The 56,119-nt window shown below is 63.1% G+C and carries 52 protein-coding genes, 1 tRNA gene and 7 pseudogenes; 43 read left to right on the forward strand and 17 right to left on the reverse strand.

Translation table 11 applies throughout. The annotated features are described in order from the left end of the window. A pseudogene (gene ileS, locus AC2W7M_RS00005) lies at positions 1 to 3,050 on the reverse strand (isoleucine--tRNA ligase); the annotation flags it as partial. A gap of 316 nt (positions 3,051 to 3,366) precedes the next feature. Between ileS and AC2W7M_RS00010 the strand changes: the two are divergent. Continuing rightward, positions 3,367 to 5,139 (forward strand): annotated as a pseudogene (locus AC2W7M_RS00010) (glucan ABC transporter ATP-binding protein/ permease); the annotation flags it as partial. A gap of 335 nt (positions 5,140 to 5,474) precedes the next feature. Here the strand turns inward: AC2W7M_RS00010 and AC2W7M_RS00015 are convergent. The 3 genes and pseudogenes from AC2W7M_RS00015 to ettA form a co-directional block, all read right to left on the reverse strand. Further along, entirely contained in the window at positions 5,475 to 5,996 is a 522-nt protein-coding gene (locus AC2W7M_RS00015; protein ID WP_486129305.1) for an HNH endonuclease, read from the reverse strand. A gap of 1 nt (position 5,997) precedes the next feature. Further along, entirely contained in the window at positions 5,998 to 6,462 is a 465-nt protein-coding gene (locus AC2W7M_RS00020) for a hypothetical protein (protein WP_486129306.1), read from the reverse strand. A gap of 50 nt (positions 6,463 to 6,512) precedes the next feature. Further along, positions 6,513 to 8,167, reverse strand: a pseudogene (gene ettA / locus AC2W7M_RS00025) (energy-dependent translational throttle protein EttA). A 113-nt stretch (positions 8,168 to 8,280) separates the two neighbouring features. On the opposite strand from ettA, the gene AC2W7M_RS00030 reads away from it, so the two are divergent. The 9 genes from AC2W7M_RS00030 (at position 8,281) to AC2W7M_RS00070 (ending at position 18,041) form a co-directional block, all read left to right on the forward strand. Continuing rightward, complete coding sequence (locus AC2W7M_RS00030; RefSeq protein ID WP_486129307.1) at positions 8,281 to 8,757, forward strand: cupin domain-containing protein; 477 nt, start codon at positions 8,281 to 8,283, stop codon at positions 8,755 to 8,757. A 490-nt stretch (positions 8,758 to 9,247) separates the two neighbouring features. Beyond that, positions 9,248 to 9,322: transfer RNA gene (locus AC2W7M_RS00035), tRNA-Gly, on the forward strand. A 372-nt stretch (positions 9,323 to 9,694) separates the two neighbouring features. Next, the gene (locus tag AC2W7M_RS00040; RefSeq protein WP_183856669.1) at positions 9,695 to 10,399 is read left to right on the forward strand and encodes a hypothetical protein; all 705 of its coding nucleotides are present in this window, start codon (positions 9,695 to 9,697) and stop codon (positions 10,397 to 10,399) included. A 5-nt stretch (positions 10,400 to 10,404) separates the two neighbouring features. Beyond that, positions 10,405 to 11,511, forward strand: coding sequence for a hypothetical protein (locus tag AC2W7M_RS00045; RefSeq protein ID WP_183856671.1), 1,107 nt, complete (start codon positions 10,405 to 10,407; stop codon positions 11,509 to 11,511). Positions 11,512 to 11,611: 100 nt separating this feature from the next. Further along, entirely contained in the window at positions 11,612 to 12,253 is a 642-nt protein-coding gene (locus AC2W7M_RS00050) for an ATP-dependent nuclease (RefSeq protein ID WP_486129308.1), read from the forward strand. Beyond that, positions 12,222 to 13,535: an ATP-dependent nuclease gene (locus AC2W7M_RS00055; protein ID WP_486129309.1), complete on the forward strand. Its 1,314-nt coding sequence runs from the start codon at positions 12,222 to 12,224 to the stop codon at positions 13,533 to 13,535. Before AC2W7M_RS00050 ends, AC2W7M_RS00055 begins: the two co-directional genes overlap by 32 nt. After that, the gene (locus tag AC2W7M_RS00060; RefSeq protein ID WP_486129310.1) at positions 13,535 to 14,869 is read left to right on the forward strand and encodes a UvrD-helicase domain-containing protein; all 1,335 of its coding nucleotides are present in this window, start codon (positions 13,535 to 13,537) and stop codon (positions 14,867 to 14,869) included. Before AC2W7M_RS00055 ends, AC2W7M_RS00060 begins: the two co-directional genes overlap by 1 nt. A 14-nt stretch (positions 14,870 to 14,883) precedes the next feature. After that, complete coding sequence (locus AC2W7M_RS00065) at positions 14,884 to 15,456, forward strand: hypothetical protein (protein ID WP_486129311.1); 573 nt, start codon at positions 14,884 to 14,886, stop codon at positions 15,454 to 15,456. Positions 15,457 to 15,860: 404 nt separating this feature from the next. Then, a complete protein-coding gene (locus tag AC2W7M_RS00070; RefSeq protein WP_486129312.1) occupies positions 15,861 to 18,041 on the forward strand; it encodes a ParB/RepB/Spo0J family partition protein in 2,181 nt (726 codons plus the stop codon). Positions 18,042 to 18,233: 192 nt separating this feature from the next. Here the strand turns inward: AC2W7M_RS00070 and AC2W7M_RS00075 are convergent, their stop codons facing one another. Then, the gene (locus AC2W7M_RS00075) at positions 18,234 to 18,671 is read right to left on the reverse strand and encodes a PDDEXK family nuclease (RefSeq protein ID WP_183856679.1); all 438 of its coding nucleotides are present in this window, start codon (positions 18,669 to 18,671) and stop codon (positions 18,234 to 18,236) included. Between the two features lie 170 nt (positions 18,672 to 18,841). Between AC2W7M_RS00075 and AC2W7M_RS00080 the strand changes: the two genes are divergently transcribed. From AC2W7M_RS00080 to AC2W7M_RS00090, 3 genes are all read left to right on the forward strand, one after another. Then, positions 18,842 to 19,033, forward strand: coding sequence for a helix-turn-helix domain-containing protein (locus AC2W7M_RS00080; protein WP_337927146.1), 192 nt, complete (start codon positions 18,842 to 18,844; stop codon positions 19,031 to 19,033). A 235-nt stretch (positions 19,034 to 19,268) separates the two neighbouring features. Further along, positions 19,269 to 20,075 (forward strand): sulfite exporter TauE/SafE family protein, encoded by an 807-nt coding sequence (locus tag AC2W7M_RS00085; RefSeq protein WP_246429777.1) that lies wholly within the window; start codon positions 19,269 to 19,271, stop codon positions 20,073 to 20,075. 906 nt (positions 20,076 to 20,981) lie between these two features. Further along, positions 20,982 to 21,293: a DUF736 domain-containing protein gene (locus AC2W7M_RS00090; protein ID WP_183856684.1), complete on the forward strand. Its 312-nt coding sequence runs from the start codon at positions 20,982 to 20,984 to the stop codon at positions 21,291 to 21,293. A 119-nt stretch (positions 21,294 to 21,412) separates the two neighbouring features. Here the strand turns inward: AC2W7M_RS00090 and AC2W7M_RS00095 are convergent, their stop codons facing one another. Together AC2W7M_RS00095 and AC2W7M_RS00100 are read right to left on the reverse strand one after the other, a co-directional pair. Beyond that, positions 21,413 to 21,697, reverse strand: coding sequence for a type II toxin-antitoxin system RelE family toxin (locus tag AC2W7M_RS00095; RefSeq protein ID WP_183856686.1), 285 nt, complete (start codon positions 21,695 to 21,697; stop codon positions 21,413 to 21,415). Further along, positions 21,687 to 21,932, reverse strand: coding sequence for a type II toxin-antitoxin system Phd/YefM family antitoxin (locus tag AC2W7M_RS00100; RefSeq protein WP_183856688.1), 246 nt, complete (start codon positions 21,930 to 21,932; stop codon positions 21,687 to 21,689). Before AC2W7M_RS00100 ends, AC2W7M_RS00095 begins: the two co-directional genes overlap by 11 nt. A 444-nt stretch (positions 21,933 to 22,376) precedes the next feature. On the opposite strand from AC2W7M_RS00100, the gene AC2W7M_RS00105 reads away from it, so the two are divergent. The 26 genes and pseudogenes from AC2W7M_RS00105 to AC2W7M_RS00230 all read left to right on the forward strand — a co-directional run bounded on the left by AC2W7M_RS00105 (position 22,377) and on the right by AC2W7M_RS00230 (position 45,243). Beyond that, positions 22,377 to 23,573, forward strand: coding sequence for a DUF932 domain-containing protein (locus AC2W7M_RS00105; protein WP_183856690.1), 1,197 nt, complete (start codon positions 22,377 to 22,379; stop codon positions 23,571 to 23,573). A 279-nt stretch (positions 23,574 to 23,852) separates the two neighbouring features. Continuing rightward, positions 23,853 to 24,068: a transcriptional regulator domain-containing protein gene (locus AC2W7M_RS00110; protein ID WP_343061149.1), complete on the forward strand. Its 216-nt coding sequence runs from the start codon at positions 23,853 to 23,855 to the stop codon at positions 24,066 to 24,068. Further along, positions 23,989 to 24,630 carry a DUF2285 domain-containing protein gene (locus AC2W7M_RS00115; RefSeq protein WP_210308505.1) on the forward strand — a complete coding sequence of 214 codons (642 nt, stop codon included), beginning with the start codon at positions 23,989 to 23,991 and terminating at the stop codon, positions 24,628 to 24,630. Before AC2W7M_RS00110 ends, AC2W7M_RS00115 begins: the two co-directional genes overlap by 80 nt. A 115-nt stretch (positions 24,631 to 24,745) precedes the next feature. After that, a complete protein-coding gene (locus tag AC2W7M_RS00120; protein WP_183856692.1) occupies positions 24,746 to 24,976 on the forward strand; it encodes a helix-turn-helix transcriptional regulator in 231 nt (76 codons plus the stop codon). A 9-nt stretch (positions 24,977 to 24,985) separates the two neighbouring features. Then, a pseudogene (locus AC2W7M_RS00125) lies at positions 24,986 to 25,848 on the forward strand (replication initiator protein A). Positions 25,849 to 26,185: 337 nt separating this feature from the next. After that, a complete protein-coding gene (parA, locus tag AC2W7M_RS00130; RefSeq protein ID WP_183856697.1) occupies positions 26,186 to 26,821 on the forward strand; it encodes a ParA family partition ATPase in 636 nt (211 codons plus the stop codon). Beyond that, positions 26,818 to 27,093 carry a ribbon-helix-helix protein gene (locus tag AC2W7M_RS00135; RefSeq protein ID WP_183856699.1) on the forward strand — a complete coding sequence of 92 codons (276 nt, stop codon included), beginning with the start codon at positions 26,818 to 26,820 and terminating at the stop codon, positions 27,091 to 27,093. The genes parA and AC2W7M_RS00135 overlap by 4 nt, the downstream gene beginning before the upstream one ends. Continuing rightward, entirely contained in the window at positions 27,090 to 27,560 is a 471-nt protein-coding gene (locus tag AC2W7M_RS00140; protein WP_183856701.1) for a DUF2840 domain-containing protein, read from the forward strand. The genes AC2W7M_RS00135 and AC2W7M_RS00140 overlap by 4 nt, the downstream gene beginning before the upstream one ends. After that, positions 27,557 to 28,108: a S26 family signal peptidase gene (locus AC2W7M_RS00145; protein ID WP_183856703.1), complete on the forward strand. Its 552-nt coding sequence runs from the start codon at positions 27,557 to 27,559 to the stop codon at positions 28,106 to 28,108. Before AC2W7M_RS00140 ends, AC2W7M_RS00145 begins: the two co-directional genes overlap by 4 nt. Before the next feature lie 33 nt (positions 28,109 to 28,141). Then, positions 28,142 to 28,471, forward strand: coding sequence for a DUF736 domain-containing protein (locus AC2W7M_RS00150; protein ID WP_110372405.1), 330 nt, complete (start codon positions 28,142 to 28,144; stop codon positions 28,469 to 28,471). Between the two features lie 241 nt (positions 28,472 to 28,712). Beyond that, complete coding sequence (locus tag AC2W7M_RS00155; protein WP_210308506.1) at positions 28,713 to 29,420, forward strand: lytic transglycosylase domain-containing protein; 708 nt, start codon at positions 28,713 to 28,715, stop codon at positions 29,418 to 29,420. Positions 29,421 to 29,641: 221 nt separating this feature from the next. Continuing rightward, the gene (locus AC2W7M_RS00160; RefSeq protein ID WP_281810200.1) at positions 29,642 to 31,606 is read left to right on the forward strand and encodes a relaxase/mobilization nuclease and DUF3363 domain-containing protein; all 1,965 of its coding nucleotides are present in this window, start codon (positions 29,642 to 29,644) and stop codon (positions 31,604 to 31,606) included. Positions 31,607 to 31,782: 176 nt separating this feature from the next. Next, positions 31,783 to 32,457, forward strand: coding sequence for a hypothetical protein (locus AC2W7M_RS00165; RefSeq protein WP_183856707.1), 675 nt, complete (start codon positions 31,783 to 31,785; stop codon positions 32,455 to 32,457). Between the two features lie 515 nt (positions 32,458 to 32,972). Further along, positions 32,973 to 34,979, forward strand: a complete 2,007-nt coding sequence (locus AC2W7M_RS00170; RefSeq protein ID WP_183856709.1) for a conjugal transfer protein TraG — start codon at positions 32,973 to 32,975, stop codon at positions 34,977 to 34,979. Next, on the forward strand, positions 34,976 to 35,479 hold the full coding sequence (locus AC2W7M_RS00175) for an Ada family protein (protein WP_183856711.1): 504 nt from the start codon (positions 34,976 to 34,978) through the stop codon (positions 35,477 to 35,479). The genes AC2W7M_RS00170 and AC2W7M_RS00175 overlap by 4 nt, the downstream gene beginning before the upstream one ends. 43 nt (positions 35,480 to 35,522) lie before the next feature. Further along, positions 35,523 to 36,436: pseudogene (gene trbB, locus AC2W7M_RS00180) on the forward strand (P-type conjugative transfer ATPase TrbB). A 182-nt stretch (positions 36,437 to 36,618) separates the two neighbouring features. Continuing rightward, positions 36,619 to 36,891, forward strand: a complete 273-nt coding sequence (locus AC2W7M_RS00185; RefSeq protein ID WP_183856974.1) for a TrbC/VirB2 family type IV secretion system protein — start codon at positions 36,619 to 36,621, stop codon at positions 36,889 to 36,891. Beyond that, positions 36,891 to 37,154, forward strand: coding sequence for a VirB3 family type IV secretion system protein (locus AC2W7M_RS00190; RefSeq protein WP_110372410.1), 264 nt, complete (start codon positions 36,891 to 36,893; stop codon positions 37,152 to 37,154). Before AC2W7M_RS00185 ends, AC2W7M_RS00190 begins: the two co-directional genes overlap by 1 nt. Positions 37,155 to 37,158: 4 nt before the next feature. Next, the gene (trbE, locus tag AC2W7M_RS00195; RefSeq protein WP_183856715.1) at positions 37,159 to 39,591 is read left to right on the forward strand and encodes a conjugal transfer protein TrbE; all 2,433 of its coding nucleotides are present in this window, start codon (positions 37,159 to 37,161) and stop codon (positions 39,589 to 39,591) included. After that, positions 39,588 to 40,316 carry a P-type conjugative transfer protein TrbJ gene (trbJ, locus tag AC2W7M_RS00200; protein ID WP_183856717.1) on the forward strand — a complete coding sequence of 243 codons (729 nt, stop codon included), beginning with the start codon at positions 39,588 to 39,590 and terminating at the stop codon, positions 40,314 to 40,316. The genes trbE and trbJ overlap by 4 nt, the downstream gene beginning before the upstream one ends. A gap of 10 nt (positions 40,317 to 40,326) precedes the next feature. Then, a complete protein-coding gene (locus tag AC2W7M_RS00205) occupies positions 40,327 to 40,650 on the forward strand; it encodes an entry exclusion lipoprotein TrbK (RefSeq protein ID WP_183856719.1) in 324 nt (107 codons plus the stop codon). A gap of 6 nt (positions 40,651 to 40,656) precedes the next feature. Beyond that, positions 40,657 to 42,006, forward strand: a complete 1,350-nt coding sequence (trbL, locus tag AC2W7M_RS00210) for a P-type conjugative transfer protein TrbL (protein ID WP_486129313.1) — start codon at positions 40,657 to 40,659, stop codon at positions 42,004 to 42,006. A gap of 3 nt (positions 42,007 to 42,009) precedes the next feature. Next, entirely contained in the window at positions 42,010 to 42,705 is a 696-nt protein-coding gene (gene trbF / locus AC2W7M_RS00215) for a conjugal transfer protein TrbF (protein ID WP_183856723.1), read from the forward strand. Positions 42,706 to 42,719: 14 nt separating this feature from the next. After that, complete coding sequence (trbG, locus tag AC2W7M_RS00220) at positions 42,720 to 43,712, forward strand: P-type conjugative transfer protein TrbG (RefSeq protein ID WP_210308507.1); 993 nt, start codon at positions 42,720 to 42,722, stop codon at positions 43,710 to 43,712. After that, positions 43,709 to 44,983: a TraB/TrbI/VirB10 family type IV secretion system protein gene (locus tag AC2W7M_RS00225; protein ID WP_183856725.1), complete on the forward strand. Its 1,275-nt coding sequence runs from the start codon at positions 43,709 to 43,711 to the stop codon at positions 44,981 to 44,983. Before trbG ends, AC2W7M_RS00225 begins: the two co-directional genes overlap by 4 nt. Further along, positions 44,980 to 45,243 (forward strand): DUF2274 domain-containing protein, encoded by a 264-nt coding sequence (locus AC2W7M_RS00230; protein ID WP_183856727.1) that lies wholly within the window; start codon positions 44,980 to 44,982, stop codon positions 45,241 to 45,243. Before AC2W7M_RS00225 ends, AC2W7M_RS00230 begins: the two co-directional genes overlap by 4 nt. Here the strand turns inward: AC2W7M_RS00230 and AC2W7M_RS00235 are convergent. Further along, the gene (locus tag AC2W7M_RS00235; protein WP_183856729.1) at positions 45,205 to 46,092 is read right to left on the reverse strand and encodes a LysR substrate-binding domain-containing protein; all 888 of its coding nucleotides are present in this window, start codon (positions 46,090 to 46,092) and stop codon (positions 45,205 to 45,207) included. The genes AC2W7M_RS00230 and AC2W7M_RS00235 overlap by 39 nt on opposite strands. 102 nt (positions 46,093 to 46,194) lie before the next feature. Between AC2W7M_RS00235 and AC2W7M_RS00240 the strand changes: the two are divergent. Then, positions 46,195 to 46,572: pseudogene (locus AC2W7M_RS00240) on the forward strand (transposase); the annotation flags it as partial. A gap of 12 nt (positions 46,573 to 46,584) precedes the next feature. Then, a pseudogene (locus AC2W7M_RS00245) lies at positions 46,585 to 46,755 on the forward strand (transposase); the annotation flags it as partial. A gap of 75 nt (positions 46,756 to 46,830) precedes the next feature. Here AC2W7M_RS00245 and AC2W7M_RS00250 read toward each other — a convergent pair. The 4 genes from AC2W7M_RS00250 to AC2W7M_RS00265 all read right to left on the reverse strand — a co-directional run bounded on the left by AC2W7M_RS00250 (position 46,831) and on the right by AC2W7M_RS00265 (position 49,052). Next, a complete protein-coding gene (locus tag AC2W7M_RS00250; protein WP_246429779.1) occupies positions 46,831 to 47,358 on the reverse strand; it encodes a Spy/CpxP family protein refolding chaperone in 528 nt (175 codons plus the stop codon). A 90-nt stretch (positions 47,359 to 47,448) separates the two neighbouring features. Beyond that, a complete protein-coding gene (locus AC2W7M_RS00255) occupies positions 47,449 to 48,111 on the reverse strand; it encodes a methyltransferase family protein (RefSeq protein WP_183856731.1) in 663 nt (220 codons plus the stop codon). A 28-nt stretch (positions 48,112 to 48,139) separates the two neighbouring features. Further along, a complete protein-coding gene (locus tag AC2W7M_RS00260; RefSeq protein WP_281810074.1) occupies positions 48,140 to 48,412 on the reverse strand; it encodes a DUF2933 domain-containing protein in 273 nt (90 codons plus the stop codon). 238 nt (positions 48,413 to 48,650) lie between these two features. Next, positions 48,651 to 49,052, reverse strand: a complete 402-nt coding sequence (locus AC2W7M_RS00265; RefSeq protein ID WP_484573313.1) for a NifB/NifX family molybdenum-iron cluster-binding protein — start codon at positions 49,050 to 49,052, stop codon at positions 48,651 to 48,653. 950 nt (positions 49,053 to 50,002) lie between these two features. On the opposite strand from AC2W7M_RS00265, the gene AC2W7M_RS00270 reads away from it, so the two are divergent. Then, positions 50,003 to 50,764 carry a Crp/Fnr family transcriptional regulator gene (locus AC2W7M_RS00270; RefSeq protein ID WP_246429780.1) on the forward strand — a complete coding sequence of 254 codons (762 nt, stop codon included), beginning with the start codon at positions 50,003 to 50,005 and terminating at the stop codon, positions 50,762 to 50,764. A gap of 398 nt (positions 50,765 to 51,162) precedes the next feature. Here the strand turns inward: AC2W7M_RS00270 and AC2W7M_RS00275 are convergent, their stop codons facing one another. From AC2W7M_RS00275 to AC2W7M_RS00295, 5 genes are all read right to left on the reverse strand, one after another. After that, positions 51,163 to 52,995 (reverse strand): DUF3141 domain-containing protein, encoded by a 1,833-nt coding sequence (locus tag AC2W7M_RS00275; RefSeq protein ID WP_394117595.1) that lies wholly within the window; start codon positions 52,993 to 52,995, stop codon positions 51,163 to 51,165. A 115-nt stretch (positions 52,996 to 53,110) separates the two neighbouring features. Beyond that, entirely contained in the window at positions 53,111 to 53,548 is a 438-nt protein-coding gene (locus tag AC2W7M_RS00280) for a hypothetical protein (protein WP_183856737.1), read from the reverse strand. A gap of 84 nt (positions 53,549 to 53,632) precedes the next feature. Continuing rightward, positions 53,633 to 54,820 (reverse strand): thiolase family protein, encoded by a 1,188-nt coding sequence (locus tag AC2W7M_RS00285; RefSeq protein ID WP_183856739.1) that lies wholly within the window; start codon positions 54,818 to 54,820, stop codon positions 53,633 to 53,635. Next, positions 54,751 to 55,059 (reverse strand): SDR family oxidoreductase, encoded by a 309-nt coding sequence (locus AC2W7M_RS00290; RefSeq protein WP_183856741.1) that lies wholly within the window; start codon positions 55,057 to 55,059, stop codon positions 54,751 to 54,753. The genes AC2W7M_RS00285 and AC2W7M_RS00290 overlap by 70 nt, the downstream gene beginning before the upstream one ends. A gap of 15 nt (positions 55,060 to 55,074) precedes the next feature. Then, positions 55,075 to 55,437, reverse strand: coding sequence for an RNA polymerase sigma factor (locus AC2W7M_RS00295; protein ID WP_393985946.1), 363 nt, complete (start codon positions 55,435 to 55,437; stop codon positions 55,075 to 55,077). 39 nt (positions 55,438 to 55,476) lie between these two features. Between AC2W7M_RS00295 and AC2W7M_RS00300 the strand changes: the two genes are divergently transcribed. After that, positions 55,477 to 55,782, forward strand: coding sequence for a hypothetical protein (locus AC2W7M_RS00300; protein WP_393985945.1), 306 nt, complete (start codon positions 55,477 to 55,479; stop codon positions 55,780 to 55,782). The last annotated feature ends 337 nt before the right edge of the window (positions 55,783 to 56,119 follow it).

A 56,119-nucleotide genomic window follows, 5' to 3' on the forward strand; every position in this document is an offset into this window, starting at 1 on the left:
CCGCCGCGAAACTCCCGGAGCGCCGCCGCATCGCGCGGCGTCACGTCGGGGGAATTCGGGGTCGGTGCCGACCTGCGGCGAAATCTTCCAGGAGCGGGCGCACTTGCGCCCCTCGGCGCGGGCGCTCACCACCGCGACCCCCGGCACCTCGGGCAGGCGGAAGGCGTCCGCAGGACCCTCGTCCTTCAGCAAAGTGGCGTCGGAGGTGATGCAGATCTCCGCGAGGTCGAGCCCCTCCAGCGCCGCGGCGAGCGCCGGGTCGGCCACGTAGACCTGCGGCGCCGCCTCCAGCGAGGAGCCGATGCGCTTTCCCGCGCGCTCCACCTCCAGCGCCCCCAGCACCACCCGGCGCACGAGGCGCACGCGGCGCCACTGGTCGGCCAGCGCCTCGTCGCGCCAGTCCGCCGGGGTGGCGGGGAAGGTCGTGAGATGGATCGAGCCCTGCTCATCGCCGGTGCGGGCGAGATAGGCCTCCTCGCAGGTGAAGCACAGGATCGGCGCGAGCCAGGCGACCACGCGGTTGAACACCTCGTCCAGCACCGTGAGGCAGGCGCGCCGCGTCACCGAGGAGAGCGGATCGCAATAGAGCGCGTCCTTGCGGATGTCGAAATAGAAGGCGCTGAGCTCGATGTTCATGAACTGGGTGAGCAGCGCATGCACCTTCTTGTAGTCGAAGGCCGCATAGGCGGCGCGCACCTCGCCGTCCAGTTCCGCCAGCCGGTGCAGGATGAAGCGCTCCAGCGACGGCATGTCGGCGAACGCCACCCGCTCGGACGGACGGTAATGGTGCAGCGAGCCGAGCAGCCAGCGGATGGTGTTGCGCAGCTTGCGGTAGGTGTCGGCGGTGGTCTTGAGGATTTCCGGGCCGATCCTGAGGTCGTCCGAATAGTCGGAGGCGCACACCCACAGGCGCAGGATGTCGGCGCCGGACTGCTTGATGACCTCCTGCGGCGCCACCACGTTGCCCAGCGACTTGGACATCTTGCGCCCGTCCTCGTCGAGCACGAAGCCGTGGGTCAGCACCACGTCGTAAGGCGGGCGGCCGCGCGTGCCGCAGCTCTCCAGAAGCGAGGAATGGAACCAGCCGCGGTGCTGGTCCGAGCCTTCCAGATACATCACCCGGTCGCGGCCCTCAGGCGGGCGCTCGGCCTTGAGGTCGGGGCGCACCTCCAGGGTGAAGGCGTGGGTGGAGCCACTGTCGAACCACACGTCGAGCACGTCGTCGACCTTCTGCCAGCCTTCGCCGGCGCGGTCGCCCAGGAAGCGTTCGCGCGCCCCCTCGCGGAACCAGGCGTCCGCCCCCTCCGCCTCGAAGGCGGCGGCGATGCGGGCATTGACCTCCGGGTCCTTCAGGATGTCGACGGTGCCGTCGCCGTTGTCGGTGATGAACACGGCGATGGGCACGCCCCAGGCGCGCTGGCGCGAGACCACCCAGTCGGGCCGGCTCTCGATCATGCCGGTGATGCGGTTCTCGCCCGCCGCCGGCACCCACTCCACCGCCTTGATCCCGGCAAGGGCCAGCTGGCGCAGGGTGTGCGGGGCGTTGCTGCCGGGCGCCGCCGCGCCGGCGGGCGCCGGCAGCGCGAAATCCTGGTCCATGGCGATGAACCATTGGGGCGTGTTGCGGAAGATCACCGGCTTCTTGGAGCGCCAGGAGTGGGGATACTGATGCTTCACCCGCCCGCGGGCGAGCAGGTTGCCGGCCTTCACGAGCGCGTCGATGACGGCGCCGTTGGCATCGCCCTTCTCGCCCTTCTCGGTGATGACGCGCCTGCCCTCGAAGCCGGGGGCCTGGGCGGTATAGAAGCTGTCCTCGTCCACCGTGTAGGGGATCGCCGGGCTGATGCCGCGCTCCATCAGCCACTGGCGATGGCTCACCCAGGCCTCGAAGTCCTCCCGGCCGTGGCCCGGCGCGGTGTGGACGAAGCCGGTGCCGGCATCATCGGTGACGTGGTCGGACTCGATCAAGGGGACCTTGAAGTCGTAGCCGCCGAGATCGAGGGCGGCGAGGGGGTGGAAGCACTGGAGCTCGGCGAGCTCGGCCGTCGCCACGTCGCGCAGCTTTCTGAAGCCGGTGACGCGCGCCTGCTTGAACACCTCTTCCGCGAGGTTGTCGGCGAGGATCAGCTTGTCGCCAGCCTTGGCCCAATTGTCCGCCGGGGCCTCGGTCACCTCGAACAGGCCATAGGCGATCTTCTGCGAGAAGGAGATGGCGCGGTTGCCGGGCATGGTCCAGGGCGTGGTGGTCCAGATGACGACGCTCGCGCCACGCATCGACTCCCATCGGTCATTGTCGGCGACAACGCCATCCGCTGAGCCGTGTAGACCAAAAGCACCGGAGTTATTCGCCACCGGAAACTTCACCCAAACCGTATCGCTGGTGAAATCCTGATACTCCACCTCGGCCTCGGCCAAGGCGGTCTTCTCCACCACCGACCACATCACCGGCTTCGAGCCGCGATACAAAAGCCCGTTCTCGGCGAACTTCATGATTTCGCGGGCGATCTGGGCTTCCGCCATGTAGGCCATGGTGGAATAGGGGTGGTCCCAGTCGCCTTCCACGCCCAGGCGCTTGAACTCGGCGCGCTGCACGTCCAGCCAATGCTCGGCATAGGCACGGCATCCTGGCGGAAGGCGACCATGGCGGCGGCGTCCGTGAAGTCGGGCTTGGCCTTGCCCTTCTTGCGGTAGTTCTCCTCCTCGATCTTCCACTCGATGGGCAGGCCGTGGCAGTCCCAGCCGGGCACATAATTGCTGTCGAAGCCCAGCATCTGCTGGGAGCGCGTCACCACGTCCTTCAGGATCTTGTTGAGCGCGTGGCCGATATGGATGTTGCCGTTGGCGTAAGGCGGGCCGTCGTGCAGCACGAAGCGGTCGCGGCCGCGGCCTTCCTCGCGCAGGCGGGTGTAGAGGTCGAGCCGCTTCCAGCGCTCCAGCAGCTCCGGCTCCTTCTGCGGCAGGCCGCCGCGCATGGGGAAGTCGGTCTGCGGCAGCAGCAGGGTCTTGGAATAGTCGGTCGCGGTCGTCTCGGGCGCAGTCTTGTCGGTCATGGGGTCGGGCCGCTCGGCGAAAGGGGAGGCATGAGGATGGTGCGCGTCTGCCCGGCGGCCCGCGCGCGCTCAGGCGCGCCGGCGGGGGGCCGGGCCGATAATTCGCCGCGTGGCGGCGATGCGCCGCCTGTTCATCCAAAAGCCATGGCGGGCTTCTAGCAGGCGCCCGCAGCGCGGGAAAGAGCGGCCCGCCGGCGCGGCGCCTGTCGCGCGCGAAACACGCGCGGCGGAAAAACGGCGCCGCCGCAACGTTCACGCTTGTGCGCCGGCCACCGCAGCGCTCATGTCTTGCATCCGTTCCGCTGGCGCGACCCCCATGAACCTTCTGCGCATCTACGCCCGTACCATCTCCCTCCTGGGGCCGCAGGCCAGGGTGGGGGCGGTGCTCCTGGTCTCGAACCTGCTGCTCGCCATGGCGCAGTTCGCCGAGCCGATCCTGTTCGGGCGGATCGTCGAGGCGCTGTCCGGCGCGCAGGCGGCGGGGCGCGTGCCGACCTTCCACGACCTCCTGCCGCTGCTCGCCGCCTGGGTCGGCTTCGGCCTGTTCAATATCGGCGCCGGCGTGCTGATCTCGCTCCATGCCGACCGGCTCTCGCACCGCCGCCGCCTCGGCGTGCTGGCGCAGTATTTCGAGCACGTGCTGCAATTGCCCATGAGCTATCACGGCGAGACCCATTCCGGCCGCCTGCTCAAGGTGATGCTGGAGGGCGTCGACGCGCTCTGGGGCCTGTGGCTCTCCTTCTTCCGCGACGACTGCGCCGCCATCGCCTCGCTGCTGGTGCTGGTGCCGGTGGGCATCTACATCAACTGGCGGCTCGGCCTGGTGCTGATCGTGCTGATGGTGGTGTTCGGCATCGTCACGGCGTTCGTGATCCGCCGCACCGAGGCCATGCAGCGCGACGTGGAGGCCTACAATTCCGACCTCGCCGAGCGCACCTCCGACGCGCTGGGCAACGTGGCGGTGATCCAGAGCTACACCCGCATCGAGGCCGAGGTGTCCGGCATGAAGGACACCGTGAACCGGGTGCTGGCGATCCAAATCCCGGTGCTCTCCTGGTGGGCCATGGTCTCCATGGCCACCAAGGCGGCGACCACGCTCACCATCCTCGCCATCCTTCTGATCGGCACCTGGCTCTACACACAGGGCCTCGCCGGCATCGGCGACATCGTCACCTATGTGGCGTTCGCCAACATGCTGATCGCCCGGCTCGACCACACGGTGAGCTTCTTCAACCGGCTGATGATGTCCGGCCCGCGCTTGTCGCAATTCTTCGAGGTGCTCGACACGGTCGGCGCGGTGCGCGAGACGCCGGGCGCGCGCGATCTCGGCGCCGACGCGCCGGTGGCCGGCGACGTGGTGTTCGACGACGTGTCCTTCTCCTATGACGGCAAGAGGCCGGCGCTGGAGGACGTGTCGCTGCATGCCGCCCCCGGCCAGACCTTCGCCTTGGTCGGCACCACGGGGGCCGGCAAGTCCACCGCGCTGGCGCTGCTGCACCGGGTGTTCGACCCGCAGTCCGGCGCTGTGCGCATCGACGGCACCGACATCCGCGACGTGACTCTGGCCTCGCTCCGGCGCGCCATCGGCGTGGTGTTCCAGGAGCCGCTGCTGTTCAACCGGACCATCGAGGACAATCTCAGGGTCGGCAAGCCGGACGCCACCGAGGCCGAGCTGCGCGAGGCGCTGGCGCGGGCACAGGCGCTGGAGCTGGTGGAGCGCAACCCCATGGGGCTGAAGGCGGTGGTGGGCGAGCGCGGGCGCGCGCTCTCCGGCGGCGAGCGCCAGCGCCTGTCCATCGCCCGCGCGCTGCTGAAGAACCCGCCGATCCTGATCCTCGATGAGGCGACCAGCGCGCTCGACGCCGCCACCGAGCAGAAGGTGCAGGCGGCGCTGGACGCGGTGATGAAGGACCGCACCACCTTCGTCATCGCCCACCGGCTCGCCACCGTGCGCAATGCCGACCGCATCCTGGTGTTCGAGCGCGGCCGCGTGGTGGAGGCCGGCACCTTCGACGAGCTGGTGGCCCTGGACGGCCGCTTCGCGGCGCTGGCCCGCGCGCAGTTCATGGCCGAGGCCAAGGCCGAAGCAAAAGGCCGCAGCGGACGCGGCCAAGGCCGCGCGCGGCGACAACGCACCGGCTCCCTGAGCGCCCCCGCGTCCCCGACAAGCGACGGCGCAGCCGGAGCGCCGATCCGGGGTCCAGCGCAAGACTCCCGCGCAGCGGGGCAATGCCTGAGGGCGACAGGTTTCAGAAGCGCCTTCGGCGGGCCATTGCGCTGGGCCCCGGCTCTCCTTCCACTGCGCTACCGCTCCGTTGCGGTCGGCCGGGACGCGTGGGCGGTTTGGGCGCGGGGGCTTGCGGATGGGGGAGAAGGTGGCGAGGCAGATCTACGCCACCCTCTGTTGCGCCATATCATACTATGCTATGGAATGTAATTATCTGACTTATCTCTATTACAATCAAAGCAAGTCAATCTAATATTATGCTCCTCCGAACTGCCGCCCTTTGAAATAGGTATAATGTGATCAAATTCAACTTTATCATCTCTCAATTTCTTCAAACAATGTTGGCACCTATAGTCATCTCTCCGAACGATTCTCATCATCGAATTAAAACTCAACCTACGACGACCAAATCTACGGACTTTTTCAGTTTCGGTTGTAATCTCAGCAGCAAAAAATACCGGGCATATATGACCGAATATGTTACATTTTCCGTCTAAAAAATCTGCCGGGACCTCTTCTGGATAAGCTTCCAGAGATTCGCTATCTAGCATTTTTTGGAAGTATGCTCGCTGCGCCGCCCCCAACGGAGTACGATCATCTTTTTGCCCCGTCTCCAGAGCTAGAATTAAACTTTTCCGCTTCCTTTCGGCAATCTCAACAAGCTTACCCCAAACTTCTGGCTCAAAATCTTCCTCTTTAAAGTCCTTAGGCCCACCCAAATCAAAAGGAACCCGATATAAATGAATGGGAGGAAGCGATGACAGCCCGCCTTTTCAAAAACCTCTTCTGGATTGTCACAATCCACATTATCCCATATATTTTACTTATTAATTCGTGATAGGCTTGGAACATGAGGACGTATTCATCGTCAATCCATCGTTCATAGTCTTCGCGAAGCTCATCCGTGACCAACACGATAGAGCCAACCAATCCCGATTCAATACAATCTCTATAATATTTAAGAGCCGCCTCTTTATCACTTCTAACGATTGGCAGGAGGGGGGACTGCTCAACAAGAGGGCCATAGGGACAATATTTTAGTTCCCAACAAGGCTTGCAAACTCTACGAAGACGTTCATTCCAATCTTTATAGACATCAGCATCCGAATTTTCCGGATTATATCCGAGAGATTCTTTTATGCTTCTATGGATTGGAGGTTTTGCCCGTCTTTTTCCACCACCCATTGCCCCCTCCACCTATAAAGAGAGGGGCTCCCGCCCCTCCCCTCGCTACCTCACCGCGAAAACTTCTTATACTGGATCCGCTTCGGGATCACCGAATCCGTCCCCAGCCGCCGCTTCTTGTCCTCTTCATAGTCCGCAAAATTCCCCTCGAACCATTCCACGTGGCTGTCGCCCTCGAAGGCGAGCATGTGGGTGGCGATGCGGTCCAGGAAGAAGCGGTCATGGGAGATGATGACGGCGCAGCCGGCATAGTCCTCCAGCGCCTCTTCCAGCGCCCGCAGCGTGTCCACGTCGAGGTCGTTGGTGGGCTCGTCGAGGAGCAGCACGTTGCCGCCCCGCTGCAGCACCTTCGCCAGATGCACGCGGTTGCGCTCACCGCCGGAGAGCATGCCGACCTTCTTCTGCTGGTCGCCGCCCTTGAAGTTGAAGGCCGCGCAATAGGCGCGCGAGGGGATCTCCTTCTTGCCGACGTAGATCACCTCGTTGCCGTCGGAGATTTCCTCCCACACGGTCTTCTTGTCGTCGAGCGCGTCGCGGCTCTGGTCCACATAGCCGAGCTTCACGCTCTCGCCGATGGAGATGGTGCCGCCGTCCGGCGTCTCCTGGCCCGTGATCATGCGGAACAAAGTGGTCTTGCCCGCGCCGTTCGGGCCGATGACGCCGACGATGCCGCCCGGCGGCAGCTTGAAGGAGAGATCGTCGATCAGCAGCTTGTCGCCGAACGCCTTGTTGAGATGGTCGAAGGCGATGACGTTCTGCCCGAGGCGCTCGGCCACGGGGATGACGATCTGGGTGGCGGAGGGCTGGCGCTCGGAGGCGCGCTGCAGCAGCTCCTCATAGCGCTGGATGCGCGCCTTGTTCTTGGCCTGCCGCGCCTTGGGCGAGGCGCCGATCCATTCCTGCTCGCGGGCGAGCGCGCGCTGGCGGGCCTCGTCCTCGCGGCCCTCCTGCTGGAGGCGCTTCTGCTTCTGGCCGAGCCAGGAGGAATAATTGCCCTCATAGGGAATGCCGCGGCCGCGATCGAGCTCCAGAATCCACCCGGTGACATTGTCGAGGAAGTAGCGGTCGTGGGTGACGATCAGGATCGCGCCCGGATAGGTGCGCAGGTGGCCTTCCAGCCAGTTCACCGTCTCGGCGTCCAGATGGTTGGTGGGCTCGTCCAGCAGCAGCAGTTCCGGCTGCTCCAGCAGCAGGCGGCAGAGCGCGACGCGGCGGCGCTCGCCGCCGGAGAGGCGCGTCACCTCCCAGTCGTCCGGCGGGCAGCCGAGCGCGTTCATGGCCTGCTCGACCTTGCTGTCCAGATCCCACAGGCCCTGCGCCTCGATCTCGTCCTGGAGCCGCGTCATCTCGTCGGCGGTCTCGTCGGAATAGTTCATGGCGAGCTCGTTGTAGCGCTCCATGATGGCCTTCTGCTTGGCCACGCCGTCCTCCACGTTCTGCCGGACGGTCTTGGTGGGATCGAGCTGCGGCTCCTGGGGCAGGTAGCCCACCCGCACACCTTCCGCCGGGCGCGCCTCGCCGGAAAATCGGTGTCGATGCCGGCCATGATGCGCAGCAAGGTCGACTTGCCGGCGCCGTTGTTGCCGAGCACGCCGATCTTGGCGTCCGGGTAGAAAGAGAGGTGCACGTTGTCGAGCACCTTCTTGCCGCCCGGATAGGTCTTGGTCATGCCGTGCATGTGGAAGGCGTACTGATAGGGGGCCATGGGCCGCCGTCTCCTGGAAAGGGGTGCGGAAAATCTGGCGCCGTTCTAACCTCGCCAGCGGAACCCGGCAAGGCGCGGACCGCAGCGGCGCGCGGCCTGATCAGGAGCTTGAGATGGGCGCGAATCACTCGCACGACAAGGTCGACTGGCGCGAGCACGGGGTAAAGGTGATCCCCGGCGACAGCCTCGATCCCAACACCGCCCAGACGCCCGGCATGAATCGTGCGACGGCCATCAACCGCGCCCGGGCCGGAGCGGAGAAAATCTGGGCCGGCACGGTCCACATCCACCCCGACGCGAAGACCGGCGCCCACCACCACGGCGACCTCGAGAGCATCATCTATGTGGTGAAGGGCAAGGCGCGCATGCGCTGGGGCGAAAAGCTGGAATTTGTGGCCGAGGCCGGTCCCGGCGATTTCATCTTCGTGCCGCCTTACGTGCCCCACCAGGAGATCAACGCCTCCCCCGACGAGGTGCTGGAATGCGTCCTGGTCCGCTCCGGCCAGGAGCCGGTGGTGGTCAATCTCGATATCGAGCCGGTGGAGAAGCCGCAGGCGGTGAAATGGATCGACCCCATCCACAAGGCGTAAGATAAATATTCAAGTTTCGCGCGGATTCGCCAGAGAGCTGAAAACCTCCATTTCGGAAACGCTTACGTCAGTCGTAGATGGCGTAAAGCAAGCTCAAGCCCAACATCCCAGCGTTGCAGCTGAAGCCTACGGGATCGGCGGTGAACAGCTCAAACACGGTGGCACTTCGGGACTGTTCACCATTGTCGAATTCGACGTCGCAGTGTCAGCCGAAACATTGGCCGGCGGCAAAGCGGAGATCAAGGTTTGGGGGACCGGCCTAGGAGGGGGCGGCGAGCGCAAGCTTGGACATGAAAATCGCGTCAAATTTGCCGTCCACGTCAAATTGCCCATGGGAGAAAAAGTGAAGCCGCAAGCCTCCTCGAGGGACGAGGCAATTGGAGGACCGCCTGAAGGTGTGGATGGCGGCACAGAAAGGCTGTTGCAATCCCCGCCGGCTTTTGGCATAGACACGCACCTGCCGCGGGGGTGACCCCGTCCGGCGATGGATGCGGGTGTAGCTCAGGGGTAGAGCACAACCTTGCCAAGGTTGGGGTCGTGGGTTCGAATCCCATCGCCCGCTCCAATATTCTCAAAATAATCAATAACTTATAGCGACACCGCCGAGAGGCGGTTTTGCCGTTTTCGGTATGGTGACCACTTGGTGACCACCGATGCCGAGAGCGTCCGCCATCTCTCCCCTTGTGGAAAACCGCATGCCTTCTCTCGAACGAGGCGGCTCGCCACCGTACGCAGTTGAATTACGTCCAGCACGGCGAACGAGCCTTTCGGACCTTGCCCGCCTTCCATCGCTCGTGCGGAAGAGAGCGCCGCCTGCGCTGAGATCCAATGCAGCAGCCTAGATCGATCGAGCTCGGCGCGGGACGCTACGCGTTCGAGGTGGGTGTCATATTTCCTGATTCGAGCGCCGTCTCGGCGCCGGATTGGATTATTCTGGATGCTCACCAGAGATTCGGTTCCAGCCATGCACCCTGCCTTACAGCGTCTCGTGAACGCCAACACAGCTCTTGAAAACGCACAGCGCGCACTTGAACTTGCACAGGATCAGCGGCGGCAGGCGGCTCTGGCGCTCATTGAGATCGAGGATGAGGATCAGCGCTGGCAGGCAGCGATCTTTGCGTATCGCGAGTTCGGCCACGGCCTTAGTCTTGCTCTGGCGGAGGCTGCGACGGGTCTTCCCGGCAAGAAGGCGCAGTCGAGGTTCCTGGTTCGCGCAGGCCGGAAATCATACCAGCCCAAAGGCCACGGGTCCGACGCTGGCATGCATATACCGGAGCCGATGTCAGAATGGCCGGCTCCGGACCAACTGGAGCGCGATGTGATCAGCTCGCACATCGCCCATGGCGAACCGTACTGGGTCGACCGAGGCCTCGGTTGGGGCAGGCTGAGGGTGGATCTGCAACCAGACCAGGCGCGAACCTATTTGGAAGACGCGACCGGCGCGATGGCCGCTCGGGTCGGCTTGACGCGGGAAGAGTTCGTCGAGTGGCTTTCAACGGAGGGCTTTGTTCGCTGCAGCGGCGTGACCATGAAGGGCGCGCCTTGCAAGGCGGGGGTCAAAGGCCTCAGCGGCCAGATGGCGATCGGACCGTGGAAAGCCGCGAAGGATCGTGGCGGGTACTGCGCCACGCACGGCGGCTAAGACCAGTGTCGCACACAGCCTATTCGCAGCATTTTGCCCAGGAGCTGGACTTCAAGCAATTGCTGAAGCGCCGGGGCGTCACCGCATCCTTGGAGCAGGTAGACTACGGCCTGAGCCAAGCCGAGCGAGACTGGATGCGTAGCGACTTGCTGTGCCCGTCGTGTCGATGCGGCGGGGCGAGCTTGGTCCGGTCCGATGCAAACGGTACTGGGCGTAACACGCGACAGGCGCACTTCCGGTTTATCGACGCCTCGGGCCACACGGCCCACAAGCTGGGCTGTGATTTCTTCGCAATGGATGACGTGCCCGGTGTTCAGAGAGGCGTCGACGTTCAGTTCTCCGCGAACGACAAGGACACCAAGGTTATCCGGGAGTTGGTCTGCAAGGCCATTGCAATCGGTGAGCTGAGCAAGCCGGCGATTTTCGAGATGCGGTCGTGGTTTCTAGCCCAGCGCGACGCTGACGCATTCGAGGTCAAGGGTACCCCGGCCGTGGCCGACTGGCTGTGGTCCATCAACCGACTGCAGATATACGAAGCCCTGGAGTTCCAGCCCTTCCATCTCATCTTCCCGGGCTTCGACACGCGTCGGGCGGCGCTTCGCGACCTCGCCTTTTACTACCGTGACTTCGTAAAGCGGATCCCTCGCATCGGTTTCGACGCGGCGGTGCGCGATCGGACGAAACGCATTCTGATGGCCAATCAAGGGCAGCGGCTTATCGCCATGGAGCCCCTGCGGTCGAGGTACGAGATGACCGCCAGGCTGGCCGGGCTTATGGCGGCCTATGGAAACCTGTCGCTGACCAGGCGACGGTCACTTGGAAGCATCTACGGCGATACGCCGGAGGCTCTATTGGCCTTTACCGCGACGCTGCTCTTTGTTTCCCACTGGGACGAAAACGCGGCGCTCGGCCGCTTCGCCAAGATCATTGCCGCGGCGACGCCAGATGACCTGACCTTGGGCAACGTCATCGGGCTCAATCCCTTCCACGACTTCGCCGCTCTTGAGGTGGCCCGTTTTATCGCTGGCCTAGCGCCACCGTCGGAGCGTGCTTACGACTTTGAGGCGGAGTTGGCCGGCGCCATCGCCAAAATCAACGCGGCGCGCGGGTAGTCAACACGCGACCCCAGGCAGGGCGTGACCGCATCAATGGCGTGCCCGCACGACACACGCTAAAGCTGAGCTATTGGCCGTTTCAGGAGTCGCCAGCCAGATGTACGTGGCCAGCCTCAAGATCGAGAATTTCCGGCAGTTCGCGGAAAACGAGCACGCGGTCGAGTTTGTCTTCTCGCCCGGCTTCAATCTGCTGGTTGGCGAGAATGACGCCGGCAAAACAACGGTCGTGGACGCCCTGCGTCATCTACTTTGGACCACGAGCCAGGACTACCATCGTTTGACGGTCGACGACTTCCACGTGTCGGGCGCCGAGCGCGCCGAAACTCTCTCAATCTCGGCGATCCTACGTGGCCTGACGACGCCCGAGCAGGCAACGTTCCTTGAGTACCTGACCACCAGCCCCGGCGAGACGCCGCACCTGTCGGTCTCCCTGACCGCGAGCAGGTTAGACGGCGGAACGGCCGCGAAGGGGAGAATCGCCGTCAGCTTCCGCGCCGGCGCCCTGGGCTCTGGTCCGCCGATCGAAGGCACCATACGCGAGTTTCTACGTACGACATATCTTCGGCCACTACGAGACGCAGAGGCAGAGCTCACGGCAGGCCGAGGATCACGCCTTTCTCAAATCCTGGCGTCACATCCCGAGTTCGCGGGCCAGCACGTCAGCGACTACCAAGACGGGGGCCCCGCCAGCGACGCTCGTCGGTATCATGGCTCAGGCCGAGGCGTTGATTCAGGCTAACCCGGTCGTCACCAGTGTCCGCGACACGATCAATCGCGAGTTCCTCGCTAGCCTCTCCCTGGCTGCGGACCCCTTGGCGGCGGCCATTTCCGTCGCGAGGCGTACGGATCTGCAACAGGTTCTCGAAAAGCTCGAGCTCGCGTTGGGATCGAGGGCCGGGGTGCAATTGCCGACGCGGCGGGGCTTGGGCCTGAACAACGTGTTGTTCATGGCGACGGAGCTCCTATTGCTTGGAGCCGCCGAGGGCATGCCTCTGCTCTTGATCGAAGAGCCGGAGGCTCATCTCCACCCACAAATGCAGTTGCGGTTGATGGAGCTGCTGGAGCTGCGGTCCAAGCCCGGCCCCGGTCGGGTTCAGGTCATTGCGACAACCCACAGCCCTGCCCTGGCGGCCAAGGCCGATATTGAGGCGATCACTTTGCTCGCCGATCACAAGGCCTTCCCCCTCGACCACAAAAGCACGGCGCTTGAGAAGGCAGACTATGCGTTCCTGCGACGTTTTCTCGACGTCACCAAGGCCAACCTGTTCTTCGCCAGGTCTGTCATCATCGTCGAAGGTGATGCTGAGAACATCCTGCTTCCGGCGCTCGCCGAAGGTTTGGGGCGGCCGCTCGCAAAGTACGGCGTATCGATCGTCAACGTCGGACATCGAGGGCTTTTCCGGTACGCGCGCATCTTCCAGCGCACCGACGGAACGACCTCCCCGATCCGGGTCGCCTGCTTGACCGACCGGGATTTCCCGACTGCGGCTAGCGCGGCTTATGTGCCGCCTCCCGCCCCCCCAGGGCCGGGGGAGGCCGCCCGAAGAAAGTTCGAGAACGATTTCACTGTGGAGGAACTGGAAGCCGCGGTCGCTGGCCTTAAGGCGCGTGACGGCGGTTCCGTGCGGACGTTTGTGTCGCCGCGCTGGACACTGGAGCATGACATTGCGGCGGCCGGACTTGGCCAGCTCAGTCACCGTGCGATCCGCATGGCGAGGCGGGCCAAGGACAAGAACGATGTCCTGACTGATCAGGAAATCGCCCACCAGATTCAGACGGCGGATGCGGAGTTTGCGGGCTGGCAGGCGCAGGAGCTAGCCAGTGACGAGATCGCCGCGCGCATCTATCGGTCGCTCTTTGATAAACGGGCGTCGAAAGTTGAGGCGGCACACTACTTGGCCGCCGAGATTCCCAAGCAGGATTGGGAGCCGGAGAATCTAGCACGGAGGCTGCCGAGATACTTGGTGGAGGCGATAGAGTACGTCACCGAGCCCATCGAGCGGATTGAGGACGTCATCTGATGCCCTTACCGTTTCCCATCGAGCGCAGCGACGTGGCTGAGGTCGAAAGCCTTCTCGGTTGCGATTTTGGGTCCGACGCCCAACTCAGAGCCCTGTGCCACGAGGATAGCGTGGACATCCAGGCGGCTCCAGGTAGCGGCAAGACGACCTTGCTCGTGGCCAAGCTCGCGATCCTCGCGCGAAAGTGGACCTCGCGGTCACAAGGTGTGTGTGTTCTATCTCACACCAACGTCGCGCGGCAGGAAGTCGAAGCCCGGCTCGCCAAGGACGCCCATGGTCGTCGTCTGCTAGGTCACCCTCATTTCATCGGCACATTCCAAGCGTTCGCGCATCAGTACCTTGCCCTCCCTTTTCTACGCGGTTCCGGTCGTGAGCCCCGCTTTATCGACGACGGGCACTTCGCAGCAGCGATCCGGGCTCGGCCGAAGGCTTGGCACATCAACAATTACCTCCAGAACCATCCGGCCACAGCCGACACACTGCTGACGACCCTCCGTTTCGAAGGACCTGACCTGACTGTCGGCTGTGAGGCCACTCTTCCGCAGGCCGGCACGCCGACCGGGCGGGCGTTCCGGGCGCTCAAGTCCGCTATGGCCGACGATGGATATTTCCGGTTCCAAGATATGTTCGCCTATGCCAGCCGGGCCATCCGCGATGTGCCCGGACTGATCGACGTCGTGCGAAATCGGTTCCCCTGTGTCTTCATCGACGAGATGCAGGACACGGATACCCTGCAGCATGCATTTGTCACATCGATCTTTGGAGATGAGACGGTCGTCCAGCGCTTCGGTGACCAGAACCAAGCCATCTTCCACGATGTTGTCGATGCCGATGCCGTCACTGGGTTCCCTCGAGCGGGCTATATCGACTTGGTGCAGAGCCGGCGCTTTGGGACGCACATTGCACGAGCGGCTTCGACCATCACCGTGCGCGCACCACAGGAAATCCAGGGAACCGTCCGCGAGCCCGAGAAGCGTCACACCATCTTCGCCTTCGAGCAGGGCGCGATCGGCCAGGTCCTCCCTGCATTTGGCGACCTTCTGTTCGAAGAATACCCCGATGGGTTTCCCCGAGGCTTGTCGCCAAGGCTGTTGCCGGTCGCAAGACTGGGGCGGGCCAGAACATGCCGCGCCACCTTGGCGACTACTGGCCGCCCTTCGCCGCCGGGCACGCCGGCTCGCAGGCCAGCTTCTCGAACCTCGCGGACTATGCGCGCCGCGCGCAGATGTTGCTCACCGAGGCCTGTGATTGTGCGCCGGCGGCCGATGCGATCTGGGACGGCCTGTTGGCACTCGCTCATCGCGGCAACATTGCCCACGGGACACCAAGACTGACGAAGCGGGGCCTTTTGGCCGCGCTTGACGCCGCCGATCCGGCTGCCGGATTGGCATTACGCTTGGTGGCTCACCGCCTGTGTTTCAGCGTGGATTCGGGCGATGCAGACGCTTGGCCGCAGACCGCCCAGGAGATTGAAAACGCGCTCAGGCTCTTGATGCTTGCCCCGCCTCCTCAAGCGTTCGCCGACTTCCTCGCTTGGGTGCCCGACGGCGCTGCCGCCGCGGTCGTCGGCCGCTCACGGCAGAACATCGTGCGCCACGTCAGTGACGATCGCTCAGTTGAGATAGCCCTTTCGACTATTCACGGTGTGAAGGGCGAGACGCACAGCGCTACGCTCGTTCTATCGACGCCGAGCCGAAGGATGTTCGATTTGAAGGAAGCCATCGGCCCGCTCACAGGCACGGGCGATGCACGGCGGCGCGAGAGACAGACTGTCGCCAGGCAACTGACCCTCGTTTTCGTGGGGATGACTAGGCCTTCCCAACTGCTCTGTCTTGCGATGCCTCTCGACCACCTAGAGGCCAATGAGATCGCGGCGCTCGAAGGTAACGGCTGGCGAGTTCATACGCTCCGGGCTGGCTGACATCATCGGTTTAAATTCGCTCAGCAACGATCAGAGCCGGTCGTAGGCGTCGATCCGACGGAGAACGGCTGAGCTCCTCACCGCCTGCACCGTCCCAAGACCATACCGCGAGCTGCGCTCGCTTTGTCCTGATCGGCTGCGGCTGAAGCCTTGCCGATCCCGAAAGGGGAGAGATGGTCTTAGCCCTCTCTCCCCCGCGACCGCCGCCTGCGCGAGGGCGGGGCCGCGCGCTCGCAAGGCGGCGCATGGCTACCATTGTCCCAACCGTTCCGATCCACCCCGCTCGCGGCGCAGCCCAGCCCTGCTCGCCGGCAGCCGCCCCCCTCTCTGCCGCGCGCTCACGCGCCCCCGGAAGGCATGTCGGAGGACATGCCTTCGGCATTTACGGAGAAAGGATCGGAACAATGGCCAGAACATCGAAGAAGGCACGGGCCGTCACCGAGACGATGGCGGATCAGGTTGCGGATGCGGAAGTCCGTAGCATTGGGGAAACGGCGAAAGAAATCGTCGGCGCGCTGCCCGCACCGGAGGCGGAGGCCGCGAGCGGCGCGGCGGATTTCATTCCGCTCAACAAGTTGAAGAAGTCGCCGCGCAATGCCCGCAAGACCCCGCACAGCGAAGCGACCATCGAGGCGCTGGCCGCCAGCATCGCCGTCAAGGGTATGCTGCAAAACCTTGTGGTGGAGCCCGAGCTTGATGCAGCGGGAGAGCCCACCGACAGCTATTTCGTGACGGTGGGCGAAGGCCGCAGGCTTGCCCAGCTTCTCCGCGTGAAGCGCAAGGAGATCAGGAAGACCGAGCCGGTGCGCTGCGTCATCGACACGGCGAATGACCCGCACGAGATCAGCCTTGACGAGAACGTCACCCGCGAGGCGATGCATCCGGCCGACCAGTTCGAGGCGTTCCGCGAGCTTGCGGAAAATCGCGGGTGGGGAGCGGAGGAGATCGCCGCCCGCTTCGGCGTGACGGCGCATGTGGTGCGCCAGCGCCTGCGGCTCGGCGCTGTCAGCCCCAAGCTGTTGCAGGTGTACCGCGACGGCGGCTTGAAACTCGACCAGTTGATGGCCTTCGCCCTCACCGAGGATCACGGGCGGCAGGAGCAGGTTTTTGCGAACCTCTCCTACAACCGCGAGCCGTGGATCATCCGCCGCGACCTCACCAAGGCACACATTCCGGCAACGGATCGCCGGGCGATCTTCGTCGGCCCGGAGGAATACACCGAGGCGGGCGGCACCATCCTGCGCGACCTATTCACCGAGGATCGCGGCGGCTTCTACGAGGATGCCGCGCTGCTGGACCGGCTCGTCACCGGGAAGCTGGAGCGGATCGGCGCCGAGGTTCAGGCGGAAGGCTGGAAGTGGGTCTCGGTCCACATCGACTATCCCCATGCCCACGGCCAGCGCCGCGCCTATCCGCAGCCGGTGGAGCTTTCCGAGGAAGATGCCGCCGCCTATGCCGCCGCGCAGGAGGAATACAACCGGCTGTCGGAGGAATGGGACGGCGCAGAGGAGCTTCCCCCGGAGGCGGACGAGCGGTTCGGGGTGCTTGAAGCGGACATGGAGCGCATAGACGCGCTCCGGCACATCTATGACCCGGACGACGTCGCGCGCGGAGGCGTGTTGGTCGTGCTGTCGCATGACGGCACTGCCCGCATCGAGCGCGGCTTCATCCGGGCCGGGGACGAGAAGCCCGAGCCGGAAGAAACCGCAGAGAACATGCGCGTCACCGAGGATGGCGAGATCATCGAGGACGGCACGGATGACAAGGATGGAAACCCCGTTTCCGCGCTCGACGCCGAGGACGAGGATACCGAGGATGCGGGCAAGCCGCTCTCTGACCTTCTCGTGCGGGACCTCACCGCTCACCGCACGCTCGGCCTGCGCCTCGCCCTTGGTGAGCAGCCGGACATGGCGCTGGTTGTCGTCACCCATGCCCTCGCCGCGCAGACCTTCTATCGCGGCGCGGAAGCGACGTGCCTCGAAATCCGGCCGACGAGCAGCACCCTCACCGGGCACGCGGACGGCATCGAGGACACGGCGCCGGCGAAGGCACTAGCGGATCGTCATGCCGGATGGGCAGCGGATATGCCGTGCGATGTGGCTGACCTGTGGGGCTTCATCGCCGCGCTGGATCAGGCGAGCGTGCTGGCGCTGTTTGCCCATTGCGCTTCACTCACCGTCAATGCGGTGAGGCTGCCCTGGGACCGCAAGCCCCGCGTCCATGAGACAGCGGATCGGCTAGCGACCGCGCTTGCCCTCGACATGACGGCGCACTGGACGCCCACGGCACGGACCTACCTCAGTCGAGTGACTAAGGCACACATCGCCGCCGCCGTGCGGGAAGCCGTCAGCGATGAGGCCGCCGACCGGATCCCCGGCATGAAAAAGCAGCCCATGGCGGAAGCCGCCGAGCAGCTTGTCGCCGCCACCGGATGGCTCCCCGCACTCCTGCGCACCGAACGGCCCGCATGGCTGGATGCCCCGGAGGCTGAAGCCGGCGCGGTCCTAAATGCGCCGACCGCAGCCAGTCGCGACGATACCGGCACGGTCGAGGACGGCGCAGCCTTCAACCACGCCGCCGAGTGAGCCCAACGGCCGGAGCCGCTTCGGCGGTTCCGGCCAGTCTCTCGACAGCATCGAGAATTTTCCGGCCGCGCCGGTACGGCGCGGCCGGAGACCTCGACTGCGCGAGAGCAGGAACCATAACCATGAGAAGCTATATCGAGCAGCGATCGCAATGATGATCGCTCCGTTTCCTGAAATCCGCTTTTGCGGATTTCAGGCGGCCTTGACGATGCCGACCACAACGCCCGCCACAGCGCCGGCCTCGTCGGCAAACGGCAAATAGAGCCGGACGATGCGGGCAGACCCACCCGGAAGCTGCGCCTGGTCTTCCATCATCAGCGTGCGCCCGGATGCGAGAACGATGGCCGCCTCATTGTCCGCATCCGCGCTCGACGGCGTGAGCCGGCCGACCGGCTCGCCGGCCAAAGCAACTCCATAGAGCCGGTCGACATCCTTGCCGCTGCGCTCGATCCTCAGCGGCTCATCCGATTCGGACGGGCGCCGGATCACGACGATCACATCATCCAGATCGGCCAGACGCTCGGTGATATTTCCAGCCAGCGGCATGGCTGCGCCTTCACCGCGCGCAAGCCAGACGCGATAAAGCTGACCTAGCGCTGGATGTCGGTCCGCCAACAATCGAGAATCCATGCCGGAATCCGTCGTGCCAAGGCTAACCAGATTTTCTGGTTATCTGTATTTCGGTTTAATTGATCTGCCGGTTTCGTCAATGACCGGCAGGGCATATGCAAAAAACGCTTCGCTCGCCAAGGCATATGCGTCTGGTTCAGCTCATCGTCGACAAGCGCCGGGAGGCCGGCATGAGCCAGTCCGATCTGGCCGAAGCGCTCGGCCGATACCAGTCCGTCGTTGCCGCCATCGAATCCGGCGGCCGTCGCATCGATGTCGTCGAGTTCCTTGAGTTGGCCGAAACGATCGGCTTCGATCCCCATGACGTCATCCGCGAGGTATCTGCAATTGCGACGAAGCGTAAAGCGAAGCGAAAGACGTGATGATCGAACATCAGTGCAATTATCCCAACGCTGACAAATTCTCACCCCCTATATTTTGAGATGCTAGGCATCGCCCTTCGGGTCGGGCTCTACGCCTCCTGCGGTGGCTCCCGAAGCCCCTTCCGGGTTTTCGCCTCCGGTAACAATCCCTTCTATAATCGGACCTCGGACATCAAGGCACGACCGCCTTGTTCAAATCAGTCAATGAAGAGAGGCACCTGGCCCGAACCTTCGCTTGGTTGAACTGGCTATTGCGGGCATAACCAAGCAGGAATGTGAAGACGGGGCGTTGCCAACATTGGAGAATGAAGCAATCTGGTTGGGGATGGCGTTCCTCGTTATCGCCCTGATCTATGCGGCGGTAGGCCAGGCCGGAGCATCGGGTTACATCGCGGCGATGGCGTTGGCCGGCTTTTCGCCACTGGTCATGAAAACGACAGCACTTGCCCTAAACCTCCTCGTCGCAGCAATAGGCACCTTCTATTTCATCCGGGCGCGGCGGTTGTCTTGGCGGAACGTCTATCCTTTTGCCGTACTCGGTTTTCCCTTCTCTCTGCTTGGCGGTGCCATCCATCTGCCCGAAGGGGTCTATTATCCGGTTGTGGGGATAATCCTCATACTGTCGTCGCTCCAGATGGCGCGATCTGCTATCAGGAAGGGCGGGACAAGGGCAGCCTCACCGTCAGCGCCACCGTTCTGGGGTGCGCTATCGACCGGCGCGGTCATTGGCTTCGTCTCCGGAACTACGGGAACCGGAGGCGGCGTGTTCCTCGCACCAGCGATCCTCGCCATGAACTGGGGAACAGCACATCAAACCGCAGCGACCACGGCTGTCTACAATCTCATGAACTCGGCCGCAGCCTTATTGGGTGCCTATTTCTATTGGGATCAGGTTCCTACTTCCTTGCCGTTGTGGCTTGTTGCTGTCGCCGCAGGTGGGTCGATAGGAGCTTTCGTCGGAAGTCGATATCTCTCGGACCGCTGGCTGCGTGGAATCCTTGCGTTGCTCTTGCTGGTTTCCGGAATCAAACTGGTATTCTAGGGGCTTTCGGGTGTGCCCTTGGGGCAGACGCGCTGTGCGCGATCGTACTCTATCTCCGGCCGCATGCCGCCTACGGCCGAACCCGCCATAGCGGTTTCGGCCCATACGGGTCACGATCACTCTGCCGGTCAGTCCGCATCATGCCTCTATTCGGAGTCGCAGCAACCGCGCTCCATGATGGAGTTCGACGAGGTGGTCCGATTATCCCATCTGACGCGCGGGACAACGGCGGCGGGCATTCCCACGATAAAGCCCTCCGCTTTCGCAGGGTTTCCCTGTGGCGGCCGGCGTCACTCGGCGGCGCGGCGGGACGGGATGAGGACGATCCTGCCTCCCGATGCCGGTCTCGATCATGCCCGCATTGCATCGAACGGATCGGGAAAGCCCGCATCGTCCCTGTGCTTGAGGAGGCGGGGCAGCCACGGCCCCACGCAGGAGCAATGTCGTTTCTTGCACGCCGCTCCGAACTCGGTGGCAGGCAGGGCGCGGAGAGGGTTCGGCCCCCTCTCATTGTCGCCGGCCGATCGTCAGGGAGAACCGATCACTTCCCCCCGCCGGTGAGGCTGAGGGCCTGTCCGGCCCTCTCAGAGAAGCCCTTGGCGGTGGCAGTGAAAGCGTCGTTCCGATTGCAGCTATCGGGCTGTTCCTCCTGTCCGCCTGTCTCAAACCACGTCCATCTCGTCCTCGATAGGCAGAGGTCTGACCGAAGACCGGCGACGCGGGCGTCACCTCGATCTTGAACCCGCAACACGCCGCCTGCGGCTTTTCCCGCCGCCGGCCAGGGCCGGCTTTGCACCGCGAAGCGAAAAAGTCCTCGCCGGATGTTGCGGGCCGATCGTCCCCGGTCTGCCGACCCCCATCGAGGCCGCGATGGGCGCGGCCCGGTCAGCAGAAGGAACCACCGCAATGGCCACCATCGGCACTTTCACCGCCACCGCCAAGGGCTTCAAGGGCGCGGTCAAGACCCTGAGCCTCAACGTCAAGGCGGTCGAATTCGTCCCCGCCGAAGGCGACAACGAGAAGGGGCCGGACTTCCGCATCTTCTCCGGTGCCACCGAGTTCGGAGCGGCGTGGAAGAAGACCTCGCGCGAGGGCCGCGACTACCACTCCGTCAAGCTGGACGATCCGTCATTCCCGGCTCCGATCTATGCGAGCCTGGTCGAGACGGAGACTGAGGGTGAGTTCGCACTTATCTGGTCCCGCCGCGCCGCCGAGTGACACCGGCCGCCACAGGGGGAGCCCCGCGAAAGCGGGGCTTCGCCGTGTTCATGTCCGCCGCCGCCCGAAGGAGATACGGCGAGCCGTGCTCCCTTTGCCCTGATCGGCTGTAAAGCGTCCTAACGGCGCTTCTTCGCCGCCTCATACACCTCAGAACGCTCGCGCTTCCCCACGGCGACGACGACGACCATGACCCTTTCATCCTCGACGCGATAGACCAACCGATAACCGGCCGAGCGCAGCTTGATCTTGTAATGATCCGGCATGCCGCGCAGCGCGTCGGCCTGCACATGCGGTTGGCTCACGCGCTCCGCCAGCTTCTTCTTGAACTGCTCGCGCAGCGTCGCGCCGAGCTTGTCCCATTCCTTGCGCGCGGAGGGCAGGAATTCCAGCCTATAGGTCATCGAGGCTGACCGGCACGCCCTTCTCGTTCGCGCGCGCCTTGGCGATCTCGACGAGCACCTGATCGTCGAGCGCGTCCATCATCGCCTCATAGGTATCGGCCGGCACCATATAGGCCATGACCCGGTTGTGGTTGAGGATCGCGACCGCGCTGCCCCGCGCGCCGTCGACGATGGCAGTCGGGTTCTTCTTCAGGTCGGAAACGCTGACGGCAATTTCGGCTTCCACGCGCTGCATGGCCTCGTCCTCGAATAACGGCATCAAAATCAGGTCAGATTTCGATATTGAATTTCGATCTATATAGCCCATCTCCGCAACGATTGCGAGAGGCGGACGACCATCGGCCGGGGCTGACGAAGGTTCCCACAGCCAGAATCGAGTATGGCGAGCTGCGCTCCCTTTGTCCCGATCGGCCGCGGCCGGAGCCTTGCCGATCCTCGGGGGAGCCAAGGGGGACTTTCCCCTTGCTCCCCGCAAATGCCGCCTGTTGCGGAGCAGGGCCGCCGCCTCGCAAGGTGGTCATGACGGTCATCCTTCCCATCATCGGACCCACCTCGCTCGGCCTGGCAGTCCGGCTCCGCGCGCCGGCATGTGCCCCCTCCATTCCCGCGCGCTCTCGCGCCCCCGGAAGGCATGTCGGGGGACATGCCTTCGGCATCTACGGGAAAAGGAGCAACGACCATGAACATCATCGGCACCAGCCAGAATGGCCAGACTGTTGAAAGCGGCTTCCGCGTGGACATCTCACGTGGCGAGCGGATCGGCCGCGTGTCGTCGGAGTGGTTCTCGCGCCCCGACGACGAACGCTTCCTGTCGCTCACCGAGCTTTACGATGCCGTGAAGGCCCGCGCGGATCGCGCCAAGGCCCGCACCGTGGAGAGCCGCGCCGTACGCGTGGAGGCAAGCCGGGAGGATGCGGAGCGGCTTTCGCTGATCGTTCCCGGACAGGATGCGCCCATCGCCCCGACGCATTGGAGCTTCGGGCAGTTGTGCAGCCTTGTCGGCGCGCCCGCCACCTATATGCGCCAGCTTCCCGCGCCGCTCGCCGGCATCAACCTGCAGCACGGCTTGCTGTCGCACCGCGCCGAGCTTGTGAAGACGCTTGAGGCGGATGACGGCCGCATTGAGCTTCGCGCCGTGACCGGCCCCGACTATGGCCGCATCTGGGATCACGAGCTTGTCGCCGCCGTCATGAAGATCGCCGGCAACGGCACTGGCGACACCATGTGGAAGGTGCCCGGCGTGCTGGACTGGGCGACCATGACGCACAATCCCTTCGTGGACATCACGAAGGATACGACCACCCTCTATGCCAGCGACCGCGACGTGTTCCTGTTCCTCGTGGACGACACCCACCCCATCGAGGCAGGGCGCCTGCCGAACGGCGAGCCGGATTTGTATTTCCGGGGCTTCTACTGCTGGAACAGCGAAGTCGGATCGAAGACCCTCGGCATTGCGAGCTTCTATCTCCGCGCTGTGTGCATGAACCGCAACCTTTGGGGCGTGGAAGGTTTCGAGGAGATCAGCATCCGGCACAGCAAGTTCGCGGCCCAGCGCTTCGCCCATGAGGCGGCGCCCGCGCTGACGAGCTTTGCCAATTCCTCGCCCGCGCCATTCATCGCCGGGATCAAGGCGGCCCGGGAAAAGATCGTCGCCCGCACCGACGAGGAGCGCGAGAGCTTCATGCGCAAGCGCGGCTTCAGCAAGGCCGAGACCGGCAAGATCATCGAGACGGTCTTGCAGGAGGAAGGCCGCCCGCCAGAAAGCATCTTCGATTTCGTGCAGGGCATGACGGCGCACGCCCGCGCCAAGGCGCATCAGGATAGCCGGCTAGAACTGGAAGCGAAAGCAAAGACCCTGCTGGAGAAGGCCGCATAGCCGCAGATGCCGCGCGGCCTTCTATATCCGGAAATTTTCCGCCGATCCGTAAATCCGGGTCGGCGGCGCGGCCGCGGCTCGCCGGGCTCCGCCCGGCTCGCAAAGTCATAGCTGGTACGGCCTCAACTATCCGAACAAATACCGCCTGCAATCGCCCTCTCCCGACGATGCACGACACCTTAACTTTAGCCGCCTCATTTTGGGGGACACGGTGCGTGCTCTTGAAAATAGAAGCTTTCCGAAACACATGGAGAAAACATGCCCCACACGCAAGACTGGATGGCCAACGCCGCCTATCTCTACATCCTCTTTCTCGACCGTCCGGCCGTCGCCTGGGAGCACCTGCGGCGCAATCCCGGCTATCGGAATGACTGGCGCCGCTTTGGCACGAAGCGGCGTCCATCATTGAGCGCATATGCGCAGAATTGGGGGTTACGATTTCTTCGAGAACCCCAAACACGACGCGCGCGACGCGCTGCCGTTCTGGCGGCCTGATCCAGACATCGCCCTGCCGATCGTGCCGGACGAAGACCCGGAGGCTGGTACGCCGGTCTTCGACCTCTGGACCTTTCCCGGCCGCAAGGCGATCGGCCATGACGGCGGCCGCCTCGCGCTGAAGCTCACCCGGCGCGGCCGCTCCTGGCATATCCATATCGCTGGCGCGCTTGACGCCACCATGCCCTTCACCTTCGCGATCGCACCGGACGACCGGGCCGATGCCCGCTTGCGCGAGGCCAAGGAACTGCTGGCCGTGATCGCCACTCGCCCAGCCGGACTTGCCGGCCGGCGCGGCTCGCCCGAGCCGATCATCACCATGCAGTCCTTGCAGGCCCTCGACGGTCATCTCGCCGGAGCCAGCGAGCGCGAGATCGCCATCGCGATCTTCGGCGCACGCCTCGTAGAGGAGAAATGGCATGGTGACAGCGAGCTGCGCGCCAGGGTCCGCTATCTCGTCCACCGTGGCCGCGCCCTCATGAACGGCGGCTATCGCCGTTTCCTGTGGGGCGCGACCGCGCGTCGGGCCGGCGAGTATCCCATGCCCGCCGCCGCCCCGTGAGGGAGAAAGCCGACCGGCCAGGATTCTCCATACGCAGCAGGACAGGCTTTCCCCAAGCTGCCTCCCAACCGCTGGACCGGGCTTCGCTCGGCCAGCCTGAGACGGAGGCAGCTTCATGGATCGTCCCGAATCCAAACCGGCCAGCCGCTACCTCACCAATGAGGAAGCGGCCGCCTATCTCAAGCTCTCGCCGCACACGCTGAACAAGAAGCGCGTCATTGGCGGCGGACCAAAGTTCCGCAAGCTCGGCTCCCGCGTCGTCTACGCGATCGACGACCTCGAAACCTGGATCGAGGCGCGCGCTTGCAACACCACCTCAGATCCCCGCTACGCCCAAGCCCGCTGACGGCAACGCATGGCGGCGCGCAGACACATATCCGAGCGCGACCAGCTCGAACTGTTCCGATCGCGCCCCGGCGACATGGCGACCCGCGACTCGCAGGATCTCATGGCCTATCCCTTCTTCTCCCTCGCCAAGTCGAAGCGCGTCCAGCCGATTAAATTCGAGGCCGGCGACGTCCGCATCCATGTCGAGGCCCCGGCCGAATTCGGCCTGGCCACCATATGGGACGCCGACATCCTGATCTGGGCCGCTTCGCAGATCGTCGACGCTCGTGACCTCGGCCTGCGCACCTCGCGGCTGATGGCGACGACACCCTATGAAATCCTGACCTTTATCGGCCGCGGCACCTCCGTCCGCGACTATCAGCGCCTCAAGGCCGCGCTCGACCGCCTGCAAGCCACCACCGTCGCCACGTCGATCCGCCAGCCCTCCGAGAGCGCCGGCATCGCTTTTCCTGGATCAACGAATGGAAGGAAAGGCTCGACGCCAAAGGCCGACCGCTCGGCATCGAGCTGATCGTGCCGGACTGGTTCTACGAAGGCGTTCTCAACAACGCCCTGGTCCTGACGATCGACCGCAACTATTTCGATCTGTTCGGTGGCATCGAACGCTGGCTGTACCGGCTGGTGCGCAAGCATGGCGGCCGCCAGCCCGGCGGCTGGAGCTTCGATTTTCATCATCTCCATGCCAAGTCGGGCAGCCTCTCGCGCTTCTCGAACTTCGCCTGCGATTTGCGCGACATCGTGCGCCGCCAGCCCTTGCCTGGCTATCGGTTGCGCATCGACCGGCTCGACAACGGCCGCGAACTGCTCGTCTTCGCGCCGGCCACACCGCTTCTGTCCGCTCGTTCAAGGGAGGCTGTGGAAAGGCTGTGAATAGTCTCGTGCTATCGAAGGCATTCGGACTCGTGCTATCGGGGGCACGGCTATCGTGCTATCAAAGGCGCGAATGCGCGTTAAGCAATTGCGGCGCTTTGCAAAAATTATCCCCTAACTTCTCTAATATGGAATCTAACTCTCTTTATTTATCTGGCGACATTGTTGATAACTATGACCAATATAAACTGAGAAAAGACGATTATGTCTTAAGTTATACGAATAAGTACGCTTATGAACAATCCCATACGATCGTCGCGCTGCCTATCGCGCCAGCATGCCCCCAAGGGCGACCGATACCCGGACATGACGACCGTGCCAGCCTGGAGGGCGCGTCATGATCGTGGCGCTCCTCAACCAGAAGGGCGGCGTCGGCAAGACGACGCTCGCCACCCATCTCGCCGGTGAGCTGGCGGCCGCTGGCGCGCGTGTCGCCGTCGTCGACGCCGATCCGCAAGGCTCGGCGCTTGACTGGTCGCAGCGGCGCGCGGAAAGCGGCCTGCCGCGCCTGTTCGGCGTTCTCGGGCTCCCCCGCGAGACGCTGCATGCGGAAGTTCCTGACATCGCCCGCGGCGCTGATCACGTTGTCATCGACGGCCCGCCACGCGTAACCGCGCTGGCGCGTTCCTCGATCCTCGCCGCCGACCTGGTGCTGATCCCGGTCCAGCCGTCGCCCTATGACGTCTGGGCGAGTGCCGAGATCGTAGCGCTCATCGGCGAGGCGCGGCTGTTCAAGCCGCAGCTCCGCGCCGCCTTCGTCGTCAACCGCCGCATCGTCGGCACCATCATCGGCCGCGACGTGCGCGCCGCGTTGCCGGAGGGCTTGCCCGCGCTCACCGCCGACATTGGCCAGCGCGTCGTCTTCGCCGAGAGCGTCGCCACTGGCCGTCTGGCCAGCGAGCTGGAGCCCGGCGGCGCGGCCGCACAGGAGATCACCGCACTCGCTGCCGAGATCATGGGAGGCAGCTCATGAGCGGCAAGCGCGTCACCTTCGGCGCGAAACCCGCCGCACCCACAGTCGATGCCTGGGTGCAGCAGGGCAACGGCGTCGAGGTGGCCGTTCAGGCAACACCGCCGACTTCGGCAGCGAAGGCCGAGATCTACACCGCGCGCCTTACCATCGACGTGACGCCGGAACTGCGCGGCCGCGTCAAGGTCGCCGCCTTCAGGCAAGGCGTCACGGTCGCCGAGATGATCCGCGCGCTGCTCGAGACGCGCTTTCCTGAGGGCGGAGCAGACGCATGACCACGCGCCGCTACACTTGCGTCCTGGCCGTCTTTGAGCGCGACCGCATCAATGTCCGGCTGCGCTTCGGCAAGCCGGTGTGCGAGCGTCAGATCGATCGTCGCAGACGCCTCGCGATGTTCACTCCGGGCAGCACATTCGCGCTATTGCGCTGGGAGGCGAACGCTTATGGCACGACCCTCTCCCATCTCGCCATCATGCGCGCGGTTGCGCCGGGTGAAACGTGCTGCATGTGGCCTTATGTGCGTCCCGGCGCGAAAATACTGCTCTTCGTCGCCGGATGGGGTCAGGTCGAGCGCGCCTTGAAGGCGGTCGACACCGTCGAAGCCCTCGGCGTGGCTCCCTCTGACGCCGCGCCGGAATATTGGCAGCAGGTCCACAACAGGCTCTGGGTGCATGAGACACCACGCACCTATTCGCAAGAACAGCATGACGCCTGGCTCCGTCGCCGGGAGCTGCTGTCATGACGGCACGTGGCCTCTTCTTGATGATGACAGCCAGCGGTGTGCTGCTGATCGCAGCACCCGTCTGGTCGGGGCACGCGCCGCGCTTCATCTGGAATGCGTCGGCAAGTGTGCCGGTCGGCCTCTATCGCGTCGAGCCGGCAGACCGGATCGCGGTCACGGACCTTGCCATTGTCATGCCGCCGGAACCGCTCGCCGGTTTCCTCGATGCCCGCGGCTATCTTCCGCGCGGCGTGCCGCTCTTGAAGCGCGTGCTCGCGCTCGCAGGCCAAACCGTCTGCCGTGAGGGCTTCGACATTATCGCTTACGGCTGGCGCTACGGGGCGGCTCGTGAGCGTGACAGTCGTGGCCGACCACTGCCTGTCTGGCAGGGCTGCCGCGTCGTCCCGAGCGACGCCGCTTTCCTCATGAACTGGGATGCGCCGGACTCATTCGACAGTCGGTATTTTGGCCCGCTTCCCCTCTCTTCCATCGTCGGTCGCGCGGTTCCGATCTGGACCAACGACGGCGACATTGATCCGGCTTCAGAGCCGGTTCCCGACGAGCCATAGGCGGCTCGTGTCCGACCCCAGAAGGAGTGTGCCATGCCGCAGATCGGGACTTTCAAGAAGACGAAGGACGGCTTCACCGGCCGTATCCGGACGCTGACGCTCGACGCCGAGCTGGTCATCAGGTCGGCTGAAAATGCGGACGCCGAAAATGCGCCGCACTATCGCATCTTCACCACCGACGATATCGAAACCGGTGCTGGTTGGAAGCGCACCGGCGAGAGAGCCGGAGACTACCTGTCGCTCGCCATAGACGATCCGTCCTTCACCCAGCCGCTCCGCGCTCACCTGTTCCAGTCGGAAATCGACAACGCGACTTGGAACCTGCTCTGGACACGCCCATCGAAGCGTGATGAGCGGACCTGATGTCATGTGTGGGTCGCGCGAACTGGGATTGACCCTTATCCCTCTGATCGATGGGAAACGGGATCATCCCTCCGACCCGATCGCTGGCCAGACAGCCACCGCGCGCAGTGAAGGTCAGGGGCGGTCGCTTTGCGGCCGGCAACGCCTCGCCCTTGACCGGAGCGAGGACGGTGGCAGGCTGTCGGCGCTCGGACAAGGAGCATGGTGCAAAACGTCGTCGCGCTCGCCTCTACGGCGCGTCATGCAAGCGATCATCACCTGTACGCTGATGATGATTTCCGGCGCCGTGGCCCGAGCGGAACCTGCGTCCTCACCGCCGCCTGGGAAAGCGCCCACGAACCATCAACTATCGGCCGATCCGTGGGCTGCACAGATCGCCGAAGTGGCACAACGTTTCGACATTCCGGAGCAGTGGATACGCTCCGTCATGGGTGTCGAAAGTGACGGCGAAACCCGCGTGGTGTCAGCGAAAGGTGCGATCGGCCTGATGCAGATCATGCCCGCCACCTGGGAGGCGATGCGCAGCCGATACGGGCTCGGCGACGATCCCTTCGATCCGTATGACAATATCACCGCTGGTGCTGCCTATCTGCGCGAGATGTACGATCGCTACGGGGCGCCGGGATTCCTCGCCGCTTACAATGCGGGGCCAGCGCGCTATGAGGAACACAAACTCCTCGGTGTGCCGCTTCCTGATGAGACGCGTGCTTATCTCGACAAGCTCGCATCGATCATCGGCAGCCCGACTCCGAGCCTCTTCGCGGGTTCGGAGACGCACACAAACCGCGGTCCGGAAGCACCACTGTTCGCGGTCGACGCGCGCAAGAAATCTACCGTCGGTGCACTCCCCTCTCGACCATCTGCTGGCGCGCTCTTTGTGACCGTCAAGCCACGCGTCGAATACGTCGAACCAAACGACAGCGACAGCTCCGACGTGCAGCAGAAGTGATCCCATAGCCACGATGAAGCACGGATTCGGAGCGCTGAAGGCGCAGGGCAAGATAAAAGGGGACGGCACGCGCCTGTCCCGAAGTTCTTGTCTGCACGTCGGTTGGGGCGGCACGCGGCGGATGAGCCCGCGTGCCTATAGAATCATCAAGCCATTGTTTATGCGTGAGCTTTCGCGTGCTTCATCGCATGGGCTTGTACAGGATTGGCAGGATCGCCGTCATGCCAGATCGTGACGACAACCGCTTCCGGCCAAGGGCCTCGCCACCAAAATCGCGTGGTCGAGCAAGGACGCCTAAGTTCACCGCACGCGTTCTTAAGGCCGTTTCCCATTCCGGTTCGACAAGCGGCCGGTCGTTCAGTTCCGGGCGGGTGCGTTCCGGCGCCCGTCTCGGCCGCGGCCACGTCGCCGCGAAGTTCGCTGGTCAGACCCTGCGCGGCAGTTCTCGCCGCGTGGTCATCAAGACCCGCTTGGTCAAGTTGGAGAAGGCCGGTACGCGCTCGACCATCACCCATCTGCGCTATATCGAGCGCGACGGCGTGACCAAGGATGGCAGCAAGGCCCACGCCTATGGACCCGGCACGGACAAGGCCGATACCACCGCTTTCGAACAGTGCGGCCGCGAGGACCGACATCAGTTCCGTTTCATTGTCTCGCCGGAAGATGCGGCCGATCTTGGCGATCTGAAAGCCTTCACTCGCGATCTCATGGGCCGCATGGAAGCCGATCTAGGAACCAAGCTCGATTGGGTGGCGGTCGATCACTGGAACACCGACAATCCTCACACTCATATCGTGCTGCGCGGTCGCCAGGACGACGGATCGGATCTGGTCATCGCCCGCGATTACATCGCCGACGGCATGCGCAACCGTGCCCGCGAACTGGCAACCGAATGGCTCGGTCCCCGCACTGAGATGGAAATCCACAACTCCATGTTGCGCGAGGTCGAGCAGGAGCGCTGGACCGCCATCGACCGAATGATCCAGCATGAGGCGGAGGCGGGTGTCATCGACCTGCTTAGCGAACCCGCCGACGCCCACGCTCGCTTCCGACGCACGGTGATGATCGGTCGGCTCCAGCGGCTCGTCGAGATGGGCCTTGCCGACCGCACTGGCGGTTGCATCTGGGCGCTGCACGACGACGCCGAAACCGCGTTGCGTGGCATGGGCGAGCGCGGCGACATCATCCGTACCATGCAGCGCGTCATGTCCGGCGAGAAGCGTGAGCTGGTCGTGCTTGACGCGATGTCATCACAAACGCCCGTCATCGGTCGCATCGTCGACAAGGGACTGGCTGACGAACTCTATGATCGAGCCTATCTCGTTGTCGACGGGATCGATGGCCGGGCACACTATGTTCCGCTTTCGGTGAGCGCCGATCTCGAAGCCCTTCCGATCGGCGGTATCGTCGAGACGCGCGCGGTAGTGGAACGCGGGGCGGATAGGACCATCGCCAGCCTCGCTGTTGACGGCGTCTACCGCGCCGAACACCATCTTGCGGTGGAGCGCGCCGAAGCCAAGCCAGGATACGATCCGGAGAGCTTCGTCGCCGCACACGTCCGTCGACTCGAAGCCCTTCGCCGGGTCGGGATCGTCGACCGTACGGAAGACGGCGTCTGGCGCGTGCCGGCCGACCTCGCCGAGCGCGGTAAAGCTCATGATGCCCGCGGCCTTGGTGGTGTCGATGTCGAGCTTCGATCACATCTGCCGCTTGATCGACAGACGCGCGCGATTGGTGCGACTTGGCTCGATCGGCAGCGCTTTGGCGACACCTCCGCACTCGCGCAGACCGGATTCGGCGCCAGCGTTCGAGAGGCCATGCGCGAGCGGGAGAACTTCCTCGTCGATCAGGGCCTGGCCGAGCGGCGTGGGCAGCGTGTGTTGCTCGTCCGGAATCTGCTCGCCACGCTGCGCGATCGGGAAGTCGAAACCGCTTCCAGAAAGATCGTCGAGGAAACCGGCCTGCATCATCGTGCCGTGCGCGACGGAGAACACGTCAGTGGCATCTATCGCCGCTCCGTCATGCTCGCCAGTGGTCGCTTTGCCATGCTGGACGACGGCGTGGGATTCAGCCTCGTGCCGTGGCGTCCGGTGCTGCAAAAGCGCCTTGGCCAGACGGTCGCTGGGGTTGTTCGTGGCAATAGCGTCTCGTGGGAATTCGGGCGGCACAAGGGTCTGGGAATTTGACGTCAACCTTGACGCCGAGCCACGCGACGACCATCTTCGACGTGGGCTTGCCACCTTCGACCTATCGCCGGGTCAAACGGCCTAAATATTGATCTTCATGCCACCTCTCATCGATCCTTGCGGATTGGGCTGGCTGCGTAATCGGCGAACTGCTCGAGCCCGCAACCGAGGACTTGATGATGAGATTGGAAATCACCGCAAACGATGTCGAGGACATGAAGGCAGAGCTGCGTGCAACTCTGCCGGAGGTGAAATCGTCGCATAGGATCGAGGCTCTTGCTCGGGGCCTCGGGTGGAACACCAATGCCGCCATGAGGGCGAGCCTCGCGAATGGCTCAGCCGAGGTTTCCACCAACGAAGGAGCCTTCCTGGGCTATCTCCAAGAGCACGGTTTCGATTCCGAACCTGGACGGATCGCACGCACTTTGGCCAAGGTCGGCATTCGACGTGCGATGGCGCTGGAACCGCTCCTCACTCAATTCGGCTACAATGTTTATCGCGGCCGTTCAAAGACCCCTGAGGAGCGCCGGGCCGAGTTCATGGCAGACCGAGCGTCAATGCTGGGCGATCACGCCGCCGATGAGTTCATCCAAGCATCCCGTTTTCTATCGCAATTCAGCAAACGTAAGACGATCAACCGCAAATCTTCTAGTTATGGTCTGAAACATCAGGCTGAGCGTTTCGGGGATTCGCGGCATTCGCGTGGTTATGTCGCGAATGGAATGCTGATCGCAGCCGCCTTAACCCTTGGTTTCAAGGTCCAGCAGATCGATCCCGATTCTCCAAATGCGTGGTTCAACATCAGCTCCAAGATGACGAACGACGGGGCAAAGCTGGCGTTGGCTGCCTAACCAAGCGGGGAATTGAGAACAGCTCAACTTTATCGTCATTGGCGCTTTCAATTCTTACCGAAAATGCCAATGACATCGATCGGAAGCGCGGGACCGTGATCGATCGCATGAGCCAATGCGAAGTCGGGAATGTCGACATGGCTTCTAAGCTAAGCGGAGTATATACCCGCTTGCATCACCCATTTTGGCGCGTTGCACAAATCGTTATCGGGGTAGACGCCTTCCGCGTATACTAAAAGTAGAATGCAGGTACTGTATTGCGCGGCTGTATGCTGCTTGTCTCTGACGCGTCTTGGTGCCCAAGATATTTCTGGCGCTTTACGTGACTCATTGCCGCAATACCAAATTGCCATCAGTAGTAATAAATAGTAAGGAGTAATGTCGGATCGTACTTAGATCATAGTTGCCGCTGTTACGCGCAAGAATGGTCTTTGACTTAACCCCTTCAAGCAACAAGCCTTATGCCTTGTCGGTCGTTCGCACGGCCGAAAACTGCGGCTGTTGCAGGAGCGGGAATGACACCGACGAAGGTGTTGATCGGTCAGATGCTGGTGGTGTTCGGCATCGCGCTTGCCGGCACCTGGGCCGCCACGCAGTGGGTGGCCTTTGAGCTTGGCTTCCAGCGACGCCTTGGAGAACCCTGGTTCTTAATCGATAACTTACCAATTTACTACCCTTGGCGGTTGTTCGAGTGGTGGTATGTTTATGATGCTTATGCTCCGGACATTTTCCAAACGGGGGGTACGGTCGCTGGAGGCAGCGGCGTCATTGCCGCTCTGTCCGCCATCATCGGTTCCGTCTGGCGAGCCCGGCAATCGAAGCTCGTCACCACCTATGGTTCCGCCCGCTGGGCCGATAAGACGGACATCGCGGCGGCGGGCCTGACGAAGCCGGCCGGCGTCTTTCTCGGGCTCATGGCCAGCACCTATCTGCGCCATGCCGGCCCCGAACACATCATGGCGTTTGCACCGACGAGAAGCGGCAAGGGCGTTGGGCTCGTTGTGCCAACGCTGCTGTCATGGCCGTACTCTGCCGTGATCCATGACATCAAGGGGGAAAACTGGACGCTGACCGCCGGCTGGCGCGCGCAGTTCTCCCATTGCCTCCTGTTCAACCCGACCGACCCGAGGAGCGCCGCCTATAATCCTCTCTTGGAAGTCCGCAGAGGCGTCCATGAGGTCCGCGACGTCCAGAACATTGCGGACATATTGGTGGATCCCGAAGGCGCGTTGGAGCGGCGCAATCACTGGGAAAAGACCAGCCATTCGCTTCTAGTCGGCGCGATCTTGCATGTCCTCTACGCCGAAGAGGACAAAACGCTCCGCGGTGTGGCCAACTTTCTCTCCGATCCGGCCCACCCCTTCGAGAAAGCCTTGTGGTCCATGATGACCACGGCGCATCTCGGGGCGCTTGGCCCGCATCCCGTCGTGGCCAGCGCCGCGCGCGAGGTATTGAACAAGAGCGAGAACGAGCGCTCCGGTGTGCTCTCGACCGCCATGTCGTTCCTCGGCCTCTATCGCGATCCGACGGTCGCGACCGTCACATCGCGCTGCGATTGGCGCATCGCCGACTTGATCGCCGCCGATCATCCGGTCTCGCTTTATCTGGTCGTGCCGCCTTCGGACATTTCGCGCACCAAACCGCTCATTCGCTTGATCCTCAACCAGATCGGCCGCCGGCTGACAGAAAGCCTCGACGGCTCGGACGGCATCGCCCGCAAGCACAAGCTGCTTCTCATGCTCGACGAGTTTCCGGCGCTCGGCCGGCTGGACTTCTTCGAGAGCGCCTTGGCCTTCATGGCCGGCTATGGCCTGCGCTCCTTCCTCATCGCGCAGAGCCTCAATCAAATAGAAAAGGCCTACGGCCCGAACAATTCCATCCTCGACAACTGCCACGTTCGAATCGCCTTCGCGACCAACGACGAACGCACAGCCAAGCGCATTTCGGACGCGCTCGGCACGGCGACGGAACTTCGCGCCCAGCGCAACTATGCCGGCCATCGCCTGTCACCCTGGCTGGGGCACCTAATGGTATCTCGGCAAGAGACGGCCCGCCCGCTCCTGACACCCGGCGAGGTCATGCAGCTTCCCGACACTCAAGAAGTCATCATGGTCTCCGGCCATCCACCGGCCAAGGCCACCAAGATCCGATATTTCACCGACAGCAATTTCACTTCGCGCGTGCTGCCAGCACCGGTTCTCTCAGACGATGGATATGCTGATCGGCCGGCTGCGCGAACGGACGATTGGACCGGCCTTCCGCGGTCGAAATCTTCTATCCTCGCTTCTACGGGCGCACAGGCATCCGCCGTGCCCGTAGAAGGCGGACATCAGCTCGTCCCGGAGTTCGACAAAGCCGAAGTCATACGTCTGCCTGATGGTCGCGATGACGATCTGTCCGTCCTCGACGATGAGACAGATAACCCCGTCACACGCGACGGTAAGCTTCCCAAACCGGACCGGCAGTTCCGGCGCGTGGCGCGTCTGGCCTCGCTCGATCCCGATGACGGGATCGCGCTATGAGCAAAACCCGTCTCAACATCTTCATCGAGCCCGACCATGCCAAGCGGCTGCGTCAGCTTGCAGCCCTCAAAGGTGAAACGAAATCAGCGATCGTCGCGGCTGCGCTCTCTTCCTATCTTTCTCCCGATGGTGCCGACCGGCGAGAGGCGGCGCTGGCCTCACGCCTCGACCGACTGTCGAACCAGTTCGGCCGGCTGGAACGCGACCAGACCATCCTGATCGAGACCCTGGCGCTATTCATCCGCTACACGTTGTCGGTTTCAGCTCCTCTTCCGGAGGCGCATCAGAAGGCGGCTCGCGCGCAGGGGCGCCTACGCTTCAACCAATTCGTCGACCAACTCGGCCGCCACCTGCAGCGTGGCGGCAGCCTCGTTCGGCAGGTCCATGAAGAGATCTTCCCTGATGAAGGTTGCTTCTTCGGCCAGGCCGACGACAACGAGGATCAGGGGTCCGCTGGATCGGAAGACCACGATGCCGAGGCGGCGCCACATGATGGATAGGCCGCGCTCCCCGTCCCGGATCGTCAGCGATCGTCAGGTCCGCATGCTGCGCAGTGCCATGGGGCCGGCGATCATCGCCGCGCTCGACGATCCGGACGTCGTGGAAGTCATGCTCAATCCCGACGGAAAGCTTTGGATCGACAGGCTCGGCTCGGGCCGCGAGCCCACGGGCGCCATCCTCTCCCCGGAGGATGCCGCCGCATCATCAAGGTTGTGGCGAACCATGTCGGCCTGGAGGTCAACCGCGAGCATCCGATTCTCTCCGCCGAGTTGCCGGAAACGGGTGAAAGGTTCGAAGGCGTCCTGCCACCCATCGCCGTCGCACCGATCTTCGCCATCCGCAAGCGCGCCGCCGGCGTCATACCGCTGGCCCGATATGTCACCAACGGCATCTTGACCGAGGTGCAGGCAGAGTTTCTGAGGAGCTCTGTCCTCGACCGACGGAACATCATCATTGCCGGTGGAACGTCGACGGGAAAGACCACCCTCGCCAACGCCCTGCTCCAAGAGATCGCGGCCACTGGCGATCGCGTTCTGGTGCTCGAAGACACGATCGAGCTGCAATGTGTAGCCGACGATCATGTGGCTCTCCGGACAAAGGCTAATACCGTCTCCACCGCCGATCTGGTGCGTTCCACCTTGCGGCTTCGCCCGGATCGCATCGTTGTTGGCGAGGTGCGCGGCGCTGAAGCGTTGGACCTCCTGAAGGCGTGGGGAACCGGGCACCCCGGCGGCATCGCGACATTGCATGCAGGCTCTGCGCGGGGAGCACTCACCCGGCTGGAGCAGCTCATACAAGAAGTCGTCGTCACCGTGCCGCGCGCGCTGATCGCGGAGGCCGTGGACATCATCGTCTTCATCGCCGGGCGCGGTAGCAAACGCCGCGTCGAGGACATCATCCGCGTCATGGGCCTCGACGGCGATGCCTACGCAATAGAGCACTTCACAGGAGATTAGGGATGCCGCCCATCACGTCCGTATTCATGCTTTTCCTGAATGCTGGAACAAACCAGAAACGTAAATCCGCAAGTGCGGATTCGAGCGTTTCCGTAAATCCGGAGACACCCATTTCAGCAAATCCGCTTTCGAGCGTTGCAGGAAAGTTTCGAAACCGGATCTCCGGAACGGCGGCTTTGCTGATGTCCGCCTTTCTGGTTTCCCCAGCTTACGCCGCTGGTTCGTCCATGCCATGGGAAGCGCCCCTGCAATCCATCCTTGAATCGATCGAGGGGCCGGTTGCCAAGATCATCGCCGTGATCATCATCATCGTGACCGGGCTCACCTTGGCGTTCGGTGATGCCGGCGGCGGTTTCCGCAAGCTGGTCCAGATCGTCTTCGGCCTCTCCATCGCCTTCGCCGCCAGTTCCTTCTTCCTCAGCTTCTTCAGCTTTGGCGGCGGAGCGCTGGTCTAATGGCGGTCCATGCCGACGGCTTCGAAGTGCCGCTGCACCGCTCACTGACGGAGCCCGTCCTGCTGGGCGGCGCCCCGCGATCGGTGGCGATCCTCAACGGGACACTCGCCGCCGCCATCGGCATCGGCCTGCATCTGTGGATTGGCGGCATCGTGCTCTGGATGGCGGGCCATGCGCTCGCCGTCTGGGGGGCGAAGGCCGATCCCCAGTTCATGGAGGTCTTCGCCCGCCACCTGAAGCACCGCGCGTTTCTGGAGGCGTGAGTTCATGATGAACCTTGCCGAATATCGCACGCACCCCGCGAGCCTCGCGGATTATCTGCCTTGGGCCGGGCTCGTCGCATCGGGCGTCGTGCTCAACAAGGACGGTGCGTTCCAACGCACCGCACAGTTTCGTGGCCCCGACCTCGACAGCGCAACGGAAAGCGAGCTGGTGGCGACCACTGCCCGGCTCAACAACGCGCTGAAGCGCCTCGGCTCCGGCTGGGCGCTGTTCGTCGAAGCTGAACGGCGCATCGCCGCCGGATATCCCATCTCGGAATTTCCCGACGCGGTGTCGTGGCTCGTAGAGGAAGAGCGGCGCGCGGCGTTCGAGGAAGCAGGCACACATTTCGAGAGCGCCTACTACATCACGCTCGCCTTCCTGCCGCCGTCCGAAAGCAAGGCCCGCGCCGGCCAGCTCCTCTACGAGAGCACCGAGCGGCGCACCGTGAATTGGCGCGACCATCTCGCAGCCTTCATTTCCGAGACCGACCGCTTTCTCTCCTTGCTCGACGGCGTCATGCCGGAGATCCGCTGGTTCTCCGATGAGGAAACGCTGACTTACCTTCACGCTTGCATCTCCACGCAGCGGCACCCTGTCGCCGTTCCCCAGGTGCCGTTCCATCTCGACGCGCTGTTGCCTGACTGCGATTTCACCGGTGGACTAGCGCCGATGCTGGGGGACCAGCATATGCGCGTGCTGACCATTCGCGGCTTTCCGCCCTCGACCTGGCCCGGCGTCCTTGACGACCTCAACCGTCTCGGCTTCGCCTATCGTTGGTCGACCCGTTTCCTGTCGCTCGACAAGGCGGAAGCCGAACGCGAGCTGACCAAGGTGCGGCGGCAATGGTTCGCGAAACGCAAGGGTATCGTCACGCTGCTGCGCGAAACGATCTTCCAGCAGGAAGTTTCGCTAGTCGATTCAGACGCCGCCAACAAATCCGCTGATGCGGACGAAGCATTGCAGGAGCTGGGCTCAGATGCCGTGGCCTATGGCTATGTCACGGCCACCGTTACGGTCATGGACAAAAGTCCGGATCTCGCTGACGAGAAGCTGAAGGCCGTCGAGCGGATCATCCAGGGGCGTGGCTTCGTCACCATTCCGGAGACGCTGAACGCGACGGAGGCATGGCTGTCCTCGATCCCTGGACATGCCTACGCCAATGTTCGCCAGCCGCTGATCTCGACTCTGAACCTCTCACACATGATGCCGGTCTCGGCGGTTTGGGCAGGCCCCGAGAAGAATGGCCATCTCGATGCTCCGCCGCTGATCGTCACCCGCACGGCCGGCGGCACGCCGTTCCGGCTCGTCACTCATGTCGACGATGTCGGCCACACTTTGATCGTGGGCCCTACCGGTGCCGGCAAATCCGTGCTGCTGGCAATGCTGGCGCTCCAATTCCGCCGCTATGCCGGCTCTCGCATCTTCATCTTCGACAAGGGTGGCTCGGCCCGCGCCACCATCTTGGGCCTCGGCGGCGAGTATTACGATCTCGGATCCTCCGACGCCATTGCCTTTCAGCCGCTCGCCCGCATTGAGGATGACGACAGCCGCTCGTGGGCGGCCGATTGGATCGCCGGCTTGCTCGGGCATGAACACGTCGAAATCGTGCCCGATGTGAAGGACGCCGTCTGGTCGGCACTGACCAGCCTTGCATCCGCCCCACGTGAGGAGCGAACGCTCACCGGCTTTTCCACGCTGTTGCAATCGAACCGGCTCCGCCAGGCGCTGCAACCCTACACCCTGTCGGGGCCACATGGCCGGCTGCTGGACGCCGATGCCGATCGGCTTGGCTTCGGCGACGTGCAGGGCTTCGAAATGGAGGAACTGATGCACACGGCGAGCGCCGTGACGCCGGTCCTCACCTATCTTTTTCATCGTCTCGATGAGCGTTTCGACGGATCGCCCACGCTGCTCGTGCTCGATGAGGCTTGGGTGTTTCTCGACGATCCCATCTTCGCTGCGCGCATCCGTGAATGGTTGAAGGTGCTGCGCAAGAAGAACGTCGCCGTCGTTTTCGCCACCCAGTCGCTTGCCGACATCCAGCGTTCTGCCATCGCGCCAGCCATCGTCGAGAGCTGCCCGAGCCGGATCTTCCTGCCGTCGCCGCAGGCGAGCGAACCGCAGCTCCGCACGATCTATGAAGGATTTGGCCTCAACAGCCGCCAGATCGATATCATCACGCGGGCTCAGCCGAAGCGGGATTACTACTACCAATCCCGTCTCGGCAATCGGCTGTTCGACCTCGATCTCGGACCTGTGGCGTTCGCCTTCGCCGGTGCCAGCCGCCCCGAGGATCATCGCCAGATGGACGATGTCCTCGTGTCCCATGGGCGCGATGCCTTTGCCGCAGCATGGCTCGACGTGCGCGGGCTCGATTGGGCAGCCGACCTCATCCGCCAATTCCCGCTTCCGCAAAATCAGGAGACCGCATCATGAGGACACCACTTTGCCTTGCCGGTGCCTGCGCGCTCGGCATCGCTCTCGCGCCGCCGGTCGCGGCGCAGATCGTTTTCGATCCGAACAACTACAGCCAGAATGTGCTGTCGGCGGTTCGAGCCCTGGACCAGGTCAACAACCAGATCAAGAGCCTGCAAAACGAAGCTCAGTCGCTCCTCAATCAAACAAAGAACCTGACGAGCCTCGATTTCTCCGCACTAAACGATCTGAAACAGTCCGTCGCCAAGACGGAGCGCCTTATCAGCGAGGCCGAGGGCTTGAGCTTCGACATATCGGCGATGGAACGGCAATTCCAGCAGCTCTACCCGAAGGAATACGCGGCGTCCGCATCGAGCGATCAGATCCTCGCCGATGTGCGAAAGCGCTGGGAGCAGTCTCGATCCGCTCTGGAAACGGCCATGAAGATGCAGGCGCAGGTCTCCGAAAACCTCGCCTCCGACGAGGCTACTCTCGGCGATCTCGTCACTCGCAGCCAGTCGGCAACGGGGAATCTCGACGCGACGCAGGCGACCAACCAGCTCCTTGCCCTTCAGGCTAAGCAAGCGATCGACGCCTCCCGGCTCAAGCTCTCTCAGGACCGCGCCGTCGCCGCGGAACAGGCCCGTGCCGTCGCGGAGGAGGAGCGGGCGCGTGAGGTTCGCCGCCGATTCATGGGTGATGGCAGCAGCTATACGCCGGCACCCGTCCGGTTGTTCCGCGATTGAGGGACCCGCCATGCTCAGACAAATCATCCGTCTCGCTGTCGTGGCCGCGGTTGCCACCGGCGCCGGACTTCTCGTCCAATCGGCGCGGGCGGCCGACACGGTGGACAGCCTCGCCGCCGATCCGCAACGGCTCCGTGAGGTGCAAAAGCTTTGCAAGGACGACTGGGTTGGGACAGGCGACGAGCTGTGCACCATGGCCAGCAAAGCGCAGCGGCGCCGCTTCATGGGTTCAGGCAGAACGCCGTACACGCCACATCCGGTCGATCTATTCCCGTCACTGAAGAAGAGCGGAACTCCGGAGAAAACCGACCCTATCGCGCCGGACGCGGAGTGATTGTCCATGGACGATCTCTCCGTCATCGACCGCTTCACCGACACCTTCTCGCAGTATATCGACAGCGGGTTTGGCCTGCTTCACGGTGAGATCACTTACCTTTCGGCGACGCTCATCGCCATCGATATAACGCTCGCCGGCCTGTTCTGGGCCTTCGGAGCCGGCAATGACGAGATTCTGGCGAAGCTCATCAAGAAGGTCCTCTATGTCGGTGCCTTCGCCTACATCATTACAAACTTCAATTCGCTGGCCGGCATCATCTTCAGATCTTTCGCCGGGCTCGGCCTGACCGCCTCTGGCTCCGGCCTGTCCCAGGACGATTTCCTGCGTCCCGGTAAGCTCGCCTCTGTCGGCATGGACGCCGGCCGGCCGATCCTCGCGCAGATAGGCGACTTGTCCGGCTTCACCTCCGTCTTCTCCAACATCGACACCATCGCCGTCCTGTTCCTCGCCTGGCTCGTGGTCATCGTCAGCTTCTTCGTGCTCGCGGTGCAGCTCTTTGTGACGTTGCTGGAGTTCAAGCTGACCACGTTGGCCGGCTTCGTGCTGGTGCCCTTCGCATTTTGGAACAAGACGGCTTTCCTGGCCGAACGCGTGCTCGGCAATGTCGTGTCGTCCGGGATCAAGATCCTGGTCCTTGCCGTTATCGTTGGCATCGGCAACGGCCTCTTCGCGGAATTTCGTGCCTCGGCGGGAACAGAGCCGTCCATCGATCACGCGCTGGCGATCATGCTGGCGTCGCTCGCCATGCTTGGGCTGGGCATCTTCGGCCCGTCGATCGCGACGGGTCTCGTCTCCGGCGCCCCGCAGCTCGGCGCGGGTGCAGTCGCTGGCACCGCGCTCGCCGCCGGCGGCATGGCGGTCGCGGCAGGCGCCGGAGCTGTCGGCGCGGCACGGCTCGGCGGGGCCGCTATAGGTTCCGGCGTCAAGGCGGCATCCACCATGTCGGGCGGCGCGCGTGCCGCCTTCGAGCTTGGTGCGGCGACGTCCGGTGCATCGGGCATGGGAGAGGTCGGAGCTGGTCTTGCCAGCGTGGCGCAAGCGGGTGGTGGCGCCGTCATGCAGGCGGGCCGCAGTGTCGTGTCACGCGTCGCGGGCACGGTCGGCGCCCGTGCTTCCGCCGGCGCCCATAGCGCTTGGACGGCTACCGGCGGCAAGCCCATGGGAGCGATGGGTGGGGCTGGGAACGATGCGTCGTTCGCCGGTGCCGGCGGTGCTCCCGCATGGGCCAATCGCGTGAGACATGGACCGCGCAACTCGCGCGTCTCCCACGGAGCAACCACTGCGGCTCACGCCCTTCGCTTGGGGGATCATGGCGGCTCGGGAGCCAACCCATCCCTGCGACAGGAGGATTGAACAATGCGCTTCAAACGCGCTGGCGTGCGCTATTCGCAAACGTCGGAACCCGCCACGCCCTATCAGGCCGCCGGCCAGTTGTGGGATGAACGCCTAGGCTCCGCCCGCGTTCAAGCACGCAATTGGCGGCTCATGTCCTTCGGCTGCCTGACACTTGCCGTGGGCATGGCTGGCGGTCTGCTGTGGCAGGCTGGCCGCTCCACCGTCACGCCCTATGTGGTCGAGGTCGATCAGCTCGGTCAAGTCAAGACCGTTGGCCCGGCCGTGGAAGCTTATCGGCCGACCGACGCCCAGATTGCCTACGCGCTCGCCCGGTTCATACAGAATGTGCGCGCACTGCCCACCGATCCCATCGTGGTGCGGCAGAACTGGCTCGAGGCTTACGACTTCACCACCGATCGCGGCAGCGCCGGGTTGAATGACTATGCGCGCGCCAACGATCCGTTCGGCAAGGTCGGCAAAATGTCGGTCGCCGTCGAGGTCACCAGCGTCGTGCGCGCATCGGACAGCTCCTTCCAGATCCGCTGGATCGAGCGGCGCTATGAGAACAATCAGCTTGCCGGCACGGATCGCTGGACCGGCATCCTCACCATCATCATGCAACCACCGCGCACCGAGGACCGGCTGCGTAAGAATCCTCTCGGCATTTTCGTCAACGGCATCAACTGGAGCCGTGAACTCGGCGCCGGCGGGTCGTGAAGGAGAAAAGGATCATGACCCGCATGCTGCCATTCCGCATTCTCCTCCTCTCGTCCGTCACGTTGCTGGCGGGTTGCGCCGGGAAAACACCGCCGCCGGAAATCTCCCTGGATGAACCCTACGAGGCGAGCCGGATCGTCGAGCCGGCTGGTCCCGTCGAGATAGTCGAGCTGCCGAAGCCATTGCCACTGCCCGGCCAGTTAAAGCCGATGCCAGTCAAGGGCGGAACAGTTGAACCTGCCGATCCGAAGCTACGCGTCACGACGGCCAATGATGCGGCCCGCGTGCAACCGACCCGCACCGGCTATGTCAATGCAACGCAGGTCTGGCCCTACATGGCTGGCGCGCTCTATCAGATTTATGCGGCGCCTGAAAAAGTAACGGACATCGCCCTGCAGAGCGGCGAAGAGCTGATCTCCGTCTCGGCCGGCGACACCGTGCGATGGGTGATCGGCGACACGACCAGCGGTGGGGGCGGAAGCCAGCAGACCCACATCCTGGTGAAACCCACGCGGCCGGATCTGAAGACCAATCTGGTGGTCAACACCAACCGCCGGACCTACCTCCTCGAACTCACATCGACGCCCCAGACCTGGATGGCATCGGTTTCCTGGGACTATCCACACGACCGTCTTCTCGCGCTGCAACGTCAGAATGATCGTGCGGGGACTGCCACGCCGGTCGCAAATGCCGTCGCGCTCGAGCGAGTCCAGTTCCGCTATGAGATCACAGGCGACAATCCATCGTGGCGGCCGACCCGCGTCTTCGATGACGGTGAGAAGGTCTATATCCAGTTTCCCGCCGGTATCGCCCAGGGCGAGTTGCCGCCGCTGTTCGTTGTCGGCCCCACTGGGGAGAACCAGCTCGTCAACTACCGCGCAAAGCCGCCTTATTACATCGTCGATCGCCTGTTCGGTGCGGCGGAGCTTCGTCTCGGCGGCGAGAAGCAGCAGATCGTGCGTATCTCGCGCACCGATGGCAACCGGCTGGGGATCTTCGGGCTATGACCGTGCCACCCAAATCCCCGCCACCCGATCTCGCCATTCGCGCCAAGCCGCGTCCCGTGACCCGTCTCAATCGCTGGACCTTGATGGTGCTCGCCGGCGCCGTCTCTACCGCAGTGCTTGGCGCGATGATTTGGGCGTTGCAAAGCCGGGACAGATCAGCCCGGACCGATGAGGAGCTCTACAACACCGATCGCGTCAACCCGGCGGAGGGGCTGCAAACGTTACCGCGCGACTATACGCAGGTTCAACCACCGAAGCTCGGTGCCCCCTTGCCCGGTGAGCTCGGTGGGCCAGTCGTGCGCACCGAACGGGAGGCGGGCATTCCGCCCATGCCCGAGCGGCCGAGTTTCAGGGCTGATCCGGAAGAGGATGCCAAACGCGCGGCGCGCCTTCGTGCCCAGCAGGAAGCGGAAGCCGCAGCGAAAGCAGCCGTGTTCTTTCAGACGACACGCCCGAAGCAGGAGGTATCGGCAACCGCGGCCGCCTCGCCGGAGCCAAACCGGCTCGATCTCACCGCCATACGCGCTACCGGTGCGGAATCTACCGTTGCTCCGCCCGTCGATGAAATGACCACGCAGAATATGCAGGATCGCAAGCAGGCGTTCGCAAGCCGCGAAGCCGACCAGAAGATTTACGGATCTGGAACTCTCCAAACGCCACGCTCGCCCTATCAGGTAATGGCCGGCACCATCATTCCGGCCGCCTTGGTGACGGGGATCAATTCCGATCTGCCGGGCCAGATCATCGGTACCGTCACCGAGAATGTCTACGACACGGCTACGGGCAGGCATCTCTTGATCCCCCAGGGCACCCGCCTGATGGGCCAGTACGATTCCGGCGTCACCTTCGGCCAGAGCCGTGTGCTCCTGGTCTGGAATCGCCTCATCATGCCGGACGGCTCCTCCATCGTGCTGGATCGTCTCTCCGGCGTCGATACCGCCGGCTATTCGGGCCTTGAAGATGAGGTCGACAATCACTGGCTCCGCCTGATCGGAGGCGCGGTCCTCTCCTCGCTGCTCGGCATTGGCGCCGAACTGGCAGCCCCTCAAAATCAGGGAACGAACGGCGATCAGGTCATCATCGCGACCCGGGATGGTGCCCAGGACACCATCAACGATGTCGGCCAGCAGATCACACGGCGAAATCTCAATATCCAGCCGACCTTGAAGGTGCGGCCGGGCTTTCCGGTCCGCGTCATCGTCAATAAGGATCTCGTCTTGCGACCCTATCGCGCCGCCCCGATGACGGCTGACATCAGGAGGGATGATTGACCAGAAAACTTAGCCTCGGACCGGTGCCGAAAGCTGAAACCGTCAAACTCACCATCACCATGACGGTGCAACTTCGAGCCGACCTCGATCGATATGCCGCTCTTCATTCCGAGCTTCACGGCACGGTTGTCGATGCTTTGACGTTGGCCCCACTCATGCTCGAAACCTTTATTGCTCGTGACAAGGGATTCCGTGCCGCGCGGCCTTGCCGTAGAGGCGCTTTAAATAATGGCCCGGGCTCGCTCGATGAAACGAGATAGTGGCTCGTTGAGTGTCCCCTCACGCACCATCAACCAAGTCTTCAGATCAGCGGGCGCATCGCTCAGGGGCCGGAGGGCAATGCCATCCACCTCGACCGCCTCGAGTTGAGCGGCGGTCGCTATTCCGATGCCATAGCCCGCAAGAACCAGCGTAACCAACATCGGAAGCGTCGTGGTGCGACTAACAATATTGGGGGTCGAGCTTGCGCTTCGAACGAACTGTTCGATCTGGGATTGTTGGCTAAGACCCGTGTCGGGTCTACTTAGAATGAGAGGCTCTTTAACAATCCCAGACAGTTTGATCCGCTTCTTTCCGGCCAGGGGATGACCACTCGGCATCAAAGCGATCGGCGGGTCTCGCCAGACTGCTTCGGACAAAATCCCCTTGCCGTATCCGCTCTCTGGCGTGAGCGCCGCATCAAGAAAGCCGCTTCGCAAGCCTTCGATATTCTGCGTCACTGACGCTTCATGGATATACACGACGACTTGTTGACTTTCCTGTTTTACTTCGTAAATCAGCCGTGCGAGGCGTGCTAGTGGTACACCGTCGCAAATGCCGATGTGCAAATGGCTGATTGTGTCTCCCGTCGTTGCTGCCGTGCGAACGTCTATGCGCGCTTCGTCGGCGGATGCGAGGAGCGCACGCGCATGGACGAGAAGACGTTCACCGGCCGGCGTTAGCTTCGTGGATCGCCGTGTACGCTCGAATAATACCACGCCAAGGCGCCGTTCGAGAGTCTTGATTGATCGAGACAATGGGGATTGCTCGATGCCGGCGCGTTGCGCGCCACGTGTAAAATGGAGCTCTTCTGCGACCGCCACGAAATGCCGAAGATGACGAAGCTCCATTCCCGCTCCCGTTGATATCAAAAGGTTAGCGTCCGAACCCATGAATTGTTTGGCGTTTTCAGCGACGTGCAATTCACTGCTTCGGAGAGGAAGTCGCGATGGATCGGGATCGTTTTGCCCGGCAAACGCGCAGTCTCACGCATTGAACCTCATTTTCAGAGAGACACGCGAAGCAAGCCGCGTGTCGATGACCGCCGGGTAGCCAGCGACATCGTTCATGTTGAAGTCCGGTGGCCGCTGGATTGACGGATTGCCCAACTACGAGCCGCGCAAAACGCTCTAAAACCGGTATATCCGGTGGGCCAACGAGGGGCGGGATCGATCTCTTCCATGCTCTTGCGAGCGCAGGCGGTCCTCAGGCCCAAGTGCTCATCTCGACCGTTCTGCTGTGAAAGCGCACTGCTCGGCCTCCGGCGGAAAGGGGGAGAGCCCAGTCAAGCAATCGGCCGCTCACGTGGCGGGCGCACGACCAAGATCCACACGCGGACCTCCCAACGCTGGAAGAACTGCTTTTCGCCGGCGCTCTACCGAGACCACAACGCAATCGACCGCATGTTCTGCCGCCTCCGGGAGTTCCGACGTGTCGCCATGCGATATGACCGCCTCGCCGCCAACTTCCTGACCGCGGTCTGCATCGCCGCGACTGTCAGTTACTGCTTATGAACCGGACCCTGGATCGACCTTATTGTCAGGCGCTATCCTCCCGCGGATGTTTGGGAGGCCTCCCAGCCTGCCCCGTCACTGCATCATACCCATCGGTCCCATTGGGCTCGTCATCAGTTGATCAGCCGCGCGCTTCTGCTCATCGCTGAAGCCCGCATAAAGCGGCGCCACCGCTGCTTTGATCTTCTCGATCGTTCGGAGGCAGACGGTGAGCGCCTTCTCGGTCTCGTCGATGCGTGCCGGCAGAGATCCGCCGCGCGCATTCATCATGCTCTCGCGCATCCCCATCATTGCCGTCGCACTGGCCCGCGCGGTCTCCGCGAACGTGCTCCACTGGGTCTCCTGCGCTGCCGTGATCTTGAGTTCTGCCTTCAAAAACGCCAGCCGACCCTCGATGTGGTCCGTCATCATTCCCATCATGGGCATGGCGCCGCTACCCATCATCGACATCATGCCACCCGACGGCATCGGAGGTCCGGGCACATTTATCGATTGGGAAGGAGCCGCAGCGCCGTCAGCCGGATGATGTTCATCGGCCGCCAACGCAGGAGCGCCAACCAAGAGCATGGCGCCGAAAAGAAGATGTGAGCTTATCTTGATCATCCAAGCCGACTCCATGTTGATGTGATGCATTGCCTGCTGGAACCGTCATCAGTCCGTCGTGTTTAATCCGCGAGGCCGAGTCGCATGCCCTTAGCCCTCTCCGGCTTGGCTATGTTTCGGACCGCTGAGCCGTGGAATGAAGCCCGGAACGTCCTGCATGTATCGTTCATAGTCAGAGCCGAATTCGGCCAAGGACTCGCGTTCTTCGGCGCGCGCGAGGCGCACGTACATGAACACCAGCACCGGGAACATCGCGAGTGTCAGCAAGGTCGGCCATTGCAGCAGGAAGCCGAACATCACCAGCACGAAGCCGACATATTGCGGATGCCGCACATAGGCGTAGACACCGCCGGTGGCGAGCGTGCGATGGCGTTGTGCTTGATACAACACCTTCCAGCCGGCCGAGATGAGGATAAAGCCGCCGCCGATGAACACGAAGCTCAGCAGGTGAAACGGCCCGAAATGCGGATTGGCTCTCCAGCCGAACATCTCCTCGAGAAGATGCCCGGCGTCATGGGAAAACCAATCGACACCCGGAAAGCGGCTCTGCAGCCAGCCCGAGAGCAGATAGATCGTGAGCGGGAACCCATACATCTCGGTGAACAGCGCGACCAGAAAGGCGCTGAAGGCGCCGAAGGACCGCCAGTCGCGCTTGGTCTGCGGCTTGAAGAAACTGAAGGCGAAGAAGATGAAGATCGCCGAATTGATAATCACCAGTGACCAGAGGCCATAGGCAGGAACGTCGTCGTGCATGGTCGACCTCCGGACCGTTGATCGCGGCTCAGTGATTGTGGGGCTGGTTCTTGCGAACGTCCGCTGATCCGCTTCCGCTATCGTCTCTGCGCCCATGTCCGCCGTGGCCGCCATGCATGAAAACATGCATCAACGGGCAGGCGAGGATCAGCAGGAACGGCAAATACCCCAGATACGGGATGAGATGCGCGCGGTGCTCGGTCAGAAGATAGAAGGCGCCGATCGCGAGAAAGCCGATCAGGACCCAATTTGCGCGGGAGCGAAAGAAGCCACCCTCACTACCATGACCGTCATGTTCCATGGAGACTCCACCCACATCAGACCGGGACGCACCGGCACGCCCTGCAATCGTCTAGAGCTCGCTAGACGATGCAGGCTGGCATCGACCTGGCGCCATCCTCCGAGCGACACGACAGCGCTCGAACCATGGCCGGCCATCTGTTCTGAATCTTTGATCCCGGTTAAACTTGTGCCGGGTATGGGCCGAAGCAGCAGGATCGATCAGATGTTCCGCCTGTCCCGCCCCGCGGCAGCCGGCGTCATGCGGCAACGAGAGCGGGAAAGCAGGCCACGAGCTCCTGGATCGTCCTCACGCATGGCCCGAGCCTCACATCGATCCCGGCAGCACAAAGTCTCTGTTTCTCTGGCTCGCCGATAAAACCGCAAACCAGGCGACCCGGTCTGGCCGCGACAATGAGATCGCATAGCGCGGCGGACGTGCGCTGGGGATTGGCGTGGAACTCTGTCGCGCCCGTAAGCGTATCGACGATCCATATTCCATCGCACTTGCCGAAGAAGGGGCATAGTGCTGGGCCCGCGTCGGTTTTCATCACGATGACCGCAATGCGATTTGCCGGCGGGGGTGGTACGCAGGCGGACCTAGCCATCGGCTCCTCGTTTGAACACCAGCAAAGCGAGCGAATTATATGACCGGCTAACATATCGGACTTTAAACTCGATCAAACATTCGCGTGGGCGGGGCGGCACCTCACAATCTGCAAGGTGTCCGGCGGACAGCGGGAAGGCGCCACGCGCGCAGGGTTCCGGGCGGTCGGTGCGCACGACCGCCACTTGATTCAATCAATCTCGTCGAGCCTTTCCCCGTATAGGTTTCCGCCGGGCTAATTGGTAGCTGCGGGGCCGTGTGGTAACTTGCGGCTCAGGCCTTCTTGGAAAGAGGCGGATGCTACGGTTGCTCGCCATATTGATCTTTGCCACGGCGATCTTCACGACGCTGAGCGGGCGGAGTATGGCCGGGACTGTAGCGATCAGCGCCGACGCGACTATGGTGGTCGTAAGCGCTTCTGACTTTCGGCCCCATATTGACGAATGCGATGATTGCCCGGAGTGTCCGAATTCGGACAAGACCTCCTGTCCGATGAGTAGCTGCTCCTGCCCGGCGGCCTGCTCAACGACTTTAGCGCCCCTGCCTGGCAACCTCCCGGCCCATGCGTTCCACCGCTCTTCAGCGGGGATGCGGCCCGAAGAAGCCGATCCAAACTCAGTCGTCCCCGGACTCGACCCCCCAGTTCCTCGGCGCTCGACCTAGCGGGTCGATCGGCCCAGCGGAAGGCGATCCAGCTTCCAACGGTTCACGCCTCGCGTGGACCGGGATGGCGGCTGGATTGACCAATCTCCGCTGGCGTCGCGCCGCCAAGGCGGCCGGCTGAGCCGGGCGACCTGGTCAGATGGATTCAACCTTCCAGGTGAAACCGACCAGATCGAGGACTGTAATATGACTCCGAGCCAAGCGTCTTATTTGGAGAGCACTATCCGAGCGTCGCGGGATCACGCCCATGGCCGATACGAAGGTCTGCAACCCGGCGTGCTCCGGTCCCCAGTTCCCCGGGGAGCCGCAAACACAATCAGTGATGCGGAAAGGAACGCCCGTATGCCGATGCCGGGGAATGGCACGACAAAGCAGCTACCGGGTTGTGAGGCTTGCTTCGCCCGGGTTAACCGGGGTTTGTGCGGGGATTGCCAGCCGGGATCTCCATGTGCGGTCGCGAGTTATAAAACTGCTGATCGGGAATACAAGGTCGGCCAGGATCTCTTCAGCCTGGGCGAACCGTGTGACTCAATATTCAATCTCCTCGAAGGTTGGGTTATTCTTTACAATATATTGGATGACGGTCGGCGACAGATTTTGCACTTCGCTTTGCCGGGCGCTGTGCTCGGATTCCATCCCGGCGGCGGCGCGATGATGACATATGGCGCGCAAGCTCTGACTGACATCGTCGTCAGCACAATTCCGCACAAGGCTCTACAGCCGATTGTCAGCCAGCAGCCCGAGTTCGGTCTGCGGCTTGCCTGGCTGGTCGCGCGGGATTGCACCTTGGCCTACGATCGCCTTACCAGCATTGGCCGGCATTCAGCGCGGGAGCGCGTTGCGCACCTGCTGCTCAAGCTGTTCGTCCGCTGCCGCGCGCAATGGCCGGGCAGTCATATCGAGGAGATGAATCTTCCGCTGACCCAAGAAGATATTGGAGATGCAACGGGTCTGACCTTCGTCCATGTCAACCGGGTGCTGAGGGATCTGCGAAAGGATAGGATCCTAGAATTCCACTATCGACGGCTCCGAATCCTCGATCCGGACAAACTCGTCGACGTTGCAGGTCTTGACCCGCAACTCGTCATGTCCTGGATTCGCTGATGAATGATCGGCCGGGACAATATGGAATGGAGCGCGCGGAGTGTCCGATCCAAGCGCTGCTTCGTGCTGGCGCGTCCCGCTCCTTCGGCTCCATTGTCGCACAAACACAACTGCTGATTTTCCGTCGCCACCGACCCTTGCGTCGCGGCGTCGCCCGTCGCGTCTGCGCCCAAGATGCGATCTCACACCACGACGAGGCTACCTCGAACATCCCCATCGGGCCGCCGAACTTGCCGGGTTTGTCCGGCATGATCTCGACGCAAACCATCTCTCCGGTCGGCAGGTCCTGGCGCTTGTTGACGTCAGCGAAAATGACCCTTTCGGAGCCGGACACCAACTCCTTCCGCCGAAAGCTCAATCGTACCAACTTGCCATGGCGAACGACGATGGTGTCGAGCCTATACCGCCGGTGGCGTTGCTGGCCGTGCTGAGGCGGGAAGATCGTAAAGCGCCTGGAAGACCCGCTCCTCCGCCGTGTCGCGCTGCTTGCGGCCGTTTTCGATAGCCTCGGAGACACGGTCAATCGCCTCCCGCTCACGACGCAGATTGCCATCGTCCTCCGGCAGTGGCTGCCGGCGTTTCTCGATCAGGCGCGCGAGTGCAGCGACGCCATGCATCCATGGACTGAAGGATTCCGACATCAGGTAGCGGCTCGTGCGCATGGGATGGAGCCATTCGAGCGTTGCCGCGGTCCAGGGATTGGAGGCCATACGCACGAATGGGCTGACCATGGTCTTGTAGAACTGCTCGTTCACCTCTGAGCGATGGCGAACCTGCTCGAATGCTGCCCGGGGCGTCTCGAACCGCAGATCCTCGACGGCCCGCTCGTCGAACCGGACCGAGTATTCCGGCTTGCGGCAGTCCGGATCGCCGGTCGGATTGTCGATCTTCATCTCGTAGAGACCGGGAGCGAGGGTCTCGATCTCGCCGAGGCTTTCGAGGATTGCGCGATGTTCGAACCTCGCCACCTTGGCTGACACGAAAATGCCGAGATGGCCGGCATGGGGGTTCGTCAGGTAGATGATGCGCTGACCAGCGGCCTTGAGATCGTCGGTATCTTTGTACACCACCGGGATCCAACCGAGCGCCTGGTGCGGCGGGGTGATGTTGTCGCCATAGGAGGCGAAGATCACCAGCGGATTGCGAATGCGCCGAAGGTCGGCGACGCACCCTTCGCAGATCCGCATCTTTCCCTCCTCGAGGCGATTGCCGATGAAGAGGTTCTCGACGATGGCGACGATCTCTTCCCGGCTGAGCAAATAGAAGCCATTCCACCACCGCTCGAACTCCAGGAAGCGCTCCCGTTCCGTGTCGACATGCGTGAACAGGTTGGCGTATTTTTCCCAGACGGCTTCGGGCTGAAGATTCTCGAAATTGAAGGCGAGCCACGCACCGTCCAGGCGGCCGTCGTTGAGATCGGCGAGAAGATGGGTAGCCCAGACGCCGCCAAGCAGCCCGCCGGCGATCCGCATCGGATTGACGCCTGATTCTCCCGCCCAATAGGAGAGCGGAGAGCCGTTGAGCACGGCCGGGCCGACCAAGCCTTCGCAATCCGCCGAGAGCAAGGTGATCGCCCAGCCGGCCTGACAGTTGCCATAGAGCACCGGAGGCTTGCCGGGGTGGCGTTTGACCACGTCCTCGACGAAGCGCCGGAGCGTGTGCAGCACATCGGCTAGGGTTTGGCCCGCGCAGGGTTCAGGAAAGAAGGAAACGAAATAGACCGGATAGCCCTCGTGCATGGCGATCCCAACCTCGGAGTCGCGCTTGAAGCCGCCGATGCCGGGCCCATGGCCGGCTCGAGGGTCGAGGACAACGACGGGCGGCTTCGCCGGATCGACACAATCCTCAATGCAATCGTCGCCGATCCGGGTAATCCGCAGGAGGGCGTAGTTGACGGGTCGCTCGAAGCGGCGGGCATCGACCAGCGTCTCATAATCGAAGTCGAGAAGCGGCGGCTTGCCGGCCCGCTCATGCGCGATCATGTTGTTGGCGCGCTGGCGCAGCGTATCCCAGAACAGAATCGACCGTTCGAAGAAATCCCGCTGATAGGCGAACGGATCATCGATGTTGATCGGCGGTCCGGCTGGATTCGCCGCGACGGCCGGTTCCGGGCTCTTCAGCGCGGCGGCCGCTGCGATATCCCGCCGAACAGCCAATTGCCGACCCGGCGACGCCTTCGGCTGGTCAATCAGCGCGGAATCCGATCTTGCTTCGGGCATCACCATCTCCATCATCCGATCTTTAGGGCGAGGACGTTGAACAGCGGCCAGAAGTCAGGATGCTGTGTCAGCCATATACCAAGGTCTCGACAAGACCCCGCCGAACGCTCTTCAACCCAGCGTGCGGCTAAGATGCCTTGACGCTGCTTCTGGCGTCAGGGGTTTCAGTTGCTTGCTGACGAATCTCACCTGCGGTCTCCCGTGCCATGTTCGCGCAGTATTGCTGGACCTTCTGCGAGAGCTCGAGCCAGGTCTTCGTCTGCAGCGACGTCTCTTCCAGGATGGCCGCCATGACGCCCGATTCTGCGGCGACCACGTCCTGCGGTCGCCGGCACTGGACGAATTCCAGAAGCGAGCGTCCGATACGCTCGTTGGCGCCGAGGAGAGTGCTCATCTGAGCGCTGTATGTCTCGCCATAGGCCTTCTGCAGATCGGTCGTGAATGCCTGGAACCGTTTGAACTGGCCGTCGAGCTTGCCGGTATTGTCGACGCCCGACAGTCCCCACCATGTGAATACAGCGTTCACGCGATCGAAACCAACGGGCGCTTCACTCTTCGTAGCCATTGTTCTCTCCTTCATTATTTGGTTGCGGCTTCAGGAATTCGACGTTCGGTTTATTGTCACGGGTCGCTTTTTTCGCTCTCGCGGTCAGTGGAGAGCCTCAAGCGCCAACGCGACCCCCTGACCGCCGCCGATGCACAGCGTCACCAATCCGCGCCGGATACCGTCTCGGTGCATCGCGTGAAGGAGGCGGGTCGTCAGCACGGCTCCTGTCGCACCGATCGGATGGCCATGTGCGATGGCGCCGCCCTCGACATTGACGATGTCCTCGGGGAGCCCGAGTTCCCCGATGAGCGCCAAGACGATCGCCGCGAAGGCCTCGTTGATCTCCACGCGCTCGACGTCGCCGAGCGTCCAACCAGCGCGATCCAAGGCCTGCCGCACCGCGGGAACAGGCCCGAGACCGAACAGGCCGGGTTCGACCGCGCCGACCCCGAAGGCCACAAGACGGGCCATCGGCGTCAGGCCATGCTTCTCGGCCCAGCGGGCATCCGCAACGATCATGCCCGCGGCGCCGCTGTTGAGGCCCGGTGCATTGCCGGCGGTAATGGTTCCATCCTTGCGGAAAGCCGGCTTCAGCTTGGCCAGCGACTCCAGCGTTGCGTCCGGGCGGTTGTGCTCATCCTTGTCGAAGATCGTCGGCCCCTTGCGACCGGGGATTTCGATCGGCGCGATCTCGGCATTGAACATGCCGGCCGCCTGCGCCGCGCCAAAGCGCTGCTGCGTCCGCTCCGCCCAGCGGTCCTGCGCCTCGCGCGTCACCTGAAACTTGCTGACGAGGTCCTCGGTCACCAAGCCCGAGTGGTGATCGGAGAAGGCGTCGTTGAGGCCGTCGCGCAGCATGCTGTCGTAGATTTGGGCATCGCCCATGCGGTAGCCCCACCGTCCGCCAGACATCAGGTAGGGCGATTGGTCCATGTTCTCCATGCCGCCGGCGATGGCGCTCTCGGCGAGGCCGAGCATGATCTCCTGCGCGGCGGTCGCGATCGCTTGTGCACCCGAGCCACATACCCGGTTTATGGTCATCGCTGGAACGCCGACCGGAATGCCGGCCGTGATCGCCGCCTGCCGCGCTGGGTTCATCTTGGCGCCGGCCTGGACGACCTGCCCCATCACCACGGTGCCGATCGCGCCGTCTGCGATCTTCGCGCGCGACAATATTTCCCTGATCACCACCGCCCCGAGATCGGGTGCCGCTATGTCCTTCAGCGTTCCGCCATACGTGCCGATGGCTGTCCGCACCGGGGCGCAGAGCACGACGTTCGACTGTGCCATGTGGATGTCCTTTCTATTTCCGGGGGGCGCCATGCCATGAACAGGCCGCCATTGGCGGTGACCTTCGAGCCCGTGACGAACGTTGCCTCCCCGCTCACCAAGAACCGGACGATGCGTGCGACCTCGTCGGCATTGCCCAGCCACCCGACAGGGATTTGCCCCTCGATTTTTGCAAGAGTATCTTCAGACATGGCATCAAGCGTGTCCGTTGCGATGTAGCCGGGCGCGACAACATTCATCTGTGTTCATTGCATTCATCCGTCCTGGGGCGGCGACTTGGTTTCGTCGGCGAGACCGCGAGCTCGTTGGCGAATGCGCTCGGCCTCATCGCACCGGCAATCGAGAAAGCCGTGGACCGGACAGGTCAGGCACATTTCCTCGAGCCTCTTGCGGAGCGCCTGGCGCCCCCTGTGGAGCCTGACCGCGATGTTGTTGAGCGTGGTGCCGAGGCTGGCGGCGATCCGATCACGCGGCTCGCCAAGAATGTCAGAGCGCCAGACGACGTCGGCATATTCGGGCTTGAGCGTCGGTAGCAGCTTATGCAGGCAGTTACAGACGGCCTCGTCGGTTTCTCGATCCGGCTCGATCGGCAGGCTCTCCACATCCGACTGGTCCATGTCGACCTCCTGGCGACGGCGTCTGATGGCGCGTCGCTGGTGATCGACGAGGGCGGTCGCCAGAATGCGCCCGAGCCAACCGCGAACCGTGCGGACGTCCCGCAACTGCCAGGCGCGCTCGAGCGCCCGAAGCGAGAACTGCTGCAACAACTCTTCGGCCTCGTCCCGGCTGCCTACCCGATGATGCAGAAAGACCAGAAATTCTTCGCGTGCCTCGACAAGCGCTCGTCGTACAGCCGCGTCCGCCGGCTTCGCGGCTTCCTGTCCTTCCGCATCACCTTCCGAATGCCGGACATCCTCTTCATGCCTATTGGTCATCGTCCAGCCAAATCTTTCAATGGTTGAGACGTATTCTTAAACTGTCCCTATCAGAACCAGACAGAATTTGACGTTACGACCGCACCCACCCACGTTCTTTAACGCAGATCAAGCTTTCCTCTGCCAACCCTCGTTATGAATTCCTCTTGGATATCTGCCTTTCTGGCTGCGGCGGGCTGCTATCGCGGCGGGTTCGGAACGGAGCGCCCCCCGCCGGTGCTTCGCACGCCGCCGTAGAGCTTTGGCCAGAGGTGGGAGGGCTTACGACCATGCGAGCAAGGAGTGTCGGAGTGGCGCTGAGCTTGCTTCTGCTTTCTGGATTGGCCCACACCACGGCAGCGGCCCCTAGCGGCGACAGCAGGGT

Source organism: Xanthobacter sp. BG11Y11_SDJG (assembly GCF_057364445.1).

Coding starts and splice junctions, on each gene's coding strand:
- AC2W7M_RS00260 (WP_281810074.1), bottom strand. CDS start 48,412: ATGGAACATGACGGTCATGGTAGTGAGGGTGGCTTCTTTCGCTCCCGC.
- trbE (WP_183856715.1), top strand. CDS start 37,159: ATGATGAACCTTGCCGAATATCGCACGCACCCCGCGAGCCTCGCGGAT.
- AC2W7M_RS00020 (WP_486129306.1), bottom strand. CDS start 6,462: ATGGGTGGTGGAAAAAGACGGGCAAAACCTCCAATCCATAGAAGCATA.
- AC2W7M_RS00070 (WP_486129312.1), top strand. CDS start 15,861: ATGGCCAGAACATCGAAGAAGGCACGGGCCGTCACCGAGACGATGGCG.
- AC2W7M_RS00090 (WP_183856684.1), top strand. CDS start 20,982: ATGGCCACCATCGGCACTTTCACCGCCACCGCCAAGGGCTTCAAGGGC.
- AC2W7M_RS00250 (WP_246429779.1), bottom strand. CDS start 47,358: ATGATCAAGATAAGCTCACATCTTCTTTTCGGCGCCATGCTCTTGGTT.
- AC2W7M_RS00275 (WP_394117595.1), bottom strand. CDS start 52,995: ATGGAGATGGTGATGCCCGAAGCAAGATCGGATTCCGCGCTGATTGAC.
- AC2W7M_RS00165 (WP_183856707.1), top strand. CDS start 31,783: ATGATGAGATTGGAAATCACCGCAAACGATGTCGAGGACATGAAGGCA.
- AC2W7M_RS00105 (WP_183856690.1), top strand. CDS start 22,377: ATGAACATCATCGGCACCAGCCAGAATGGCCAGACTGTTGAAAGCGGC.
- AC2W7M_RS00295 (WP_393985946.1), bottom strand. CDS start 55,437: ATGGACCAGTCGGATGTGGAGAGCCTGCCGATCGAGCCGGATCGAGAA.
- AC2W7M_RS00100 (WP_183856688.1), bottom strand. CDS start 21,932: ATGCAGCGCGTGGAAGCCGAAATTGCCGTCAGCGTTTCCGACCTGAAG.
- AC2W7M_RS00055 (WP_486129309.1), top strand. CDS start 12,222: ATGGCTCAGGCCGAGGCGTTGATTCAGGCTAACCCGGTCGTCACCAGT.
- AC2W7M_RS00255 (WP_183856731.1), bottom strand. CDS start 48,111: ATGCACGACGACGTTCCTGCCTATGGCCTCTGGTCACTGGTGATTATC.
- AC2W7M_RS00075 (WP_183856679.1), bottom strand. CDS start 18,671: ATGGATTCTCGATTGTTGGCGGACCGACATCCAGCGCTAGGTCAGCTT.
- AC2W7M_RS00290 (WP_183856741.1), bottom strand. CDS start 55,059: ATGAATGTTGTCGCGCCCGGCTACATCGCAACGGACACGCTTGATGCC.
- AC2W7M_RS00120 (WP_183856692.1), top strand. CDS start 24,746: ATGGATCGTCCCGAATCCAAACCGGCCAGCCGCTACCTCACCAATGAG.
- AC2W7M_RS00270 (WP_246429780.1), top strand. CDS start 50,003: ATGCCGATGCCGGGGAATGGCACGACAAAGCAGCTACCGGGTTGTGAG.
- parA (WP_183856697.1), top strand. CDS start 26,186: ATGATCGTGGCGCTCCTCAACCAGAAGGGCGGCGTCGGCAAGACGACG.
- trbF (WP_183856723.1), top strand. CDS start 42,010: ATGCGCTTCAAACGCGCTGGCGTGCGCTATTCGCAAACGTCGGAACCC.
- trbG (WP_210308507.1), top strand. CDS start 42,720: ATGACCCGCATGCTGCCATTCCGCATTCTCCTCCTCTCGTCCGTCACG.
- AC2W7M_RS00190 (WP_110372410.1), top strand. CDS start 36,891: ATGGCGGTCCATGCCGACGGCTTCGAAGTGCCGCTGCACCGCTCACTG.
- AC2W7M_RS00115 (WP_210308505.1), top strand. CDS start 23,989: ATGCGCAGAATTGGGGGTTACGATTTCTTCGAGAACCCCAAACACGAC.
- trbL (WP_486129313.1), top strand. CDS start 40,657: ATGGACGATCTCTCCGTCATCGACCGCTTCACCGACACCTTCTCGCAG.
- AC2W7M_RS00280 (WP_183856737.1), bottom strand. CDS start 53,548: ATGGCTACGAAGAGTGAAGCGCCCGTTGGTTTCGATCGCGTGAACGCT.
- AC2W7M_RS00160 (WP_281810200.1), top strand. CDS start 29,642: ATGCCAGATCGTGACGACAACCGCTTCCGGCCAAGGGCCTCGCCACCA.
- AC2W7M_RS00185 (WP_183856974.1), top strand. CDS start 36,619: ATGTCCGCCTTTCTGGTTTCCCCAGCTTACGCCGCTGGTTCGTCCATG.
- AC2W7M_RS00170 (WP_183856709.1), top strand. CDS start 32,973: ATGACACCGACGAAGGTGTTGATCGGTCAGATGCTGGTGGTGTTCGGC.
- AC2W7M_RS00145 (WP_183856703.1), top strand. CDS start 27,557: ATGACGGCACGTGGCCTCTTCTTGATGATGACAGCCAGCGGTGTGCTG.
- AC2W7M_RS00140 (WP_183856701.1), top strand. CDS start 27,090: ATGACCACGCGCCGCTACACTTGCGTCCTGGCCGTCTTTGAGCGCGAC.
- AC2W7M_RS00040 (WP_183856669.1), top strand. CDS start 9,695: ATGCTCACCAGAGATTCGGTTCCAGCCATGCACCCTGCCTTACAGCGT.
- AC2W7M_RS00095 (WP_183856686.1), bottom strand. CDS start 21,697: ATGACCTATAGGCTGGAATTCCTGCCCTCCGCGCGCAAGGAATGGGAC.
- AC2W7M_RS00050 (WP_486129308.1), top strand. CDS start 11,612: ATGTACGTGGCCAGCCTCAAGATCGAGAATTTCCGGCAGTTCGCGGAA.
- AC2W7M_RS00285 (WP_183856739.1), bottom strand. CDS start 54,820: ATGGCACAGTCGAACGTCGTGCTCTGCGCCCCGGTGCGGACAGCCATC.
- AC2W7M_RS00030 (WP_486129307.1), top strand. CDS start 8,281: ATGGGCGCGAATCACTCGCACGACAAGGTCGACTGGCGCGAGCACGGG.
- AC2W7M_RS00205 (WP_183856719.1), top strand. CDS start 40,327: ATGCTCAGACAAATCATCCGTCTCGCTGTCGTGGCCGCGGTTGCCACC.
- AC2W7M_RS00135 (WP_183856699.1), top strand. CDS start 26,818: ATGAGCGGCAAGCGCGTCACCTTCGGCGCGAAACCCGCCGCACCCACA.
- AC2W7M_RS00175 (WP_183856711.1), top strand. CDS start 34,976: ATGAGCAAAACCCGTCTCAACATCTTCATCGAGCCCGACCATGCCAAG.
- AC2W7M_RS00265 (WP_484573313.1), bottom strand. CDS start 49,052: ATGTTAGCCGGTCATATAATTCGCTCGCTTTGCTGGTGTTCAAACGAG.
- AC2W7M_RS00235 (WP_183856729.1), bottom strand. CDS start 46,092: ATGGAGCTTCGTCATCTTCGGCATTTCGTGGCGGTCGCAGAAGAGCTC.
- AC2W7M_RS00110 (WP_343061149.1), top strand. CDS start 23,853: ATGGCCAACGCCGCCTATCTCTACATCCTCTTTCTCGACCGTCCGGCC.
- AC2W7M_RS00060 (WP_486129310.1), top strand. CDS start 13,535: ATGCCCTTACCGTTTCCCATCGAGCGCAGCGACGTGGCTGAGGTCGAA.
- AC2W7M_RS00155 (WP_210308506.1), top strand. CDS start 28,713: ATGCAAGCGATCATCACCTGTACGCTGATGATGATTTCCGGCGCCGTG.
- AC2W7M_RS00150 (WP_110372405.1), top strand. CDS start 28,142: ATGCCGCAGATCGGGACTTTCAAGAAGACGAAGGACGGCTTCACCGGC.
- AC2W7M_RS00080 (WP_337927146.1), top strand. CDS start 18,842: ATGAGCCAGTCCGATCTGGCCGAAGCGCTCGGCCGATACCAGTCCGTC.
- trbJ (WP_183856717.1), top strand. CDS start 39,588: ATGAGGACACCACTTTGCCTTGCCGGTGCCTGCGCGCTCGGCATCGCT.
- AC2W7M_RS00225 (WP_183856725.1), top strand. CDS start 43,709: ATGACCGTGCCACCCAAATCCCCGCCACCCGATCTCGCCATTCGCGCC.